Raw genomic sequence first — 56,636 nt, 5'->3', positions numbered from 1 at the left:
ATATCAGAGGTTTATAAAGAGTCTGAAAGTGTGAAACAAGAAAGGATAGTCTTCATTTAAGTGCCACTCAGTGAATTTAATTGTCATTATTATGAAGGTAATTTAATTAAAATTGGGGAAGGTAATGGAGACGGTGCGGTGGAAAAAATGAATGAGAAGACGATCATTTTCGCCTTCTCATTAACTCAACTCACTTACTCTGCAATTGCTTAATCCGTGCGATCGGTGGATTTCGCTTTGCCCACGAACCGTGGAAGTGACGCCAGTAGGGTTCCTGCGCCGCAGCCAGCATTTCGTAGTCGCCACGGGTATCGCCCCATGCGCGCAAGTGGTAAGAGGAAAGCGGGCCGTATTCTGCTTCCAGGCGCTCTACTTTCTGGCCGCAGCGGCAGTTGTGGCCGCTGATGCGCCCGGTCAGGACGCCATCTTTCACTTCCAGATTGGTGCCGATTAACCGGATACCCAAACGCTCGGCGAAAGGTTTGAGCACCATCGCCGGGGAGGCTGAGCAGATCGTTACGATAGCACCTGAGTTGACCTGCGTGGCCACTGCGATCAGTCCGGAAGGGCGCATCAGGCGGGTCCAGTAACGTTCGCAAAACTCAGCAGCTTTCTCTTCAATCCATTTGGCATCAACGCCGGTCATAAAGGTATGGATCAGCACTTCCTTCAGCTCATCGCGGGTCAGCCGACGGCCAACGCATTTCAGCGTGGGCAAGGCTAAACGTACCATACGACGCGCAAAGACGCGTTTACCAAAGGCAAAGCGCAGGAAGGGGACGAAGCTGTCGTGTTTTGTCAGCGTGCCGTCGAAATCAAAAACGGACAGGGAATTGCCAACGTTTATTACATCATTAACCATCGTTCAATACGCTCCTTCGGTTGTTCCCTGCGAAAAATGCGGGACAACGTAACTCGTTTATAGCGGTAGTGTAATCGCTTTGCGCTTGTTGATCATTGTTGTCTGCTGCTGTGTGAGAGGAGGAACAAAAAAAAGCCCGCCGATTTGCATCAGCGGGCGGGGTTTTTATGGCTTATGTGAAGTAAAAACTTACTTCTCGTCAGGCAGGGCGTAGGCGATCACATAGTCGCCACGCTCGGGAGACTGACGTGCACCGCCGGCGCTGATGATAATGTACTGTTTACCGGTTTTCGGTGAAACGTAGCTCATCGGGCCAGACTGGCTGCCGACCGGCAGACGAGATTTCCAGATCTCTTTACCGTTAGCGGTATCGAACGCACGCAGATAGAAATCTTGCGTACCGGCGAAGAACAGCAGGCCGGATTGCGTTGACAGGCTCGCGCCCAGCGTTGGCATACCCACTTCCATTGGCATACGCATTTTGATGCCCAGCGGGCCTGTGTCTTTTACCGTACCGACCGGCACCTGCCAGACGATTTTACCGGTTTTCAGGTTAACCGCAGACATCGTACCGAACGGGGGTTTCTGGCAAGGAATGCCCAGCGGAGACAGGAAACGCTCACGCACTGCGCCGAACGGCGTACCGTCCATTGGCACCATTCCCATTTCTATACCACTTGCGCCGGTTGGCACTTTGGCACGCGGAACCATGTAGTTCGCCAGACCCAGACGCATGTCGTTGACGAACATCAGGGCGTTGTTCGGATCAACAGAAACGCTGCCCCAGTTCATACCACCGAGCGATCCCGGGAATTGCAGGGAACGATCGAGACCCGGAGGCGTATACACGCCTTCGTGACGCATCCCTTTGAATTCGATGCGGCACAGCAGCTGATCCATCGGCGTAGCGCCCCACATATCAGATTCTTTCAGGGTCTGGTTGCCGATGTTCGGCATCCCGACGGAGAAAGGCTGCGTTTTGGAGTAGCGTTCGCCAGGTACATTGCCTTGCGGCACTTCGCGGTTTTCAACTTTCGCGACCGGCTCACCGGTTTCGCGGTTAAGCATGAAAATCATGCCCTGTTTGGAGGTCTGCACCAGTACCGGCGTGCTGCCGCCTTTGTCGTTCGGCAGGTCGTACAGCAGCGGCTGTGACGGCAGGTCGAAATCCCAAAGGTCATGATGCGTAGTCTGGAAGGTCCAGCGGACTTTACCCGTTGCTACTTCCACTGCGACGATGGAAGAGCTGTATTTGTCGTCCAGTTCGGTGCGTGTGCCGCCGAAGAAGTCCGGCGTTGCGTTGCCGGTTGGCATGTAGATCAGACCAAGTTTTGGATCATACGACATGGCTGACCAGACGTTCGGTGTACCACGGGTGTAAGTCTGACCTTCCGGTGGCAGTTTGGTGATGTTCGGATTGCCCGGATCCCATGCCCAGACCAGTGCGCCGGTATGGACGTCGAATGCACGTACCACGCCCGGGGGTTCGCCAGTGGAGAAGTTATCCGCCACACGACCGCCGACCACGACGACGTTACCGGCAACCAGCGGCGTAGACGTCTGCTGGTAGTAGCCCGGCTTGACTTCGCCCATGCCGACTTTCAGGTCAACCACGCCGTTATCACCGAAATCAGCGCAAGGCTTGCCGGTATCAGCGTTGATGGCGATCAGGCGCGCATCGATGGTTGGCAGAAACAGACGACGTTCGCAGGTCGCGCTGACTGTACCCCCGGTCGCAGCCGGTGAATGTGGTGCCGCAGGGGGAGTGGAGGACGTTGCTTCTGCGGCGACCGCTGATGCATCAGGCATGGCAGCAGCATCTGCAGCAGGCTGTGCGGCTGGCGCAGCAGAGGCGGAGGCATTCTCGTAATAGCCCAGACCACGGCAACGCTGCCAGTTCGGCGCGGTGGAGTTGGAATCGTAGGACCACAGTTTTTTACCGTCATCGACTGACAGCGCCAGCACTTTGCTGTACGCGGTACAAACGAACAGTTTATCGCCTACCTGTAGCGGTGTGTTCTGGTCTTCAGCGCCGGATCCGTTGCTCTGTGGGATATCGCCGGTATGCGCAATCCACGCGACCTGAAGTTTATCGATATTGTTTTTATTGATTTGATCCAGTGCAGCGAAACGGTCACCGGCGGTGGTGTTACCCCAGTTTTCCCAGTTTTTCTGTTGTGCACCCGGCGCGACCGGTTTTACCGGTGCCTGATCGTTGTCGGCGCTGATGATTGGCGTCGGCACGAAGGTGTTACCGAAAGCGGCGATCAGCGCAACGGCCAGCACGGCTGCCAGCGAGAAGCTTGGGCCTTTACGGGCAACCCGTCCCGCGCGTGTTTTCAGCAGCGGATATGCCAGCGCGGTCAGGAAGGCCAGAACGCCGAAGGTGAACAGGCGGGAGAATAGCGGCCAGAACGCCAGACCTGCATCCCAGACGGCCCAGATAATTGAAAGCACAAAGGCCACGGCGTAAAGCCATGCCCCCGAAGGCTTGCCTTTGAAGATCAACACGGCTGACACGATCAGCGCCAGACCCATCAGCAGGAAGTAAAGGCTTCCTCCCAACGTGGCCAGATACGCGCCGCCGATGCCCAGCGTCAGACCGATGACGACCATCAGCGCGCTCAGTAGCCAGAGGAGCCAGGTCCATTTACTCTTAGTAGTTGGCATGATTTATCTCACTGCACATGTGTTATAGAAATAGATAGTAGAAAAGATGGGTAAAAGAAAGCTGCGCTGAAAAGGGGTAACACCTGATGACCTTTAGCCATAAAATGAACCATACAGAACAATTTCGCGCAAATAGTAATACTTCTCAACGTGGTTGTGAATGTGTAACGGAGAGTTTGAAATTCGGTAAAGAAATAGTGTGAAAATGCGGGGGGAAGATATATTTATATATCTTTCTGATTTATAAGTGTAATTATTAATTACATATGCAAATAATATATGTTTAGTAAGTTAAGTATTCGTTTTTGGTCTATGTAACAGCACGAACGGTGCCGGTTTTTCTGCCACAAAAAGGGATTTGTGACAGATTTCTCACATTTTTCACCGCCGGTCTGAACCCGTTGGTGGGTTTACGGCGCGGTAAAGTTACAAATACCCTTCAATCAGCATCTTCATTTCCAGCGTAATTTGCTCCACCAGACGACTTTTAGGGATCTGCGGTGGGAAAACGGCGAGATAGGCAATGCTGATGTCCGGCGTGAAAGGTTTGATCACCAGATCGCTTTTGTGGCTGCGTGCCGTAATGAAATCCACAACGCCGACTCCCAGATTGTTCCCCGCCATGACGCAGCAGTTATTCAGCGATGTTTCGATAGGATTGTTCATATAGAGATCCTGACGGCTCATCACCTGATCCAGTTGCTCCCGCAGCGGCGTCTTGCGGCCTGGAATGATAGGGCGGTAGTGGGTGAGATCGCTCGCGGTTACCACGTTCTTTTTCGCCAGCGGATGGCGCGGCGACATCACTGCTACGGCATTCGCCCGTGCCAGCATTTCCGCCTGCAATCCCTTCACATCGGGCTTGCCGAAAATAAACCCGACGTCGTACTGATTGCTGGTGACCACATCAGTGATGTGCGTGGTACTTTCGATATCCAGAAAAAGAGAGATATCGTCGATGGTTTCGACAAGCGGCGGCAAAATGTGTTCGACGCACAGTGCAGACAACGCCGCAACCGTGCCTATGCGCAGCACGCTGCCTTTGGAATGACGGATCTCTTCCGCAATGCGCGAAATATGTTCAAGCCCGAGGTACAAACGTTCCACTTCGCGGTACAGCTTGATAGCGTCGTCGCGCGGGATCAGCCCGCGTCCGTCACGGTCAAACAGCTTCAGATCGACGGCATATTCAAAGTCACGGATGAGCCTGCTTACCGCGGGCTGAGTGATGTTCATCATATTGGCTGCTGCTGTAATGCTACCGGTGAGGATCACTTTGTGAAAAGCTTCTACCTGTCGGGGATTAATTTTCGTCATATGTCCTCATGATCCATAACATTTGTTTATGGATGTAACACAAAATACAATTTTCAATTCAGATGTCCACCCCCTAGACTCCTGTTTACGATCTGACACACATTGCCTGAAAATCTAAAATAATTAAGGGTTAAATGCATGAGAAAGTCCGTTTTGGCCGGAGTGCTCTCCTCGGCACTGGCCTCACTGTTTGTTTTTCAAGCTTCTTTCGCACAGGCCGCCGATCTGAAAATCGGTCTTGCCGCATCAACCACGTCAATGGATCCACAGTTTTACGTGGGCGGTGCCAACAGCGCCATGGCGCGCAGCATTTTCGACGGGCTGGTTAATCAGGACGAAAAACAACACATTACACCTGCGCTGGCGGTGTCGTGGAAAGTCATTAATGACACCACCTGGGAGTTCAGCCTGCGTCCCGGTGTAAAATTCCACGACGGCAGTGATTTCACGGCAAAAGATGTGATCGCCAGCATCAAACGCGTACCACTGGCCTCGAAGAACAGCCCGAGCGCGTACACGCCGTACGTCAATGACATCGCGGATGTCACCGAAGTAAATCCTTTAACGGTGAGAATTGTCACCAAAGCGCCAACACCCCTCTTACTCAATAACCTGAGCCGCGTCGCCATTTTACCGGCACGGCTTGAGAACGTGCCGTCGCAAACTCTCAATGAAGGGAAAGACGTCATCGGCACCGGGCCATTCAAATTTGTCAGCTGGACGCCGGATGACAATGTCGTTCTGGCGCGCAACGACCAATACTGGGGCGGCAAAGCGCAGTGGGATAACGTGACGCTGCGCGTCTTTAAAAACCCGAGTGCCCGTGTGGCCGCCATCCGCTCCGGTGACGTGGACGTGATTGAAAGCGTACCGACGGCCGATGGTCGCGACCTGGCGAAACAGACCAGTCTGCATATGGAATCCGCTGCCGGTAACCGCATTCTCTATTTACATCCGGATCAGGATCGCGACGCCTCGCCGTTCGCCAAAGGGCCTGACGGCAGTAATCCGCTAAAAAAACGTGAAGTGCGTGAAGCCATGTCGCTGGCGATCAACCGTCAGGCGATCGTCGACCGGATTATGGACGGGCAGGGCGTTCCGGCCTCGCAACTGGTACCAAAAGGCTACTTCGGCTATGCGCCGTCGATCGCCGCACCGGTTTACGATCCGGCTAAAGCCAGGCAGCTGCTGGCGCAGGCGGGTTATCCGGACGGATTTACCCTGACGTTCCACGCATCGAATGACCGTTATCCGAATGATTCGAAAATCGCTCAGGCGCTGGGCCAGATGTTCAGCCGCGTGGGGATCAAAACCGACGTAGTCACCATGCCGGGCAGCGTGTATTTCTCACGGGCGTCAAAGCGTGATTTCAGCCTGATCATGGGCGGCGCGGCGATTGAAACCGGTGAGGCCTCTGGCGTGCTGGGGCCATTGCTCGAAACTTTCGGGCCGAACGGCGGACAGGGTAATCGCGGGCGCTACTCAAATCCGGAATTTGATAAAACGCTGGCAAAGGCGCGTTCGACACTTGACGACGCCAGCCGTGAAAAATTGTTACAGCAAGCCACAGAAATCGCGATGAAGGACGAAGGCACCATTCCGTTACTGTTCCTCTCGTATACCTGGGCGATGAAAACACCTTATACCTACGTTGGCCGTTCCGACGGTTATACGTTACCGTACTTTGTTCACGAAAAATAAATCCCAAGGGACGTCGTGAACACAGTGCACACCGAACCCACGCGGGAATAGAGCGCCAACACCAGGGTTGTTCTAAGCAAAGAGAGAGAAGCTATGACTTCTTTTAGCGGTGTATTTCCCTATCTGGTTTCCCCCGTCACCGACGGTGGTCAGATAGACAAACCGGTGTTAACCGCACTGGTTGAGCATCTGATTAACAGCGGCGTGCAGGGTCTGACGCCTCTGGGCAGTACAGGTGAGTTCGCTTACCTCTGTGCAGAACAGCGCACCGAGGTGGTTAACACAGTCGTTGAAGCCGCTCGAGGCCGCGTACCGGTGATTGCCGGTGTCGCAGCCACCACCATTCAGGACGCCGTAGCGCAAACCGCTCGTTATGTCGCTCTGGGTGTCGACGGTATTCTGGCTATTCTTGAAGCCTATTTCCCGATACCCGATCAGGGCGTCGAGGACTATTTTCGTGCCATCGCGACCGCAGCGGGCACGCTGCCGGTCGTGCTGTACACCAATCCGCAGTTCCAGCGTTCTGATCTCAGCCTGCCGGTTATTGAGCGGCTGAGCCACGTTGAAAACATCAACTATATTAAAGATGCTTCAACCAACACCGGCAGGCTGTTGTCGATCATCGAACGCACGCAGGGGCGGATGCAGGTCTTTGCCGCGTCGGCGCACATTCCGGTATGCGTGATGATGATTGGCGGCGTCGGCTGGATGGCTGGCCCGGCGTGTATCGTGCCAAAGCAAAGTCTGGCGCTGTACAACGCTGCAAAGCAAGGCGACTGGACAAAGGCGATGGAATTGCAGCGTCCCCTGTGGCGCATCAATGAAATCTTCGCTAAGTATTCGATTGCCGGATGCATCAAAGCAGCATTGCAGTTGCAGGGTTTTGCCGTGGGCGATCCTCTTGCGCCGCAGGTTCCGCTCGACGCCACCGCGCGTCAGGAAATCGCTGAAGTATTACGTTCGGTAGGTGCCTTATGAAAACGCTGCCCGTTATTATTGATTGCGATCCCGGTATCGATGACGCGATTGCGCTGCTCAGCGTGTTCGTTGCGCCGCAGCTGAATATCCTCGGTATCTGCACTGTGTGCGGTAATCAGCCGTTGCCCGATACGTTACGTAACGCGCTGCAAATCACTGAGCTCGGGCAGAGAACCGATATTCCGGTCTTTGCCGGATGCCATCAGCCAATGTTTCGTGAACCGATCCACGGCCAGTTCCATGGCGCAAACGGCCTCGGCAATACCGCCTTTCCCGCCCCGCAAAAACAGCCTGAACCGCTCCACGCGGTCAATTTTCTGATTAACAGCTGCGAGCAGGCGATTCGTGATGATCAGCCGGTGACTCTTTGTGTGCTCGGGCCACTGACCAATCTGGCGACGGCGCTGCGCATGAAGCCGCAGATCGCCGCGGGGATCTCCCGCGTGGTGCTGATGGGTGGCGCATACCGGGAAGCCGGTAACCGCACCATGACCTCCGAATTCAACATGCTGGCCGATCCGCACGCCGCGCATGTAGTGTTTTCCAGCGAACTCAATATTACGGTTCTGCCGCTCGACGCGACGCATCAGGTCATCCTCACGCCGGAACACGTGGCGAAATTCATCAATGTTTCCGGGCGGATTTCTCAACCGCTGGGTGAACTGATGGCCTTCTGGGATCGCAATGATATACGCCGTTACGGTTCACGCGGTGGTCCGTTGCACGATCCGCTGGTGATTGCCTATGTCCTGGCGCCGGAACTGTTTGGTAGCGAGAAAGCGCGGGTGTTTGTCGAATACAACAGTGATTTATGTAGGGGACAAACCGTGGCGGACTGGTACAACAAGTCCGGGCAGACACCGAATGTTGATATCGTCACGCGCGTGGATGCCGCAAAGGTGTTCATGCTGTTTTATGAGCTACTTTCACGCTATGCCGGGAACTGACCCTATGAGCCAGCGCATCATTATTGATACCGATCCCGGCGTGGATGACGCCATCGCTCTGTGGCTGGCGTTAGCCTCACCGGAACTCGAGGTATTGGGCGTGACGGTGGTTGCCGGAAATGTGGCGCTAAAGGATACCCTGCGCAATGCCTGCAAAATTGTCGCGCTGTCGGGCAAAACCTCAACGCCGGTTTATGCCGGTGCGCCCGGCCCGCTGGTGCGTGATCAGGTATATGGCAAATATGCTCACATTGGCGCGTTCAGCAACGAGTTGGTGCCGGACAGCGAACTGCAACCTCAGGCGGAACACGCCGTCGATTTTCTGGTGCGAACGCTGAGACAGGCGGCGCACGATAACGATCCGATCACAATATGCGCTATCGGCCCGATGACCAATCTCGCGCTGGCGCTGGGTATGCACCCGGACGTCGCGCGCGGCATTGAGCAAATCGTCACCATGAGTTGTGCATTTACCGCGCTGGGACATCGCGTACCGTGGGCAGAATTCAATGTGTATGCCGATCCGCACGCCGCCGAAAAAGTGTTCAACAGCGGCGTCCCGCTGGTGGTGATGCCGCTTGATATGACTTTTCAGGCGCTGATCGGTGCTGATGATATCGAAGCGATAAGACAGGACGGCGGCAGGCCGGGGGAATCCATCGCCGCGCTGCTGAGCGCGTTTGATCGCAGCGATCTCACCCGTTTTGGCCGCGAAGGCGGACCGGTTCATGATGCGACGACCATCGCTTATCTGTTGCAACCCGGCCTGTTCTCCGGCCAGAAAGCGCGCGTCGGCGTGGCAGTTTCTGGTAATACTGCCGGTTATACCTATGCTGATTTCTACAACAAGCTGCCAACGCCGCCGAACGCGCTGGTGATGCAAAAAGTGGATGAATACGGCTTCTTCAGTTTGCTGCGCCGCGTACTTTCCCGCTACGGCGTACATCATGGCGAACAGCGGGCATGAGTCGTTACCTGCTGGGGCGTTGCGGGCAAACGTTACTGACGCTGTTCGTGATGTCGCTGCTGGTTTTTGGAGGTGTTTATCTGGTAGGAAATCCGGTCGATCTCCTGCTCAGTACTACCGCCACTCCCGCTGAGCGCCTCGGCGTGATCCAGTCTTTCGGCCTTGATAAACCGGTGTGGGAGCAATACGGTCTGTTCGTGGTCAATGCCCTGCACGGCGATATGGGCAACTCGTTTATTTACAACCAGCCCGCGCTGCATCTGATTTTCCAGCGAATGCCCGCAACCCTTGAACTGGCGCTGGTAGCGTTTGTGCTGGCGCTGGTGATAGGTATTCCGCTTGGCCTTTACGCCGGTTTGCGCCCGGACGGCTGGCTGTCGAAAACCATCATGACCGTATCCATTCTCGGCTTCAGCCTGCCCACGTTCTGGATAGGGCTGATGATGATCATGCTGTTCAGCGTCAGGCTGGGGGTGCTTCCGGCGTCCGGGCGCGGCGAAACGGTGGACGTTTTCGGCGTTCCTGTCAGTCTCTTTACCGCCGACGGACTCGCGCATCTGATCCTTCCCGCGTTCAATCTGGCGCTGTTCAAAATTTCCCTGATTATCCGCCTGACCCGCGCCGGTGTGCTTGAATGTCTGCAACAAGATTTCATCCGTTTTGCCCGCGCCAAAGGCTTATCCGAAAGCCGCATCGTGCTGGTTCACGTCCTGAAAAACACGCTGATCCCGCTGATTACCGTCATAGGACTGGAGCTCGGCTCGCTGATTGCCTTTGCCGTCGTTACCGAAACCATTTATGCGTGGCCGGGTATGGGCAAGCTGATTATTGATTCCATCGCCGTGCTCGATCGCCCGGTGATTCTGGCATACCTGATGATAACCGTGGTGATGTTCAGCCTGATCAACCTGCTGGTGGATGTGCTCTACGTGCTGGTCGACCCGCGCGTGCGACTGGGGGGCGAAGACTGATGCCGTCGAACTCGGTTCATTCCCGCAACTCCACGCCACAGTCGGCGCGCCCGGCTTTTTACAACACTGTTGCTGCGCTGCTGCGGAACAAATTCTCGCTATGTGGCCTGATTATTCTGGGCATTGCCATTCTGCTCTCGGTGCTCGCGCCGTGGATCTCCCCGCAAAATCCCTACGATTTATCGCAACTTGATATTATGGATGGCCGCCTGAAGCCCGGTTCAGCCAGCTTGAGCGGTATGATTTACTGGCTGGGGACCGACGATCAGGGGCGCGATTTACTCAGCGCCATGCTGTACGGCATGCGCACCAGCCTGCTGGTTGGTGTTTCCAGTGCGGTGATTGCGCTGACGATTGGCGCGTTGCTTGGGCTTATCAGCGCCTGGGCGGGGGGCAAAACTGACGCGCTGATTATGCGTATTGTTGATATTCAGCTGAGCTTCCCGCCGATCCTCATCGCACTTATCCTGCTCGCCGTGCTCGGGCAGGGTGTCGATAAAATTATTCTGGCGCTGGTGGTCACGCAGTGGGCGTACTACGCGCGCACCGTGCGCGGCTCGGCGCTGCTGGAACGTCGTCGCAGTTACGTGGACGCCGCGCGCAGCATGGCGCTCTCCAATTCGCGCATCCTCCTGCGCCATATTTTGCCCAACTGCCTGCCGCCGCTGATCGTCGTCGCCACCATGCGCATTGCCTACGCGATTATGCTTGAGGCCACGCTGTCGTTTCTCGGCATTGGTTTGCCCGTCACAGAACCTTCGCTGGGATTGCTCATCGCCAACGGGTTCGATTACCTGATGTCCGGTGATTACTGGATCAGCGTTTTCCCTGGCATCACGCTGCTGGTGCTGATCGTGGCAATCAACTTAGTCGGTGATGCCTTACGCGACATTCTCAACCCGAGGAATAAGGACTGATTATGCGCGATCCGGTGTTACAGATCGAAAAACTCAACACCGCATTCTCGGTGGATGGCGAATGGCTGAACGTGGTGCGCGATCTTTCCTTTTCGATTGGCCCGAAAGAAACGCTGGCACTGGTGGGGGAATCCGGTTCCGGTAAAAGTGTGACCGCCATGTCAATCATGCAGCTGCTGGACGCCAGGCAAACGCGTTACTCAGGCAGCGTGATGTTCGACGGTCAGAATTTACTGGCCCTCAACGCCAGACAAATGCAAAGCATTCGCGGCAACCGCATCGGTATGATCTTTCAGGAACCGATGACCAGCCTGAATCCGGTGTTAAAAATTGGCGTGCAGATCACCGAAGTGCTCAAGCGTCATCGCGGGATGGACGACGCCACTGCGCGAGCCGAAGCAGTCCGCCTGCTGGAAAAAGTACGAATCCCTGCTGCTGCATCACGGCTGAATGAATATCCACTGAGCTTTTCAGGCGGAATGCGTCAGCGGGTGGTGATCGCCATCGCGCTGGCCTGTAATCCACGTTTGCTGATTGCTGACGAACCGACCACCGCGCTGGATGTCACCATCCAGGCGCAGATCCTCGCGCTGATAAAATCGTTGCAGGAAGAAGAAGGGATGTCAGTGCTGTTCATCACCCATGATATGGGCGTGGTGGCCGAAGTGGCTGACCGCACGCTGGTGATGCACAAGGGCGAAGCGGTGGAACAGGCGACCACGCGGGAAATTTTCCATCTTCCACAGCACAGCTATACGCGGGCGCTGCTGGCAGCGGTACCGCGTCTCGGCGCGATGACCGGTATCGCCTTACCCAAACGATTTCCACTGATGGATATGCACACGGGCGAACCGCTGCCGGTGGCAGATTCTGTCGATACCCTGCGTCCGGGGCAGCCGGTGCTGGATGTCAAAAATCTTGTCACCCGATTCGATGTGAAATCCGGTCTGTTGCGCCGCGTGTCTGCGCGCGTGCATGCGGTGGAAGATCTCTCTTTCAGCCTGCAACCGGGCGAAACGCTCTCGCTGGTCGGGGAGTCCGGCTGTGGAAAATCGACCACCGGGCGCACGATTTTACGGCTGACCGAAGCCACTTCCGGCACTGTGCTGATTACTGGCCAGGATATACGTCGCGCAGACCGGGCGCATCTGGCAGAGATCCGCACGCAGGCGCAGATGATTTTTCAGGATCCGTTTGAGAGCCTGAATCCGCGCATGCGCATCGGGCAGGCGATTGCTGAACCGATGATAAGCCTGGGGCTGCACGATGCCGTCAGCGCAAAAATTCGCGTGGCGCAGTTGCTTGAACAGGTCGGGTTGCAAAGCAATATGGCAACGCGTTTTCCGCATCAGTTTTCCGGCGGACAGCGTCAGCGGATCTGCATCGCGCGCGCTCTGGCGCTGCAACCCAAACTTATTATTGCCGATGAAGCGGTTTCAGCGCTGGATGTTTCAGTGAAAGCGCAGGTCATCAATCTGATGCTCGATCTCCAGCAACAGCTGGGTCTGGCGTACCTGTTTATCTCCCACGATATGGCCGTGGTTGAACGCATCAGCCATCGCGTTGCCGTGATGTATCTGGGTGAAATCGTCGAAATCGGCTCCCGCGCCGATATTTTTGAAAATCCGCAACACGCCTATACCCGCAAACTGCTGGCCGCCGTGCCGGTGCCGGATCCGAATATCCGCCGCAAACGCCCCGACGTTCCGGAAGAACTCGCCAGTCCGCTGCGCCCGGCGACGTATCAGCCACCCGCACGCCATTATCGCGAAGTCAGCGACGGCCACTTCGTGCAAATCCGCTGATTCACGCTCGTTTTCTCACTTAAAAGGTTATCGCACTTACTTAGTTACAACATACTTTATACGTGGAAACATTTCCTGATCGAGTTATCAGGATGTGCCCTGCAAATCTGCGGCGCGGATCCCTCTGTAAGCCGCACAGCAGGCGGGAACTGGCTTAGTCCAATTCGCCATGAGTCATAACATAACGGTCATGAGTAAACATCTTGACCGGGTGACGCCGATCACGTTTTATGGCATCCGGACAACTCCTGATTCACCTGCAAAGGCCAATAATAATGACTGAGTGCGCATCGCCGGACACCCGGCCACACACTTCTGCTTTCCGCCGATGGCTGGCGGTCTTTTCACTTGCCTGCGGCACCTTCGTGCTGGTCAATACCGAATTTCTGCCGATTGGTTTGCTTTCGCCCATCGCCCGATCGCTTGGCGTAACAGAGGGGCACGCGGGTCTTACGGTGATGCTGCCGGGGCTGATTGCCGCGATTTCTGCGCCGCTTATCATGCTGTTCGCCAGGCGTATGGATCGCCGTAAGCTGCTGTTATTGCTCTCCGCGACGGTGATTATTGCTAACGGTATTGCCGTGATGGCTGAATCCTTCAACGTTTTGCTGATCGGACGCATTATTCTTGGCGTGGGTGTCGGCGGATTTTGGTCATTTGCCATCCCGTCCGGGCGCAGGCTGGTGCCGGAAGAGCAGGGCGCACGGGCGATTTCGTTGATAACCGCCGGTGTGGCGGTGGGTACGGTGGCTGGTGTACCAGCCGGGGCATTTATCGGCGATCTCTTCGGCTGGCGAATGGCGTTCACCCTGAATTCGGCGCTGGCGCTGGTATTCTTCGTATTGCAGTGGATTGCCTTACCGCCGCTTCCCGCTCAGCAATCCATCGGGCTGCGCGCCATGCTCGGCGTAATAAAAGTGCCCGGTATCCGCTTTGCGTTAATCATCGGCGTGTTTATGGCCGGCGGCCATTTTGCGGCCTACACCTATCTTGAGCCCTGGCTGCGTTTCGACTTGCAACTGTCAGCCAGTGATATTTCGTTGTTGCTGATGGGATACGGGATTGCCGGGCTATTTGGCACGTTAACGTCCGAATTCACCGTGCGTGAGTTCGGCGTGAAGCGGGCGTTCATGTTGAACATGTTATTGCTCAGCGTGTCGGTGCTGGTGTTATCGCTGTTTCCTGTACCGCTGGCGGTGGCCAGCGCGCTGGTGATCCTGTGGGGGCTGGCGTTTGGCGCATTGCCCGTGTGCCTGAATATCTGGACTTATCAGGCATCACCCGCCCTGTTTGAAACCGGTTCTGCGCTGCTGGTCTGCGTATTCCAGACGTCGCTGGCGCTGGGCGCTTTGTTCGGCGGGGTGCTGGCAGATAACGCCGGCGTCAGCAGCGCTTTTCTGCTCGGCGGCGGGCTGACCTTACTGGCTGCTATCACTATTCTCCTGTCGCGTCCGCAGCCCGCTCAGTTGCGTGAGACTGAAGATAGCGTGAGTTCTTAACAGGAAATGTTTCCACGTATACGCTGGGGTATTATTTAACCGGTTAGTGCCGGTTAAAATTGATACAAAGCAAAGACAAAGTACTTTTATTAATTTTATTATTCGCCTGATTTGAAGTCCGCTGCTACTTTCTAAGAATTAGCAAAAAAAATGACGGGAGGGCGTTAAATGAAAGTGCTGAAAAATGAAACAGACTATATTTCCTGGATGTTCGACAACTACTTTCAGCTGTCTAAGGCTACCGTGTCGCCTTTAATGAGTGATGCAGAGATCAGGGAGGTACTTAAGTAACTGCATCCTGAATCGTTCCCCTGTATAGGGTATTTGACTTTATCTACAAGTGGTTGTTTATATGAAGTAAATTATATCTCACGAGAGATGGTATCAGAGTGGGCGGTGGAACTTGAGATAAAGTAATCGCACATTGTTATCAGTCCTGTATCCTCTAAAAAGAAGGTCTGGGGAGTCTTCCCCGGCCTTTTTTTGCATTTGTGCTGACAGCGGCAACCTCACGTTATCCCCTTTTTTGAGAAAGATGCTCGCATTAAAAAACAACAGTTATCGTCAGGTTTTCATTTCTGGAATAGTCTGATTCCGATTCTCAATTCTATTATGATCATGAAATCTCGTAATCATAAGATCCTGTGATCTATTTTAAATAAGACCCTTAAAAGCGCGTTATCCCCCGAAATCTGAAAGAGTGTTTCAGTTGTCTATTTTTCCACCTCTAGGAAAGTTCTGTTTTGGCACTGTAACCTGAAACAGCATCTATACTTAGTTCGAATGTAAAACTAATCGGAGGAAAACAATGACTATTCATAAGAAAGGTCAGGCACATTGGGAAGGCGATATTAAACACGGAAAAGGTTATATCTCTTCTGAAAGTGGCGCACTCAAAGATCAGCCATACGGTTTCAACACCCGCTTTGAAGGTAAACCCGGCACTAACCCGGAAGAGCTCCTCGGCGCAGCCCATTCCGCCTGCTTCTCAATGGCACTGTCATTGATGCTCGGTGAAGCAGGGCACACCCCTGAAAGCATCGACACTGTCGCAGATGTGTCGCTCGATAAAGTCGAGGGTGGCTTTGCTATCACTAAAATCGCGCTCGACAGCACCGTAAAACTGCCGGGTATCGATAAAGATAAGTTTGATGAAATCATCAAAGCGGCGAAAGCCGGTTGTCCGGTTTCCAAAGTGCTTAACGCGGAAATCACCCTGGCGTATAAGCTGGAAAACTGATCGGCTTTGTCTGAATCAGGCGCTGCCAATATTAAGCCATGCAAAGTTTGCATGGCTTTTGTGTATCTGCTCCCAAATATTCAATCCTTTATTCCGCCGGTTTGACAAAAAATCCCCGTTTGCCTTAACTCAATCATTCCCATAAACCGAATGCATACCGCATGAGTTCGGTTTTTTGTTGAGATGATGAGATGACCCTATGCTGACCCTCCGCCAGATCCGCCATTTTATTGCCGTTGCTGAAACCGGTTCGATTTCCGCTGCGGCGCAAGCTTCGTTTGTCTCCCAGTCCTCGCTGACGCAGGCTATTCAGCAGCTGGAGGTCGAAACCGAAGCGCGACTGTTTGACCGTCATGCTAAAGGAATGACGCTCACCCATCAGGGGCATCAGTTTTTGCGCCAGTCTTATCTGATCCTTGCAACGGTGGATAACGCCAAACGCAGCCTGCAAATGGGGACTGAAAGCGTCACCGGACAGATCACGCTCGGCGTGACCAGTCTGGTGGCCGGGTATTTTTTGGTGGATTTACTCAAACAATTCAATGCCTATTACCCGAATGTGGAAGTCAAAGTTGTCGAGGACGAACGCCAGTACATCGAACATTTGCTGGTCAGTGGCGAAATTGATATCGGCGTCTTGATCCTTTCAAATCTGGAAGATCGCGATGCATTGCAGACAGAAGTGCTGACCCATTCTTCCTATCGCCTGTGGCTGCCGCCGCTGCACCCGCTGCTGGAGCGCGAAAGTATTTCTCTGGCGGATATCGCCAGTGAGCCGCTGATTCAGCTCAACGTCGATGAGATGGAAAAACATGCCCAGCGGATGTGGGCGCGGGCAGGATTGAAACCTAATATTGCGATGAAAACGGCGTCGACCGAAGCGGTGCGCAGCCTGGTGGCCGCCGGTCTGGGTGTCTCGGTACAGCCGGACATGGCCTACCGCGCGTGGTCGCTGGAAGGAAACATGATCGAAGCCAGTAAGCTGGAAGATTCTATCGAACCGCTGGATATCGGGCTGGCCTGGCGTCGTGGCAGTGCGCGGCCTGAACTGGTGACACCGTTTCTGACCATCGCGCGCGAAAACAGCGCCAAACGCAAACCCTGATACCCGTGCATTCGGTTTATCCGAACGCTGCCTTCAGTAATTGCTATTTGTTGCCCTCAGTGAAATTACCTAATGTGAATGCAATGTGTTTTCTTGTTACGTCCCGATAACAATTACATGAATTAAGGATGATTCTCGAAACTGAGGGTTGTGTGATGTCGGATGCTGAGTTCGTTGCTGGTTTCTCTGAAAAACATGTGATCAATGGCGACCTTTTGCACGGTGAGGGCGCAACGCAGAATATTTTCAATCCTGCGACCGGCGAAGTCATTGCCGAAGTCGCCGAAACCTCACTGGCTCAGGTCGCTCATGCGGTTAACGCCGCCAATTCTGCCTTCTACCGCTGGTCGCGCACCACTCCCGCCGAACGCGCTACCGTGCTTTTACGTATCGCTGATGCCATCGAAAAACAGACGCAGTCGCTGGCGCAGCTTGAAGCCATCAACTGCGGCAAACCGCTGCATCAGGCATTGAAAGATGACCTCCCGGCGGCAATTGATGTTTTTCGCTTTTTCGCCGGTGCGGTGCGCTGTCAGCAGGGGCAACTCTCCGGTGAGTATTTGCCGGGCCATACCTCCATGGTACGCCGCGATCCGCTTGGCGTGGTGGCGTCAATTGCGCCGTGGAATTACCCGCTGATGATGTCTGCGTGGAAAATTGCTCCGGCGCTGGCTGCGGGCAATACCGTGGTATTCAAACCTTCCGAACATACCCCGCTGAGCATTCTCGCGCTGCTGCCCGCCTTGCAGGACATCCTGCCGCCCGGTGTTTTGAACGTGATTACCGGCAGCGGCGAAGGCGTTGGCAATGCGCTGGTTAGTCATCCTCATGTACGCCTGATTTCCCTTACCGGCGACATCGTCACCGGCCAGCGCATTTTGCAGGCCGCCGTCAAAACGGTGAAACGCACGCATCTTGAGCTGGGGGGTAAAGCGCCGGTGATCGTGTGCAATGACGCCGATATTGATGACGTGGTTCAGGCTGTCAGTACCTGGGGATATTACAACGCCGGGCAGGATTGCACGTCAGCCTGCCGCGTTTATGCGCAGGCCGGGATCTACGAGCGGCTGGTGGAAAAACTGGGCGAGGCGGTTTCGCAATTGTCATTCGCCAGAAAAAATGACAGTGACAACTTTATGGGGCCGCTGATCAGCGCCCGGCAGCGGGACCGTGTTTCAAGCTTTGTCGAACGGGCGCTGAGCCAGCCGCATATCGAACGTATCACCGGCGCGGCCTCGCACTCCGGCCCCGGATTCTTTTATCAGCCAACGCTGCTGGCGGGCTGTCTGCAAAGCGATGAAATCGTGCAGCGCGAAGTCTTCGGGCCGGTGGTCAGCGTGACCCGTTTCGACACCATCGATCAGGTTGTTAACTGGGCCAACGAATCCGAATACGGCCTGGCGTCATCGGTATGGACGCAAAATATCGATTTAGCGATGCAAATCTCAACGCATCTGCAATACGGCACCACCTGGATTAATACGCATTTTTCTTTAGTCAGTGAAATGCCCCACGGCGGATTAAAACGCTCCGGGTATGGCAACGATCTTTCCAGTTATTCGTTACAGGATTACAGCGTAGTCAGACACATTATGGCGAAGTTCAAACCACAATTCTAATAACAGAAAAATACGACGACAGGACAGGGGTAACTCATGAAAATATTATCGCGTAACAGAAAGTTTTCTGCTGTTTGTTTGGGGCTGCTCAGTTTTTTAAATACCGCTATCGCCGCAGAAACCCTCACAAGTATTGGTAAAGGCGAAGGCCAGTTAAATATAGTCGCCTGGCCGGGATATATTGAGCGCGGCGAAAGTGACAAGAATTATGACTGGGTGACGCAATTCGAAAAACAGACCAGCTGCAAAGTGAATGTCAAAACAGCGGCGACGTCGGATGAAATGGTCAGCCTGATGGCGAAGGGCGGTTACGATCTGGTGACGGCGTCGGGCGATGCCTCGCTGCGTCTGATTTATGGCAAGCGCGTGCAGCCGATTAACCCGGCGCTGATCGCCAACTGGAAGAGTATCGACCCGCGTTTACTCAAAGGTGAATGGTTTAACGTCGGCGGAAAAGTCTACGGCACGCCGTATCAGTGGGGGCCTAACCTACTGATGTACAATACCAAAACGTTTCCGACTGCGCCTGACAGCTGGTCGGTGATTTTCGTCCCGCAAAATCTGCCTGACGGTAAACCCAATCAGGGACGTGTACAGGCCTACGACGGACCGATCGCCATCGCCGACGCCGCGCTGTATCTGAAAAGTACGCAGCCTGATCTTAAAATCGAAGATCCGTATCAGCTCAACGAAACACAGTATCAGGCCGCGCTGAAACTGCTACGCGGCCAGCATCCGCTGATCCACCGTTACTGGCACGACGCTTCCGTGCAGATGAGTGATTTCAAAAATGAAGGCGTGGTAGCCAGCAGCTCCTGGCCCTATCAGGCCAACGCCCTGAAAGGTGAGAAACAACCCATCGCCACCGTCTTCCCGAAAGAGGGGGTCACCGGCTGGGCAGATACCACCATGCTGGCTGCCGACGCTGAACATCCGAACTGCGCTTATCAGTGGATGAACTGGTCGCTTGAGCCGAAAGTGCAAGGTGACGTCGCCGCGTGGTTCGGTTCCGTGCCAAGCGTTCCGGCTGGTTGTAAAGCCAGCCCGTTATTAGGCGCGGAAGGTTGTGAAACTAACGGCTTTAATAAATTCACAGCAATTTCATTCTGGAAAACACCGCAATCAGAAGGCGGAAAATATGTCCCCTACAGTAAATGGACGCAAGACTACATAGCAATAATGGGCGGTCGCTAAATACGCGTCATCCTTTGAGCCGTCTGTGCGTTGGCTGTGTCCGCGTATTCTAAAATGATATTCAGGAGTTAACTATGCCCGCCGTGCAATTTATTAACGTTTCCCGTTTATACGGAGAAACAAAAGCCGTCGATAATGTCTCGATTGATATTCAGGACGGCGAATTCTTTTCCATGCTGGGGCCTTCCGGCTCCGGAAAAACCACCTGCCTGCGGTTGATCGCCGGCTTTGAAACGCTGACATCAGGATCCGTGCGTATTCATGGTAAAGAAGCCTCACAGCTTGCGCCCTATGAGCGGGATGTGAACACCGTGTTTCAGGATTATGCCCTGTTCCCGCACATGACCGTGCTGGAAAACGTGGCGTATGGCCTGATGGTGAAAGGCGTGGGTAAAAAAGAACGCAATATCCGGGCGATGGAATCGCTGGAGCGGGTGGCGCTCGGCTTTACCGCAGCACGTAAACCGGCGTTTTTGTCCGGCGGACAACGTCAGCGTGTGGCGCTGGCGCGCGCGCTGGTGAATCAGCCGAGTGTTTTATTGCTTGATGAACCGCTCGGTGCGCTGGATTTAAAGTTACGAGAGCAGATGCAGGGGGAGCTGAAAAAGCTGCAGCGCGAGCTGGGCATCACCTTCATCTTCGTGACGCATGATCAGAGTGAAGCCCTTTCGATGTCCGACCGTGTGGCGGTATTCAACAATGGCCGCATCGAACAGGTCGATACCCCGCGTGAGCTTTATCTCAGTCCCCGTACCGCGTTTGTGGCGCAGTTTGTCGGTACTGCAAATGTGCTGACTTCCGATCTCTCTCTCAAAATTACCGGCGTATCCGGCAGCCGCTCTATTCGTCCTGAGCATATTCGTCTTGCCACACAGCCGCTGGCAGAAAGTCATGCGGTTCAGGTCAACGCCATCCTTAAAGACATTCATTTTCAGGGCGCGGCGACACGCTACGAACTGGCTTTGGAAGGGGGCGAAAAGCTGTTCGTCAGCGAACCCAACAATCTTGCGGCCAGCGCGCAGACCTCGTACCGGCAGGGTCAGCCTGTCGTGGCGAGCTGGGACAGAGATGCAATGGTTGCGCTGCTTGAGGGCTAAACGATGGATATCAGTATGACTCCTTACGAGAAGCGCGCCCGTCGTGGCCGTGCGCTGATAACGTATCTGCATCACCGACCGGGATTTTATCTGGCCCTGCTGCTGGTCCCCCCGCTGCTCTGGTTCGGCGCAATTTACTTAGGCTCGCTGTTTGCGCTGCTGTGGCAGGGTTTATACACCTTTGATGACTTCACCATGACGGTGTCATCGACGCTGACCACGGCCAATATCCGCGCGCTGTTTGACCCGGTAAATGCCGACATTATTGTCCGCACGGTAACCATGGCGCTGCTGGTGTCATTTTTCAGCGCGGTGCTGGCGTTTCCGATTGCGTATTACATGGCGCGTTATATCACCGGCAAGAAAAAAGCGTTCTTTTATGTCGCGATCATGCTGCCGATGTGGGCGAGTTACATCGTCAAAGCCTATGCCTGGACGCTGCTGCTTTCCAAAGGTGGCGTGCTGCAATGGTTCCTTGAACATCTCGGGCTGGAACCGCTGCTTTCGGCGATGCTGAGCCTGCCGGGCGTCGGCGGCAATACGCTGTCGACCTCAGGGATTGGGCGCTTTTGGGTGTTCGTCTACATCTGGCTGCCGTTTATGATCCTGCCGATCCAGGCCGCGCTGGAGCGCCTGCCACCGTCGCTGCTTCAGGCCTCTGAAGATCTTGGTGCGAAACCGTGGCAGACGCTGCGCTACGTGATCTTCCCGCTGGCCGTTCCGGGTATTGCCGCAGGCTCGATCTTTACTTTTTCGCTGACGCTGGGTGATTACATTATCCCGCAGCTGGTGGGGCCGCCGGGGTATTACATCGGCAATATGGTCTATTCACAACAGGGTTCGATCGGCAACATGCCAATGGCCGCCGCGTTCACGCTGGTGCCTATCGTGTTGATTGCCTTGTACTTGTCGATGGTCAAACGGCTGGGAGCTTTCGATGCACTCTAAACGCGCACCCTGGTTACTCAAACTCTCCGCGTGGGGCGGGCTGGTTTTCCTGCACTTTCCGCTGCTGATTATCGCGGTCTACGCCTTTAACACTGAGGACGCGGCGTTCAGTTTCCCGCCGAAGGGCTTCACGCTGCACTGGTTCGCAGTGGCGGCGGGGCGTCACGACATCCTCGATGCTATCTGGCTCTCGGTACAGATCGCCTGTTACGCGACTATCATCGCGATGGTACTCGGTACGCTGGCGGCTGCGGCGCTGTATCGCCGTAACTTCTACGGCAAAAACAGCATCACATTACTGTTTATGCTGCCGATTGCCTTGCCGGGGATCATCACCGGGCTGGCGTTGCTCAACGCGTTTCATGCCGCGCAAATTGAGCCGGGAATGCTGACCATCGTTATCGGACACGCCACCTTTTGCATGGTGATTGTCTATAACAACGTGATCGCGCGCTTTCGCCGCATCACGCACAGCCTGATTGAAGCTTCTATGGATTTAGGCGCCGACGGCTGGCAGACCTTTCGCTACATCATTTTGCCGAACCTCAGCACTGCGCTGCTGGCGGGTGGAATGCTGGCGTTCGCGCTGTCTTTCGATGAAATCATTGTCACGACGTTTACCGCCGGACACGAACGCACCTTGCCGATCTGGCTGCTCAATCAGCTGGGCAGGCCGCGCGAAGTGCCGGTGACTAACGTTGTTGCGCTGTGCCTGATGGTGCTCACCATGATCCCAATTCTGGGCGCGTGGTATCTCACAAGAAATGGGTCGGATGTGGCCGGTGACGGCAAATAATAATAAGGAAAAACTGATGCAAACGAACATGTTGATCAATGGTGAGCTGGTTGCCGGTGAAGGCGCGTCATTACCGGTTTTCAACCCGCATACGGGGCAGGAAATAGTACGTCTGGCGCAGGCCAGTGAAAAACAAACCACGCAGACCGTCGATCTGGCGCATAACGCCTTTACCGAATGGGGCCAGACCACGCCGAAAACCCGCGCCGAGCTGCTGCTGGCGCTGGCGGATCGCATCGAAGAAAACGCCGAAGCGTTGGCCAAACTGGAATCGCTCAACTGCGGCAAACCTTATCATCTGGCACTTAATGATGAGCTGCCGGCGGTGGTGGATGTCTTCCGCTTCTTTGCGGGCGCCAGCCGTTGTCTGAATGGATTAGCGGGCGGGGAATATCTCGCCGGACATACGTCGATGGTGCGCCGCGATCCGCTCGGCGTGGTGGCCTCTATTGCGCCGTGGAATTATCCTCTGATGATGGCCGCGTGGAAAATCGCCCCGGCGCTGGCGGCGGGTAACTGCGTGGTGATCAAACCTTCAGAAATCACGCCACTGACTGCGCTGAAGCTCGGTGAACTGGCGCGCGATCTCTTTCCGGCAGGTGTGCTTAATGTGCTGTTTGGCGACGGAAAAACCGTCGGTAATGCGCTGACGCATCACGATAAAGTGCGAATGATTTCCTTGACCGGTTCCGTAGCCACCGGTGAGAAAATTGTCGCGCAAGCCACCAGCGGTATCAAGCGCACGCACATGGAGCTGGGCGGCAAAGCACCGGTGATTGTTTTCGATGATGCGGATATCGCTCAGGTAGTCGAAGGGGTGCGCACCTTCGGTTTCTACAACGCCGGACAAGACTGCACCGCCGCCTGCCGTATCTACGCGCAAAAAGGCGTTTATGCACGTTTGGTCACGGCGCTGGGCGAAGCTGTATCCACAATTAAACTCGGCACCGGTGAAACCAGTGAAATGGGCCCGCTGGTTTCGGCTGCACATCTGGAGCGGGTCGAGGGATTTGTGCGCCGGGCAAAAGAGCGCGCACATATTCAGGTTGTCACGGGCGGGGAGCGCGTCAGCGGCGAGGGCTATTATTTCCAGCCGACGTTACTTGCCGGTGCGCGTCAGGAGGATGAAATCGTACAGCGCGAAGTGTTTGGTCCGGTAGTCAGCGTGACGGAGTTCGATACCGAAGAACAGGTTCTGACCTGGGCGAATGAATCAAACTACGGGCTGGCATCCTCTGTCTGGACGCAGAATATTGGCCGTGCGCACCGTCTCAGTGCCCGCCTGCAATACGGCTGCACCTGGGTCAATACGCACTTCATGCTGGTCAGTGAAATGCCGCACGGCGGCCAAAAACAATCCGGCTACGGAAAAGATATGTCGATGTACGGGCTGGAGGATTACACCGCAATCCGCCATGTGATGTTTAAGCACACGTAATCAGAGCGCTGTTTCTACACATCATTCTTTGAAATGAAACAGGGAGCCTTAGGCTCCCTGTATTCTTAAAATGCGATGTTTTATGCCGACGCGGACGTGGCAATTTTTTTGCGGGCAATATCAATAAAGAGAATGCTGGCAGCAAAAGATATCCCCGCACCAATGATAATAGTGAGCAGATAGGAGGTGAGATAATTATATTCTTTATCAATTAATGTGAGTTGTTCTGAGATTAAATCAATATTATCAATGACGTAACCTCGGGCAACATACAAGCCGCACCAGAAGGCGCTAAAGGCAATCAGGCAGGTATAACAAACATAACTGAATTTCCTATCAATATATTCAAGGTAAAATTTAGGGTCTGAATACGCCATTTTGAGCAGGCCTAAAAAACACCCCAGATAAATACCAATTAACCACTTCATGATGTCCCAGTTCATACGACTCTCTGAATGCTGCCGCTGCCGGCATTGAAAAATAAAAAATTAAACGATGCTCAGACGCCCTTTTTACGAGGGATGAACATGGTCACCAAACCCTTAACAATCTGATTTTATTTGGTTTTATCTGAGGTGAAGCGCCGTATTATCACACCCCGCCAACATTCTGGCAAGAATGATGACGCAACCGCACCCATGATTTTGCCTGCAAAGAGTGACCGGGTTTGCCAGGTAATGCAGAGGGGGAATATTTGACTGGAAAACAGCGGGCTGACGGAGATGTCGTCAGCCCTGTAAACGTTAAATTTTCTTCGCTAAAAGCGTCGCAAATCTCAGCTTGTAACGGTTGCCGTTTTGATCGCGTTTATGCAATTCGCCGACATCTTCATTGTATTTCACGATTTCCCATCCGCGATAGTAGTCACGCAGTTCTTCCGGTTTGAAGGTGAATGGGAAGGGCAGCGGACAAGGATAATCCGGGCTATCCATAGCCGCGACGATCAGATTATAACCGCCGGTTTTTGTTGCGGCGTGCATGTCTTCGATAATATGCGGGATGCTGTTGCGCTCGAGAAACATCATCACTACGGTAGAAAAGATGAAATCATAGTCGCCGCTGAAACGGTGCGCGTTAAGATCCTGCTCGCTGATGTCAATATTGTGCAGGGACTCTGCCGCAATAATCTCCTTCACTTTGGCAACGCTGAGCGGATTGTTATCCCAGCCCGTCACATCAAACCCTTTAAGATTCAGATACAGCGAATTTCGTCCGCTTCCACATCCAAGATCCAGCGCCTTTCCGGGCTGAACAGAGTTGGCTGCGTTGATGATTTCTGAATGGGTGCGGGACAGGCCGTATTTTTCGGCGTAGTAATCTTCTGACGCGGGCTGCTGTGTCATTCCCTGTTTTCCTCACAAGTTGAATCGAATGGCGGTGATTATCCTCCTAAATACGCAGGGCGCTATTACTCTTAATGATGACTCAGTGTGCGAGGCCGCCATCGCGTGGTGGAACTGGCCCGTGGAGAAGATTTCGCGCAATCTGTCGCTGATCTTTTCCGGGTGTGTCCGGGCGCTGGTTTCTTGCGAGTAAATGCGCTTTACCGGTAAGCTCTTCTGTCAGTTTGCCGGTAAAGATAACTGCCAACGCCGTGAACCGGATCGCCCTGAAAACCGACCTTTTGCATTCCGATTTTCTCCAGAACGCGCTGTGAGGCCAGATGATTTTCGCGCACGGTGGCTGAAATCTGCGCCAGCCCCAACCGTTCAAAGCCCGCATTGAGCGCCGCGCTGGCAAATTCAGTCGCAAATCCCTTTCCCCAGACTGCTTTCGCCAGCCGGTAGCCGAGAAATACCCGGTGATTATCGTAACCTTCGCGGACACTCAGCCCGCCAAACCCAATGATTTCCTCCGGATGACTGTGCAACGCAACCGCCCAGTGCCCGTGGCCGTAAGTTGGCCATTCCGGCAACCAGCCGCTGAGCTTGTCTCGCGCGAATTCCAGGTTCGGATAAGGACCACGCGGATTAAACTCATTGGTCTGCGGATCGCCGTAGATAGCAAAGAGTGAATGAACGTCAGTGTCCGCAACCGGACGAAGCAATAGCCGGGATGTCTCAATGATCATAATGAACGTTTTCCTCCTGTTACCTGAGTTAAATCTTAGCCGGAGTGGTTGAGTCCGCCATCCTCTCTCGCAAAAAATCAATAAACCGTCGCACCTTTTCCGGCACGTGGCGGGTATTGGGGTAGAGCGCAAAAATACCCTGGGGCGGAAAATGGTGATCGGGTAGCAAATGGCACAAGCGACCGGCGTCGATTTCCGGCTGTACCAGCCAGTCCGGCAGCAGCGCGACACCGGTATCATGCAGCGCAAAAGCGAGCAACGCGCAGGCGCTGTCAGCGGCAATGACCGGTGGCGTATCGACCCGAAAGGGGAGGGTAGCGCCCTGATTGTCGGTTATCTTCCAGCTCATCGGCAGAGGAAGGCGACTGTGGGCAATCCATTTCAACTGCGCCAGTCTTTTGGGCGTGGCGATCGTTCCTGCTTGCCGGAGAAAGGCGGGTGAGGCGACCGGCAAAATACCAAACTGGCCGAGCGTGGCGGCGTGATGGTTTGAATCCTCCAGATGTCCCAGGCGGACAGCCAGATCAAACCGTCCGCTGATCAGATCATCATGATGAGAAGAGGCAACATGCTGGACCCGCAGTTGCGGATGCAATGCGGCAAAAGCCGACAGCGCCGGTACGACCACCCGCGCGCCATACTCTGATGTACTGGTGATGCGTAACTGACCGCTCAGGCCGCAGTGATCGCGACGCACGTCGTCGAGCACGGCTTCGGCTTCCTGTAACAACAACTGACAGCGCTGAAAGAAGCGCTCACCGGCTTCGGTCAGCGCTACTCGCCGCGTGCTGCGGGTGAGCAGCGAAACGCCCGTTTCACTTTCCAGCAATTTCACATTGAAACTCACCACCGCTTTAGTGAGCCCCAGTGACGCAGCCGCACCGGTGAAACTTCCTGCTGTAGCGACGGCGACAAAAATCTCCAGTCGTTGCAAATTCAACATTGTCGTGCACCTGATTGTCAAAATAATTTTGACAGTGTAACCCTGCGCCGTGCGTATATCCCGCAAAAATTATCCGCTACATTCCCGGCCTGACAGATGAAAGTGGAATTTATAAGTATGAATTATCGAACGCGCGTGGCCGTGGTGTATCTGCTCGGTTTCTTTGTCGATTTGATCAATATGTTTATCGCCAACGTGGCGTATCCCGGCATCGCGCGGCATTTCCAGGCGCCGGTCAGTGCGCTGGCGTGGGTCAGCACCGGGTACATTCTCGGGCTGACGCTGGTTATTCCGCTCAGCCGCTGGCTTGCCGCGAGGTTCGGCGCACGCAGAATATTCATCGTTTCGCTGGTCATCTTTATGCTCGCTTCACTGGGGGCTGGCGCCGCCGGAAGCCTGATGTCACTTATCGTGTGGCGAATTGTGCAGGGGCTGGGCGGCGGATTACTGATTCCAATCGGACAGACTCTCACCTATGCCCTCTTTCGCAGCCATGAGCGCGCCAGACTTTCTGCGATGATCATGCTGGTCGGTCTGCTGGCTCCGGCATTATCACCGGCGTTCGGCGGTATGATTGTTGACAGTTTCAGCTGGCGCTGGGTGTTCGTTGTCAGCCTGCCACTGGTGATGCTGACGTGGATTCTGGCCCTTTTCTGGTTACGTGATGAAGAGGTTAGGGAACCCGCCGGACGTTTTGAACTGTCAGGTTTTATGCTGGCCGGAGCAGCGCTGGCATTGATATTACCCGGACTGACGCTGCTCGGTGAAACATGGGATGTTGCGACGGGCGTCGTTTTATTGCTTTGCGGGTTGATCCTGATGACGATGTTTGTGCGCAAATCATTACATCAGTCGCGACCTCTGCTGGAGTTAAAGCTGATAAAGGATCCGCTGTTGCGAACCGCTATGCTTATCTATCAGTGTATTCCAGGCATTTTTACCGGTATCAGTCTGATTGCCATGCTGTACCTGCAACAGGAACTGCATTTTTCTGCCGCGCAGGCGGGCGGGCTGATGGTGCCATGGTCGCTGGCCTCGTTTGTAGCCATCAGCGTAACCGGCAAGGTGTTTAACCGCGCGGGGCCGCGTGCATTATTCATTCCCGGATGCCTGATTCAGGGCACGGGTATAGGTTTTCTGGCGGCGCTCAGCCTGACACCACAGCCGTGGCTGGCCGTTATCGCTTTCTCGCTGATGGGATTTGGCAGCAGTATGTGCAGCAGTACTGCGCAAAGTTGTGCATTCCTGCAGGTCCAGCCGAAAGAGTTGGCTGATGCCAGTGCGCTGTGGAATATCAACCGCCAGCTCAGTTTTTGTCTCGGCGTGACAGTCGTAAGCGTCATGCTTAACGTTTTGCAGGTTTATATCCCGCAGCACGCTTACCGGCTGAGCTTTATTATCGCCGCTGTCAGCGTGTTGTTGCCGGTGATGTTATGCCTGAAATTGCCTGGCCGTGAGATTGTTCAGGCATTCAAGCTAAAGGAAGAAAAATGAATCGTTATATCAAAGAAGTATTCGATGCCCACGAGCTGATCCAGCGTTGGTTTAGTGATGCCACGGCGCCGCAAAGCGTTTGTGACGAACTCCTGGCACGTTTTAGCCCGGCATATTCCATGGTGACACTGACTGGTCACCCGCTGGATTTTCAGAAACTATGCGAATTTTTCGCCGCACAGCGTGGAGCTAAAGCCGGTTTACAAATTGACGTCGGGCAGCCTGTGTTAATTGCCGAGAGCGCACAGCATGGCGTGGTGACCTATCAGGAGCGCCAGCAATTGCCGGGACAGGCGGCAACATTGCGATATTCAACGGTTGTGTTCGAGGCGGACGCACAGGGAAACCTGTTATGGCGGCATTTGCATGAGACGGCGGCAGGGTAAGCAAAGTGTCTTTGCTATGTACATTTTGTTCATGATATGGTTTTGTTCATGAATCACGAACTGAAACGCGGCGTGAACAAAATGAACAGAATGACCGAAAATAGCGGTGAAAGATTGCTGGCACTTGTCACTGAGAATCTCGCTGACGGGCTCAAATTACAATATGAACATAATCCTCTTCAAGGGAGGTCTGAACCTTACGGATGGGCAACAATAGCAACACCTGATGGCAAAACGTTTCGCTTCCAGTTGGAGACAAAGTGGATCCATCGTAAAGAGACATTGATCGCGTTGCGTGAACGTATGGCACACTTGACACAAGATATGCCTGTATTACTTATTTGTAATAGGTTGACGCCTGCGTTGGAAGAATACTGTCACAAACATCAGTTAAATTTTTTGGATACGGCAGGTAATGCCCGGATCCAGACATCCGGTTTATATATTCTTGTTAAAGGCAGAGTAGAGAAAAAAACAATTAGTGCAAAATCACGCTTTGCAGAAGGCGTGATGAAATTACTTTTCGTTTTGCTGACTCGTCCTGACATGCTGAATCAAAACTATCGTGATATTGCTGCTCAATCAGGTATATCTCTGGGAATGGTGAGTAAGGCATTTGATTTTCTCGAGGCACAAAAATATCTTCGCAGAGCAAATAAGGAACGTAGGTTAATGAATATTGAGGAGCTTGAGATATTATGGCTTCGCGATTATGCAACGTCGCTTCGCCCAAAGCTGTCGAGCATAATATTAACCGCACCAGAGGACTGGCAGGAGGTGTGCTTGTTATCTGGCGAGTTCTGGAGCGGGGAAGTCGCTGCTGTGCAGTTAAGTGAGGGTTATCTGATACCGGAAAACGGAATAATCTTCACACCCTACTCGTTATTGCAGCGACGTCGTGAACTGGCTTTGAGACCAGAGAAAAATGGAAAGCTACAATTGTTTTCCAGTTTTTGGGGGCATGAATTTGCCATCAATCAAAAAGCGCAAGTGATGTTATGTATAGCAGAACTCCTGGCGAGCGTTGATGATCGAAATAAAGAAACGGCGAGAATAATAAATGGCAAATATCTGCAGCTTAACGAATCCGCTCTCTTCAGTTACTGAAACACTGTTGACCCAGATCAGCCAGGTCTGTTTAGAACAAAAGATCCCTTTTTTTATTGCCGGGGCAACGGCTCGCGAGATTTTGCTACACCATGTCCATGGCAAAAGCATTGGACGCAGAACACGGGATATAGACATCGCTATTTTCGTTGACGAATGGCGGTTGTTTGACCTTTTGAAGAAAAGTATGTCAGCCAGAGGAGCAATTGAAGATAAGAAAAGTCATCACAGGATGTACTGGCAGCATGTAGAATTGGACATCATTCCCTTTGGTGGTATTGCGCAAGAAAATCAGATTTTCTGGCCTCCGGACAGAGAGATTATTTTGTCCGTTGATGGATTTACTGAGGTATTTGCTTACGTTATACCGGTCAAATTGGATAACGCAGTCGTTATTCCTTTCTGTTCATTGCCTGGTCTTACCTTGCTCAAACTTTTCGCGTGGCGCGATCGCGGCCACGCCACTGCAAAGGATGCAGCCGATCTTTACAAGATCATCACTGAATATGGCGCAATTGAAGATGCGCGACTTTATGAAATGCCAGTGGAGGGTGAAAATTATGGCTGGGATCCCGTTAGGATGGGTGCGGGTTTATTGGGGCATGATATCGCGAGTATGAGTTCGAATGAATCCACCGACGCACTAAGGCAACTGGATAAAGAAAAGCTTATTGACGCTATAGTAAGGGCTGTACCTTCAGAAGCGACCGATAAAATAGTGCAACTTGTAGACGATTTATGGTCTGGAATTTTTGCCCAAATCTAACGGGTTGACCCCTGACCATTAAGCGTCGGTATGGCTCGCGGACATCATTTCCAACATAGATCCCTACACACGTTACAACAGACTCTCTTATTTCCCATCACGAATTATTTGCCCGAAATGTGAAGGGAGTCATAAGCGATGGTCAAGGAGAGACGATTTTCTGTCTGGTAAAATTATCCCCCTCTGAAGTGATGCCGTATACTCCCTACAAGCAGAGACAATCAGCATTCTATCTACATCGTTTTTGCACCCGCAATTGTCGGCAAAGCAGGATCTCTTGTCGGACCTGCAATCACTTAGGATATGAGGGTTTCGTTATGGATAAGAAAGTCATCTATTTGTTTTGTTCCGCAGGAATGTCTACCTCCTTGCTGGTTTCCAAAATGAAAGTCGTGGCTGAGAAATACGAAGTGCCGGTCATTATTGAAGCATTCCCCGAAACGCTGGCGGGCGAGAAAGGGGGTGCGGCTGATCTGGTGCTTCTCGGTCCGCAAATTGCTTATATGTTGCCTGAGATTCAAAAAGTATTACCGGGTAAACCTGTCGAAGTGATTGATTCAGTCATGTACGGAAAAATTGATGGGCTGGGCGTGCTGAAAGCTGCCGTCGCGTCTATCAAGAAAGCTGCAACTGCGTAATGTACGACCTTGCTTTATTTTGTTTTAAATTTTTGTATTAGCTTTTATTTAAGTCAAAGAGAAATCCAGTCAAAGAGCGAATTTCATACCCTGGCCGCCGGATGGCGGCATTAAAGGAAAAATCGAATGAGTAAAGCTATTGATTCCCTGGAAAAGATATTACTTCCTTTTGCCGTCAAAATTGGTAAACAACCCCATATAAATGCCATTAAAAATGGTTTCATCAAATTAATGCCGCTGACCCTTGCCGGGGCCATGTTCGTTTTAATTAATAATGTATTCCTTAATTTTGGCGACGGTTCTTTCTTTTATTCTTTGGGGGTGCGTTTAGATGCCTCAACGATTGAGTCGCTGAACGGTTTAAAAACAATCGGTGTGAATGTCTACAACGGGACATTAGGAATAATGTCGCTGATGGCGCCGTTCTTTATCGGTATGGCCATGGCGGAAGAACGTAAAGTAGACTCGTTGTCAGCAGGTCTGCTGGCCGTCGCTGCTTTCATGACCGTGACACCTTACAGCGTCGGTGAAGCTTACGCGGTAGGAGCGAACTGGTTAGGCGGCGCGAATATCATTTCCGGTATGCTTATCGGTATCGTCGTCGCTGAAATGTTCGCTTTTATTATTCGCAGAAACTGGGTGATTACTTTACCAGCAAGCGTTCCCACTTCTGTCGCGCGCTCATTCTCCGCATTAATTCCGGGTTTTATTATCCTGTTTATTTTCGGGGTAATTTCCTGGCTGCTAGGATTATACGGTCATAACTTCCACCAGATTATTATGGACTCCATCTCTAAGCCTCTGGCGTCGATGGGCAGCGTCGTGGGCTGGGCTTACGTCATTTTCAACTCCCTGTTGTGGTTCTTTGGTGTGCACGGTTCACTGGCGCTGACTGCGCTGGACAACGGCATCATGACCCCCTGGGCACTGGAAAACATTGCTCTCTACACCGAATATGGCTCAGTAAGTGCGGCAATTGAAGCGGGTAAAACCTTCCACTTCTGGGCCAAACCGATGCTCGATTCCTACATCTTGCTGGGCGGTTCCGGTGCGACGCTGGGTCTGATTATCGCGATTTTCATCGCGTCACGCCGTGCGGATCACCGTCAGGTGGCAAAACTGGCGCTGCCTTCCGGCATCTTCCAGATTAACGAACCGATTCTGTTTGGTCTGCCGATTATCATGAACCCGGTGATGTTTATTCCGTTCGTTCTGGTTCAGCCGATTCTGGCGGCTATCACGCTGGCGGCTTATACCATGGGTATTATTCCGCCGGTGACTAACCTCGCACCCTGGACGATGCCAACCGGTCTCGGTGCCTTCTTTAACAGTAACGGCAGCATCGCTGCATTGTTAGTTGCGTTGTTCAATCTCGGGATCGCCACGCTGGTGTATATGCCTTTCGTCATACTCTCTAACAAGGCGCAGGCGATTATCGAAGAAGAAGAGAGCGAAGAAGATATCGCCGCAGCACTGAAATTCTAATCTGAACCGGTGCAGGGCGGGTTTACCGCCCTGAGTTTTACCGCAATCACGGAGAGATAATGATGATTGATTTAGACAGCATCACTGATACGCAAGACGACATGCAGGAACTTGAAGAAGTAGTAATGGGGTTAATAATTAACTCCGGGCAGGCCCGCAGTCTGGCTTACAGCGCACTAAAAAAGGCCAAAGAAGGCGATTTTGAACAGGCCAAAGCGTTAATGGACCAGTCCCGTCTTTCGCTCAATGAAGCGCATCTGGTGCAAACCAAACTGATTGAAGACGACATGGGCGAAGGAAAAATGAAAGTCAGCCTGATTCTGGTTCACGCTCAGGATCATCTGATGACATCTATGCTCGCGCGCGAGTTAATCACGGAACTCATTGAGCTTCACGAGAAAATAAAATAACGTAGGAAGCCATAATGCAGCCACCGGTACTGAGTATGGAAATCAAGACAGCACGCGAAAATCAACTCTTCGACGGTCAGAATTTCCATATGTTTATCTACAACAAAGTAGAAAGCATTTCCGGGCTGCATGAGCATGACTACTATGAATTCACGGTCGTACTGACTGGCCGGTATTATCAGAATGTGAACGGGAAAAGGGTGCTATTAGAACGCGGCGATTTTGTTTTTATCCCGCTCGGTTCGAATCATCAAAGCTTTTATGAATTTGGCGCGACGCGGATATTAAACGTTGGGATCAGCAAAGCATTTTTTGAACAGCACTATTTATCTTTATTACCTTCACATTTTGTCGCGTCACAAGTGTATAAAATTAAGACTGAGTTTCTGACCTATATTGAATCGGTGATTGCTTCTCTGAATTTCCGCAATGGGGAGTTCAATGCATTTCTGGAAATGGTGACGTTTTATATCGTCAACCGCTTACGTCACCACAGGGAATCTGAAGCCACAACGGATGCGCCAGTCTGGCTGAAGGCGGCCATTGAAAAAATGCATGATAAAGCGCAGTTCGGTGAAAAAGCATTATCGAACATGGTGGAATTGTCCGGTAAGTCACAGGAATATCTGACCCGCGCCACACAACGACATTACGGCATGACGCCCATGCAGATTATCAATGAAATCCGGATTGATTTTGCGAAAAAGCAGCTTGAGATAACTAACTATTCGGTCACGGATATTGCATTTGAATCCGGATATAGCAGCCCGAGTATGTTTATCAAGAACTTTAAAAAGCTGACATCATTCACACCGAATCACTATCGAAAGAAATTATGCAGTATTAATTAACTCTTAACCTTAAATTAATTTCTGTATTCATTTGCAGTGCAATAGATTGCACGGGAGTTCCTATGAGCAAAAAACTGAAAGTCGTCACTATTGGTGGCGGGAGCAGCTACACCCCGGAATTACTGGAAGGCTTTATTAAGCGTTATGATGAATTGCCGGTTTCCGAATTATGGCTGGTGGATGTCGAAGGCGGAAAAGAAAAGCAGGACATTATTTTCGACCTTTGCGTGCGCATGGTCAAACGCGCAGGCGTTCATATTGAAATACATAAAACCCTGAACCGCCGCGAAGCGCTAGTGGATGCTGACTTCGTCACCACGCAGCTGCGCGTAGGTCAGTTAAAAGCACGCGAACTCGATGAGCGTATTCCGCTGAGCCACGGCTATTTGGGGCAAGAGACCAACGGTGCAGGGGGCTTATTCAAAGGGCTGCGCACTATTCCGGTCATTTTCGATATCATCAAAGACGTCGAAGAAATCTGCCCTAATGCCTGGGTGATTAACTTCACCAATCCGGCGGGCATGGTCACCGAAGCGGTCTTCCGTCATACAAAATTCAAAAAATTCATCGGCGTATGTAACATCCCTGTGGGCATGAAAATGTTCATTCAGGATGTACTTAAACTCGCACCGCAGGACGATTTATCCATCGATCTTTTCGGTCTCAATCACATGGTGTTTATCAAAGATGTGATAGTTAACGGTGAGTCGCGCTTTGCTGAGTTGCTCGACGGCGTGGCGTCCGGTCGGCTTACCGCCGGTTCGGTCAAAAACATCTTTGATTTACCGTTCAGCGAAGGGCTGATCCGCTCCCTGAACCTGCTGCCGTGCTCGTATCTGCTGTATTACTTCAAACAGAAAGAGATGCTGGCGATTGAAATGGGCGAATTCTACAAAGGCGGCGCGCGCGCAACCGTGGTGCAAAAGGTTGAGAAACAGCTGTTTGATCTCTATAAAGACCCCGAACTGAGCGTAAAACCGAAAGAGCTTGAGCTGCGCGGCGGCGCGTATTATTCCGATGCGGCGTGCGAAGTGATCAGCGCCATTTACAACGATAAACAAACCGAGCAGTACGTTAACTTCCCTCACCACGGGCACATTGACAATATTCCTGCCGAATGGGCTATCGAAATGACCTGCACCATCGGGCGTAACGGTGCGACGCCTCATCCACGGTTGACCCACTTTGATGATAAAGTCCTGGGGTTAATTCACACCATTAAAGGCTTTGAAATCGCGGCCAGCGAAGCGGCGCTCAGCGGCAAATTCAACGATGTGTTGCTGGCGCTGAACCTCAGCCCGCTGATCCATTCCGACAAAGATGCTGAAATTCTGGCGCGTGAAATGCTGCTGGCCCATGAAAAGCATCTGCCTAACTTTGCAGAAGCCATCGCGGCGCTGAAATAACCCGTCTGCCTTCCCGTAAGGGAGGGCAATGCCAAGGGGAAAAAATGGATAAATTACTGATCGTTAACGCCGATGATTTCGGGCTTTGCAAAGCGCAAAACTACGGCATTATCGAAGCATTCAGAAACGGCGTTGTCACCTCCACCACGGCAATGATGAATGCCGGTGGCGTTGAACATGCCGCCGCACTGAGTGCTGCGAACCCCAATCTTGCGGTAGGAATGCACTTTGTTCTGACGCTCGGAAAGCCCTTGTCGCCGATGCCAAAACTGGTGCGAAACGGCGAGCTGGGCAAGTGGATCTGGGAGGTAGCGGAGAAGGGCGCGTTACCACTCGATGAAATTGCGCAGGAGCTTAAGTGCCAGTTTGTGCGCTTTAACGAAATTTTTGGCCGCAAGCCGACGCACATCGACAGCCATCACCACGTCCATATGATTGCGCAAATCTTCCCGATTGTGGAAGCCTTTGCGAATGAGCAGGGCATTCCGGTGCGTATTGACCGCGAGGATCTTCGCAAAGGTGAAATCACGCTAAAGGGTGCGCGAAGTACGCAGGGTTTTGAAAGCGGATTTTATGGCGATGCGATTTCAGAAACACTCTTTCTGGAAATGCTGGACAGCGCGCTGAAACGTGGCGATTCCTCGCTGGAGATCATGACCCATCCGTCGTTTATCGATAATACGATCCTGGCGAGTAAATACTGTTATCCCCGCCTCGCCGAGCTGGATGTACTGACCTCGCTGACACTGAAAGAGGCGATTGCGGAACGCGGATTCCGGCTCGGGAACTTTAAGGATCTCTGAGTTACCAATACGAAAAACGACAAAGGCCAGAATGAATATTCTGGCCTTTGTGAATCATTCCTCGCCCACCACCCGCAGACTGCGCTGTTTCATCACGCGGTGAATATTGGATTCCAGCCAGTTGGCGAGCCCGGATATTTGGTCTTTTACCTCAATCCCAAGCGGTGTCAGGCGGTACTCAACGTGAGGCGGTACCACCGGAAATGAACGACGATCGACAAACCCATCTTCTTCAAATGACTGTAACGTCTGCGCCAGCATTTTCTCACTGATGCCACCCACTTTGCGGCGCAGCTCGCTGAACCGCAGTGTCTCTTCGCTCAGGGCTATCAGCACCAGTAAACCCCAACGGCTGGTAATGTGACGCAAAATCTCCCGTGAGGGGCAGTTAGGATCGAGCACTTCTCCGCGACGGATTTGTTCGGTGAGCGGTAATTTCCCGGCGGGTTGATCGGACGAAATTATTTTCATACTTACCTTTAGGTGCGTACTTACGAAAAGAAAGTATATCGCATAGGATGTTTCAACGGCGACGCTTTTAGCGCCTTTCAGAACATAAATCTCGTGTCTTAAACTTTTGGAGAAAAAACATGATTGCAATTACCGGTGCCACCGGCCAGCTTGGTCGCCTTGTTATCGCTGCGTTGTTAAAAAAAGTCCCGGCGAATCAGATTATTGCTGCCGTTCGTAGCCCTGAAAAAGCCAAAGAGTTAGCGGATTTAGGTGTTGAATTGCGTCAGGCGGATTACAGCCAGCCTGCAACGCTCGACAGCGCCTTCAAAGGCGTGGAAAAAGTGCTGCTGATTTCCTCAAGTGAAGTGGGCCAACGTGAAGCGCAACATGGCGCCGTGATCGCTGCGGCGAAGCGTGCAGGCGTGAAACTGCTGGCTTACACCAGCCTGCTGCATGCAGATAAAAGCCCCCTGGGTCTGGGCGTAGAACATCGCGCAACCGAAAAAGCCTTAAGCGAATCTGGCCTGCCCTTCGTGTTACTGCGTAATGGCTGGTACACCGAAAACTATGCGGCGAGCATCGCACCGGCGCTGGCGCACAATGCCTTTATTGGTGCGGTGGGTGAAGGGCGTATTTCCTCTGCGGCACGTCAGGATTATGCCGAAGCTGCGGCGGTGGTACTGAGTCTGGATAATCAGGCGGGGAAAGTGTACGAACTGGCGGGTGACGAGTCTTATTCGCTGGCAGAATTCACGGCCGAAATTGCGCAGCAGTCAGGCAAAAAAGTAGATTACATCAATATGAGCCAGACAGAGTTCGCCAATGCGTTAAAAGGTGCTGGTCTGCCGGACTGGCTGGCGGAGATGCTGGCAGATTCTGATGCAGGCGCAGCGAAGGGCGCGCTGTTTGATGATTCTCATACATTGAGCAAGCTGATTGGTCGCCCGACAACGCCGGCAAAAGAAGTGATTGCTGCCACGCTTAAAAATTAATGAATAACGCATTGTAGTAAAAATTGTTTCCGGCCTGTTAACGTTGTGCTTAACAGGCCGTTTGTCTTTTAAATCACATCATCCTGTGTGGATAACAGCACCAGTTCCAGCAAATTGCGACAACCCTGCTGATTGCTGACATTGTTGTCTTGCTCCAGCTGATGGATCAGACCTTCAATGATGGCTTTGTTGGTTACCGGAAAGCGGCTGTACAAAAGGCTGGAAACGACCCTGCCAAGAATCTCCACTTCGCTTAAGGTCTGAGTTTCTTGCTGATTGAAGTATTCACTAATTTCTGTAACTGTTTGTTCTGCTTCGAATTGCATGTAGACCTCCTTAAACTTCGCATGATAAAGGGTGACATGGGAAGTGTCTGTTGCCAGTCAGAAAACAAAGAATTGTATAGCAACGCTTCACAATCATCTTCCCTGTTTCATCTCAACGCCTTGGCACAAATCTAAAAACTCCAGCCAGGAAAATTGCCTCTGGAGGAAGGGAAATCGACGTTCTCCTCCAGAGACCAGACTGAATATGCCCGTAAATGACGGACTAATGATAAAGCAGGGGTATAAAGAAGTTATACAAAGATTGCAGATTTGTACAGGTTCGCCTGAGAAATATCTGAATAACCGGTTGCTAGCAATCGTAAATAGCACGAATTGTACTGTTCGAATTACGATCAATACATTCACGTGGTGATTTAGTTCAGTTTGTAATGATCAGTCTGGTTGCATTTTAACCGCTGTACAAAAATCATTTGCTGCGTCAGAATGCCCGCCCAAAAAAACAGCGTATAAGGAAAGGGACGATGAAAATCAATGTCATTGGAACCAGCGGAAGCGGCAAATCAACGGTAGCGCGCGGCATCTCTCAGAAACTGAATATTCCTTATATCCAGCTGGATGCATTGTTTTGGCGTGCTGACTGGCAGGGCACCCCGGATGCGCTGTTTTTTGCCAAAATTGAAGAAACGCTGGCAGGTAAAAGCGACTGGGTGATTGATGGTAATTACAAAAGGACACAATCCATCAAGTGGCGTGACGTTGATACGATTATCTGGGTGGATTACTCATTTATGCGCACACTGTATCAGGCCGTGCGACGGGCAGCGGTGCGTGCCTGGCAGCAGGACGAAATCTGGGCGGGAACCGGCAACCGCGAGACGTTTCGCAAAAGCTTTTTCAGCAGAGATTCGATCATTTTGTGGACACTGAAAACTTATCAGAAAAACCGCCGCCAGTACGAGGCTTTACTGACCGATACCCACTGGCAGCACGTCCGGTTTGTGCGGTTGCGGTCACCCAAAGAGACTCAATTATTTCTCAGTGACTTGTCCCTGTTACAGGCCTCTCAAGGGTCGCGTTAGGCATCCCTGCGAATGGTGCGAATAATTATTGTTTTCTGACATACTTCGCATTCAGCACTATTTCTTTCCCTTTCTTCACCGTTTGACCGCTAATACTGATCAAATCTGAAGGATTAACTTCCTGCCCATCCCAGGCCGTGGCGGGAATATGCGTTTCTATCGTGCCAGTTTTATCGCGGAAGGTATAAGATTCAGCACCGTTCTTTTTGATGATGAACCCTTCCAGCGTCACCCAGTTTAAAGACTGCGTTTTTTTGATGCGCTCGACATTATTTTCGTGAGCATCCTTGGTACCGCGCTGACCGCTGTCTTGCTTGTGCTGCGGCGGTGGCGTGTCATCATTTTTAAAACCGCCACCCGTATCTGCCATGACCTGACTGCTCATTGCAAACGCGCCCAATAATATAAGCGTCCATTTTTTCATAGCGATATCCTCTGCCTCAATCATTTATCTACAAAACACTTGTCTTCAAAAGCATGGCAGAAAATGTGTGTTTCTCCAGCGAACAGGCAAGAACCAGATAATTCCAGAAACGCACAACAGGAGGGAATTAATATTCGATACCGGTGTGAACCGGCAAATCCAGTCCGTGCGCTATCGCCGCGGCAAAGGCATCAATTGCGGGGATTTGGCTCGCCGGGACATTTGGATAGACCAGCCACAGCTGGCTGCGCGGGGCGAAATCCTTCAGAGCATACAGTTCCAGTTCGGGGCGCAGCGCGTGATGTTCCACCAGCGCACGCGGCATTAGCCCGAGGCCACGACCTTCAGCGATAAGCGAAAGCTGTAACGTCACACCAAAAGCCTCAAGATTGATTAACAGCGGCAAACCTTGTTCAATCAGCGCACGTTGCAGCGCAGCGCGAAAACCGCAGCCTTCGGGATTGAGGATCCAGCCATGCTGATAACACTCCTCCAGCCGCTGCGGCAGTTCTGCTGAGGCTTTCGGGCCAACTACCACTAAATCCACCGCGCCGAGAGGCTGATTCTCAATACCCGCCGGAAACTGTTTGCTGGCCGGAAAGAGCACCACTGCGGCCTCCAGCTCCTGGCGCTGAATGCGCAGCAATAACTCTTCGCCCCAGCCGCTGGATAAACGGGGCTGGATCTCAGGAAACTGTGCCGAAAGCATTTTCAATGCAGGCAGCAGGCTGCTTTCACTGAGGCTTTGCGGAACGGCAAGACGCAGCAGTCCGGAAGGCGGGCTGTCGGCGGCCACCAGATCGCTGAGTGCATCGACCTCGCGCAGAATATGGCGGCATTGCTGATAAACGCGGTTACCCATCAGGGTGGGTTTCAGCGGTTTGGTCTGCCGGTTTAGCAAAGGAATGCCAAGAGATTCTTCGAAATTCTGCACTCGGCGGGTGATAGCAGGCTGCGTCAGGCCAAGTTCATCGGCGGCAAGACGCGTTGATTGCAGGCGGATCACCGCGACAAACGCGGTTAAATCTTCAATTTTCATGGCGCTCAATGTCCGTCCAGATAATCAGAAATGAATCCACGCAGCATAAATTAATTTTCAGAATGACGCTGGAACGCACTGCACATTTTTATGTGTAAATTGCATATTAGCTTATCCATAAAATGAATTTTGGTTGAGTTTGACCGGTGCTAGCCTGTCATGAATGTTCATTAAAAGGGGAAGTCGATGACTGCGTTACATAATGCGCCGTTGCGAAAATTTCTTGCCGATTTTACGCGGCTGGTTCAGGCACCACATGGTCAGACCGAAGTGCTTGCGCAGGGCAGTGAACTGCTGGCGACGCTGATCCGCGAGGATAACTGGCTGGCCGAGGAATTCGCTCAGCCGCACACTGAACACTATCAGCAGTATTTATTGTATGCCGATCCCCTGTCGCGATTTTCAGTCGTCAGTTTCGTTTGGGGGCCGGGGCAAACCACGCCGGTTCACGATCACCGCGTCTGGGGGCTGATTGGTATGCTGCGCGGCGCAGAGATCAGTCAAAACTTTGCTCTCCACGGGGACGGAACGCTGCAAGCGGAGGGCGAACCGGTCATGCTGCAACCCGGTGACGTCGAGAAGATCGCCCCCGACGTGCAGGATATTCATCAGGTCAGCAATTTCTACAGCGACCGGGTATCCGTCAGCATCCACGTCTACGGGGGTAATATCGGCGCCGTCTCGCGCGCGGTGTATCTCCCTGACGGGCGCGAGAAAACCTTTATTTCTGGTTATTCCAATTCCTTTCTTCCCAACCTCTGGGACCTGTCAAAAGAGAAAACTCATGTCTGACACTCATGCATTACCGCTGCGTCATTTCTCCCAGCTCCATCAGGGCCTGCGCGAGGGACAGGAAGTGGCGCTGGTCGATGTCCGCGAAGAAGCCGAATTTGCTACCGGTCATCCGTTATTTGCCGCGAATCTGGCGCTGTCTACGCTAGAACTTGACGTGCTGGACAGCATTCCTAACCGCCAGACAGCAGTGACGCTGTATGACAACGGCGAGTTCTATGATGTGCAGCGCGGCGAGCGTAAAACTACGCGTGCGGCGGCTTTGCTGCATTCTCTGGGCTATACCAATGTGGGCCTGCTGGCAGGCGATCTGGCTGGCTGGAAAGAGGCGGGCGGCGAGATCTTTATTGATGTGAATGTGCCGAGCAAAGCCTTCGGCGAATGGGTGGAACACCATTACCAGACCCCGTCGCTGACCGCTGAACAGGTGTTGGCGCTGCAACAGCAGGGCGCAGATATTGCGGTGCTGGATGTCCGCCGGTTTGATGAGTATCAGGCGATGAGCATTCCCGGTGGCGTCAGTGTACCGGGTGGCGAACTGGCGCTGCGGTTGCGTGACGCAGTTCCCGATACAAATACGCAGGTGATAGTCAATTGTGCCGGGCGTACGCGCAGTATCATCGGTACGCAGTCGCTGATTAACGCCGGTTTTAAACAACCGATCGCGGCATTGCGTAACGGGACAATCGGCTGGACGCTGGCGGGTCAGTCGCTGGCTCATCGGCAGGCCGCAACGTTCCCGGAACTGAGTGAAAAATCACGTCTGGCAGCGTTGCAAGGCGCACAGGCTCTGGCTGTACGCGCGGGCGTGCGGTCAGTGACATTGTCACAAATTCATGACTGGCAGCAGGATGCTTCCCGCACTTTATATCTCTTTGATGTACGCACAGCGGAAGAATTTCGCGCCGGTCATTTACCGGGTGCGCGCCATGTGGCAGGCGGTCAGCTGGTTCAGGAAACCGATCACTACGCCACGGTTCGTGGTGGGCGAATTGTGCTGGCAGATGATGACGGCGTGCGTGCCAACATGGCGGCATCATGGCTCGCGCAGATGAAATGGGAAGTGTACGTGGCCGATGTTACGGCCGAGGATTTCGCCGCGCAGGGCGACTGGAAAGCGCAGGTCGCTCCGGCTCCGGCGGTAGAATCTGTGACGCCACAGCAGCTGCAACGCTGGTTGGAAGACGGTGACACCGGCGTCATTGATCTCACCACCAGTGCAAATTTCCGCAACCGGCGGATTCCGGGCGCCGTGTGGACTACGCGCGGCAATATTCCTCAGATAATGGCTTTGCAGCCCGAGAAACAGCGTTGGGTTGTGACCTGCACCAGAGGCTTACTGGCGCGTTACGCTGTCACGGAAGTGGCGCTATTAACGGCTAAAAAAACCTATTTACTGGAGAAAGGCACGGTCGGCTGGATTGATGCAGGACAGCCGCTTGAGCGGGGCGATAGCGCGTATCTGAACAATCCGCAGGACAGATATCGCCGTCCGTACGAAGGAACAGATGTCAGTGCGCAGGCGATGCAGGATTATCTGGACTGGGAATATGGGCTGGTAGAGCAGCTGGAAAAAGACGGCTCCCACGGTTTTACGGTATTGAAATAAGGAAGATAACAAAGGCTGACGCCTCTGCGTGAAGCACGCAGAGGATCAGTTAATGCTTAGCGGCGGCCGCGCGGATGGGTGCGTGCAGTCCAGTCGTAAGTCGCAGAAGTACTAGGAACGGCTTTATTACGGCGTTTTTCCGCACGGGCTTTCGCAGCCACTTTTTCCTTTTCTTCCATCAGTTTATCGATGTAATCGTCTTTGATGCGGTTATTTTCTGAGTTGGTCAACTCACGGCCCTGAGCTTTACGAGCCCGATCCAGCTGGGTTTTCAGTTCCCGCTGTTCGCTTTCCGTCATATCTTGTTGTGTCAGTCTTTTCATTTGAAACGCATCCTGTGAGGAAAGTGGCAACCAGTGTAGTCGTAAATGGGGGGAAATACCCGCGAGAGTCACTGAAACAGGGTTTTTTGTGCGGCAGGCGCGGTAAACGCGTTTTTATCCAATGCCGGGTTCAGCCCTGGAATACGGCCATAAAGCCGTTCTGTTGCCACGGTGACTGGCAATACATTTTCCATCACATCTTCCAGAGCCTCCCGCAACAACCTGCAAGACGTTTCCTTTCATGTTACCGGTATCACATAAGCTAAATATCATAAGAAAATTATTATATCTCGTAATTGTAGCGGCCTTTTAACCTCTCTATAACAGATCCTCAGCCCATCGGACGGACTGACTTTTTTGTTTAACCGGAAAAAGGCAGATCGAGTTATGAGTGGAAAATTATCCGTCAAAGAAAAAGTGAGTTACGGTCTGGGGGATATGGCGAGCCATATTGGCCTGGATAACGTCATTATATTTTTAACCTTTTATTACACCGATGTAGTGGGATTACCGGCGGTATTCGTCGGGACAATGTTTCTGGTCGCACGCATTGCGGATGCCATTGTAGACCCGGCAATGGGGCTTATCGCCGACCGCACACAAACGCGTTTCGGTAAGTTCCGGCCTTATATTCTCTGGCTGGCGCTCCCCTTTGGGATCAGCTGCTTACTGGTATACGCCGTACCCGAATCCCTCTCGATGACCGGGAAAATGGTCTATGCCAGTGTGACCTATTGCGTGATGATGCTGATGTATACCGCCATCAATATTCCTTATTGCTCGATGGGCGCAATTATAACGCCGGATAATACCCAGCGTATTTCCCTGCAATCCTATCGCTTTTTCCTGGCCACGTTGGGCGGCGCGATGTCCACATTTTTAATGATGCCTTTGGCGGAAATGATGGGGGGTGGGAATAAGCTGGACGGGTATTTTGGCGCGATGGCAATAATGGCGTCAATTGCCGTAGTGATGTTTTTATTGTGTTTCCTCAATACTAAAGAACGTATTAGCGCGCCACCAACTCATGAGAATTTTCTCTCGGACCTGCGTGATTTAGTGCGTAATGACCAGTGGCGCGTCGTCGCGGCGCTGATTTTCTTTAACATTTCTTTTGGCGTCGTTCGTCTTGGCGCGATGATGTATTACGTTACTTATTATCTCGGGCACGCCAGCTACTTTATGTGGCTGCTGGCGGCGCATATTGTCGGTAAAAGCCTCGGCAGTATGTTGGTCAAACCGCTCACCCGAAACCGCAGCAAACTCTCCGCATTCAGTCTGTGTGCCGTATTAACCGGTGTGCTAAGCATTGCCATTTTCTTCCTTCCCGCCTGGATTTCACTGCTGGTCGGCATGACGCTGCTGGTGTCCACCTTCTATCAGGTTACGACCACATTAATGTGGGTGATGATGTCTGACGTGGTCGACTACGGTGAATACAAACAGGGGAAACGCATGGACGGCACCGTATTCTCCACGCTACTGGCGATCCTCAAAATGGGAATGGCAGTCAGCGGCGCGGTGGTCGGCTGGACCCTTGGCCTGAGCGGCTATGTGCCACATGCAGCCCAGCAAAACCCGGCGGCGATGCTGTCGATTATCGCGCTGTTCTCGCTGGTGCCGGGCGTGCTGTCGATGTTTAGTGCGCTATCGATGCGTTGGTACAAACTCAACGACGCCACGATGAAAAAGATTAACCAATCCAAAATCACCCCTGAACGCGTGCCTGAACCTCAGGCCATCTTGCATACACAGGAGTCCGCATGAGCGAATTAATCGCCGAAAAAAACCGTATCCTTTGGCATTTCGATCAGCAAACGCTGGTGATTGAACCCTGGGGAGTCCACAGCCTGCGTGTGCGTGCCACCTGTCGCCCGGCGCTGAACGACCATCTTTGGGCGTTGTTGCCACAGAGCGAACAGCCTCAAACGCAAATTAACCACGGGCCTGAAACGCTGACTATCCGCAACGGCAACATCAGTGCGACTGTCAACATTAAAGGGCAGCTGGCCTTTTACAATCAGCACGGTGAGCTGATTCTCGAAGAGTATTGGCGGCAACGATCGACCGTGGGAATCGGTGCGACAGAAAAGAGCCAGGACAAATACATCAGTGCGCTGAAAATGGATGCCCGCGAGTTTAAGGCCATCCCTGGTGGCAAGCATCAGCTGACAGTGCGATTCGAATCGCGTCCCGAGGAGAAAATTTACGGGATGGGGCAGTATCAGCAAAGTTGTCTGGATCTGAAAGGCTGCACGCTGGAACTGGCGCAACGCAATTCACAGGCCAGCGTGCCGTTTATGCTTTCCAGTATGGGTTATGGTTTGCTGTGGAATAATCCGGCAATCGGCGAAGCGACGTTCGGCAAGAACATCACCCGCTGGGAAGCGCAGGTGACCGAGCAAATGGATTACTGGATCACCGCCGGTGATACGCCAGCTGAAATCATGCATCAGTATGGCCATGCGACCGGTACTGCGCCGCAAATGCCCGAGTACGCCACGGGTTTCTGGCAATGTAAATTGCGTTACCGTACCCAGCAGGAAGTGCTGGAGGTCGCACGTGAATATAAGCGTCGTGAATTGCCGATTTCGGTGATAGTGATCGATTTCTTCCACTGGCCGAATCAGGGAACGTGGTGTTTTGACCCGGTGGACTGGCCGGATCCTAAAGCAATGGTTGCGGAGCTGAAATCCCTCGGTATCGAAACCATGGTCTCTGTCTGGCCAACGGTAGACAGCCGCACCGAAAATTACAAAGAGATGAAATCCAAAGGTTATCTGGTGAATACCGAACGCGGCGTTTCGGTGAATCTGGACTTTCTTGGCAACTGTACGTTCTTCGATGCCACGCATCCTGACGCCCGGAAGTTTGTCTGGGACAAGGTGAAGCAAAATTATTACGATCTGGGCATTCGCACCTTCTGGCTGGATGAAGCCGAACCCGAATACCGCGCTTATGATTTCGATAATTATCGCTATCATCTTGGGCCGGTGCTGGAAGTGGGTAACATTTATCCGCAGAAATTCGCGCAGGGCTTTTACGACGGTCTGCAACAGGAAGGCGAGACAGAGATCGTCAATCTGGTGCGTTGTGCCTGGGCCGGCAGCCAGCGGTATGGCGTACTGGCGTGGTCGGGCGACATCCATTCTTCCTTTCACGCGCTGCGTAACCAGATCGCCGCCGGTCTGAATATGGGGCTGGCCGGGATTCCGTGGTGGACGACGGATATTGGCGGATTCCAGGGGGGTAATGTCAATGATCCGGCGTTTCAGGAGCTGTTGATCCGCTGGTTCCAGTGGGGTGTCTTCTGCCCGGTGATGCGTTTACATGGCTACCGGGAACCACAGATCCAGCCGTCAGAACCGTGGCGTGAAGGCATCGCTCAGTGCAACAGCGGCGCACCAAATGAAGTCTGGAGCTATGGCGAAGAGAATTATGAGCTGATGAAAAACGGTTTATTCTTACGGGAAAAACTGCGTCCCTACATCAGCCGCGTCATGCAGGAAGCCCATGAGAAAGGTGATCCGGTCATGCGCACAATGTTCTATCAGTATCCCGACCAGGCTGAAAGTTGGCAGGTGGAAGACCAGTATATGCTGGGCGCGGATATCCTGGTTGCGCCGGTGTTATATGCGGGGCAGCGGGAACGTGCGGTGTGGCTTCCCGCCGGAGAAGTGTGGGTTGCACTTAACGGTGAGCGCTATCCGGGGGGATCGGTAGTTACCGTGGCCGCACCGCTCGACGGCATACCGGTGTTTGTGAGGGAAGGGGCGCAGGTGCAGGGGGAGATGATTGCCGTTGGCCGCTGCAAGGGCGGGCTTTATAAATAACCGACTATTTTTCGGTTTCTCAATTGTAGTGATCACTCAACTCACTGCGCCGAAACCGACCAAGAGAGGGAAGTGCGTTCCCTCTCTCGGTCCTGAAGCCATTGATCTTCAGGCCGCTCCGTTCGGCAGGATTTTCTGATCGCGCCCTCTCACCATTTTTTGAAAAAAATATAGATTGAGCAAAGAGTTTGGATTTTTTTCGAAAGGATCCGAGCCGGTAAAGTTGTGACCTCAAAAGCTTTGGCCGCTTTTAAAAATCACGCCGGAGGAAGAGGTGGAAAACCGCGCGTGTGTTTGCGCGGGTTGTAACCCGAGCGAAGGGCACCGCGTAGCGGCGGGATTTTGCGGCAATCGCAAAAGTCTCTGAAACATAGCCGGGATGCATGGCACATGTTTTAAAGAGCCCGGGATTCTCAAGGGGGGTGGCGATAGACCCCCCTTGAGGCCGGTTTGGGCGGCAGCCCAAGCTCTTGACCTTGAAGTTGAAGTTGAAGTTGAAGTTGATTTTAAACTCCCCATTCACCGCCCCCCCAGCGATAACTGATTTATCACAAAATCGTTAACTCTCCGCGAGGATTCCGTAACACCCCTGCCTGTAACCTGTTTCCATCGATACCAACCGGCACGGTGGCAACTATGATCAACAGACGCAATTTCCTGCTCGGCAGCGGTGCAGTTTCCGCCGCAGCGGCCATGGGACTTTTTCCTGCGATTTTCGCCCGTAAGGCGGACGCGCAGGCAATCGCAGAACACTTCGACGTGACGCTCACCGATGATCAATGGCACCAGCGCCTCAGTGATGCGCAATATTACATCTTGCGCGAAGCCGGCACCGAACGTCCTTATTCCAGTCCGTTAAACAAAGAACATCGGGACGGTAAATTCGCCTGTGCCGGTTGCAGCCTGTCGCTGTTTTCCTCTGCGACTAAATTCGACAGCCGCACCGGTTGGCCGAGCTTCTGGAAATCATTACCGAACGCCGCCGTGACGCGCCGGGACACTACGCTCGGGATGGTGCGCGATGAAGTGCATTGCCGTCGCTGCGGCGGGCATCTCGGCCATGTCTTTGACGATGGCCCGCAGCCGACCGGCTTGCGTTACTGCATGAACGGGCTGGCAATGACGTTTACTCCCAACACGTAATCCTCTGTGAGACCACCATGAAAATGACTGATAAAAGAGTGAAGTCTTTACGTAATTACAGCCTGATCGCCGGTCTGGTACTGGCATCCGCGCTGGTGTTCCAGAATAACGCGTGGTCATGGGGCGGCGCGGAACCGGCCGTGGTGATCGCTGCGCCCGCAAAGGATGAGCCCGCAGGTACGACACACAGTGAAACCGCGCTGTTTGCAGGTGGGTGTTTCTGGGGGATCCAGGGGGTGTTCCAGCATGTGAAAGGCGTGACCAGCGCGGTATCCGGGTATACCGGCGGCGCGGCGGGGACGGCGAGTTATGAGGAAGTGAGTACCGGAGAGACCGGTCATGCGGAGTCAGTGAAGGTGACGTTTGACCCGACTCAGGTGACTTACGGCGAGCTGCTGCACATCTTTTTCTCCGTTGGCCATAATCCGACGCAGTTAAACCGGCAAGGGCCGGATACTGGCAGCCAGTATCGTTCGGCGGTATTCCCGCAAAATGCCGCCCAGACGGAGGTTGCCAAAGCGTACATCGCGCAACTCAACGCCAGTAAAAGCTACAGCCAACCCATGGTGACGACGGTCGAAAACAACGGGCACTTTTATCCGGCTGAGGCCTACCATCAGAACTTTTTGAATGATAATCCCGACTATCCGTACATCGTGGTGAACGATTTGCCGAAGATTAAAGACTTACAACATTACTTCCCGGCGAATTACCGCCAACAGCCGGTGTTGGTTAAAGAGTAGGGAAAACCGGGAGCGGAAGGCTCCCGGCTGACATTTTACTTCGCCCGCTGACGTAAGGCGTACGTTAAGACGACGGCGAAGCAGACCATCGGCAGCGCGTAGGAGACCGCCGTGGTGTAGCGGTCGGCGATTGCGCCCATCAGGTACGGCATGATCGCGCCGCCGACTATCGCCATGATCATCACGGAACTGGCACGTTTGGTCTGTTTGCCCATGTTCTTGACGCCCATCGCAAAAATGGTCGGGAACATGATCGACATAAAGAAGAAAATTGCCACTAATGCAATGACTGAAACGTTATCAATCCCCGCAACGACCACTCCGCATAAGACAATATTTATGATCGCGTAAATCACCAGCAGGGTGGCCGGGCGTACGAAGCCCATTAGCCAGGTACTGAAAAAACGTCCGACCATGAAACTTATCATGCCGACGGAAAGCAGATAAGAAGCGTTCTGATTCGACAACGTGTGCCAGTGCTCGGTGGTGTAGTTGATGAAGAATGCCCCGACGCCGACCTGCGCCGCGACATAGAAAAACTGCGCGATGACGCCGCCGGTGAAATGCCCGTGCTGCCACAAACCTTGCTCCATCCCGTGGGCGTCGGACGTACTCTGTTCGCGGATATCCGGCAGTTTTGTCCGGCCAAAAACAAAGGCTATCAGTAACACTAAAACGGCGATGGCGACATAGGTCATTTTCACTGACGAGAGGCCTTCGGCAGTGGTTCCCTGCGTGGCGCTGAAGAACAGCGAGCCGCCGATGACCGGGCCAATGAACTGACCTAATCCGTTGAAGGACTGAGAAAGGTTCAGTCGGCGTTCGGCACCGGCAGGGTCACCCAGCACGGTGGCAAACGGGTTCGCGGCGGTTTCCAGACAACCCAGGCCGAGTGCGATTACAAACAGCGCCAGCAGAAACATGCCGAAACTGCCAGCGCTGGCGGCGGGAACGAATAACAGCGCGCCCAGCGCATACAAACATAATCCGACCAGGATCCCTGCCTTGTAGCCGAACCTGTCCATAAAGAAACCGGCGGGCAGCGCGATGATAAAATAGGCGCCGAAGTACGCTGCCTGGAGTAAACCCGATTGGGCTTTATTAACGTGTAACACTTCCTGAAAATGCTTATTCAGTACATCCAGCAGCCCGTAGGATAAGCCCCACAGGAAAAACAGCGTGGTGACCAGAATAAACGCGAGTCGGAAACCGGACGTTGTTTTGCGCTCCGCATAGGCAGGTGAAGCGGTTTTGTCAGCGAGCATAGTGTATTCCTCAGTATCTGGTGAAGCATGTAGGGGTTCAGCTCAGGTGGCTGATTTTTTTATGTCAGATAGCATGAAAAAACGTGTTCGGGGCGCCTCCCCGGCGAAGGGGAGGTGAAAACTATGGCTGATCCTTCAGGGAGAAAATCCTCTCCATTTCCACCCATTTCTCACCGGCAGGCGTCCATGGCGTGGGGCGCTGATATTTCCACATCAGCGCTTCCCATTCACAGACTTTGGGGTCTTCCAGACTGCGGCGTTCAAACAGGTCGCTGTCAAAGTCATCCGTGGTTTCCATCACCATCATCAGCCGGTTTCCCAGACGATAAATCTCCATTTCCGTGACACCGTAACGACGAAGGTGCGCGGAAATCTCCGGCCAGATTTGCTGGTGATAACGCTGATATTCTTCGATAAGCAGTGGATCTTCAGCCAAATCCAATGCCTGTACGAAACGGCGGCTCATGTTAACGCCCGGTCAAGATGCATGTAGCCACCGTCCACCGTCAGCCACTGACCGGTGGTGTGGGAGGTGCGGGAAGAGAGCAGAAACACCACAGTATTGGCGATTTCCTGCGGCGTGGTCATGCGTTGCCCGAGCGGGATATGTGAGGTTATCTGGTGCAGTTTTTCATCAGGATTTTCGAAGCCTTTGATCCAGCGCTCGTACAGCGGGGTCATTACTTCCGCAGGTATGACCGCGTTGACCCGAATTCCATCTTTGAGCAGGGCCGCTGCCCATTCGCGGGTCAGCGCCAGAACGCCGCCTTTGGCCGAGGCGTAACCGCTGGTATTTCCCTGACCGGTCAGCGCCGTTTTCGAGCTGATATTGACGATGGCACCCCGGCTGGCGCGCAGGGCGTCCAGACTCAGATGCGCCATCAGGTAGTAATGAATAAGGTTCTGCTCCAGTGAGCGGACAAAAGCTTCGCGTCCGGCGTCCAGTCCGACGCTGTCATTGGCACCGGCGTTATTCACCAGCCCGTCGATGCGGCCGTAACGGGCCATGATCTGGTTTACTGCCGCCGCGCAGCTGGCTTCCTCACGCAGTTCAGTGAGAATAAAGCTGGTTTCTGGCGACCGTTGTTGCAACTGATGCATCAACTCATTCGCCGGTTCGGTGTTGCTGATGATGACCGGGATGGCGCCTTCTTCGGCCAGTATCAGTGAAATGGCGGCACCAATGCCTGAACCGCCGCCGGTGACAATCACCACTTTATTTTGCAGATGCAGATTCATTGCTCGTTTCCTGTATTCGGTAAACTGCGCAGGCATTACCACCAAAAATGGCTGCCTGCTCGTCAGAGCTGAGCGCCGCGATGGCCTGTTCGCAGAGCGACCAAGGATCTTCGGCACTCCCCGCCAGCAGGCTCACCGGCCAGTCGGAGCCAAACATCAGCCGTTCAGTGCCAAAAACTTCCAGCGCGGCGTCGAAATAGGGCAGCAGGTCATTGAGCGTGACGCCAGCCGGACGCGGTTCCGTCAGCAAACCTGAGAGTTTGCAGCTGACGTGCGGCAGGGCGGCCAGAGGCGCAACCTGTTTCGCCCAGTGCGCCGCGCCGAGGCTCAGGTCTGGTTTGCCAAAATGATCCAGCACCAGATAATAGTTATCGTGGCGTTCGGCAAATTGTACGGCTTCGGCCAGATGCTGGTGCGTCACCAGAATTTCGTACACATAGCCACGCTGCTGTAACTGCCTGATACCCCAGTTGATGGCGGTATCGGCCAGCCACTGCGCGGGTGAAACTTCATCCTGAACCTGATGCCGAAAGCCGCGTAGCAGCGGATGAGAGCGCGCATCCAGTTGCTGTTCAAGCTGAGGAGAGAGCAGGTCTATCCAGCCGGTGACGGCGCGTACAAACTCTGTTTTCTCAGCGATTTCCAGCAGCCACTGTGTTTCTCGGTTATCTGAACACGCCTGAACCAGGATCGTGCCCTGTATATCGTGACGGTGTAACGTATCCCGCAATGTTCCCGGCAAAAAATCCTGCTTTAATACCGCCATTGTGTCGCTTATCCAGCGGTAACCTTGCGGCGTGTAGTGCCAGAAATGCTGATGGCTGTCGATGCGCATCCTTCAGGTTCTCCGGGTGTTTTGAGTCACAGGCTCAGGCGTGATGACGGTATTTGTCGATTGAAGCCTGATGCATTTCGATCGAGAAACCCGGTGCTTTCGGCGGCATATAGGCTGCGCCGCGAATGTCACACGGATGGACAAAATGCTCGTGCAGGTGATCGACATATTCAATCACCCGGCCTTCATGTGTCCCGGCGATGCACAGATAATCAATCATCGACAGATGCTGCACGTACTCGCACAGCCCGACGCCGCCCGCATGCGGGCACACCGGCAGGTTGTATTTGGCGGCCATCAGCATCACTGCCAGTACTTCGTTCACACCGCCCATACGACAGGCGTCAATCTGCACCACGTCGATGGCCTCACGCATGATGAACTGTTTGAACATGATACGGTTCTGGCACATCTCGCCGGTCGCCACTTTTACCGGTGCGACGCCGTGGCGGATTTTGCGATGGCCTTCGATGTCATCCGGGCTGGTCGGCTCTTCGATAAACCAGGGTTTGGCGAAGGCGAGGGCATTCACCCACGGAATGGCCTCGTCGGTTTCCCATACCTGATTGGCGTCGATCATCAGTTTGCGGTCGGGGCCTATCACTTCACGGGCGATGCGCACACGGCGAATATCGTCTTCCAGATCGCGGCCGACTTTGAGCTTGAGATAGTCAAAACCGGCGTCGACTGCTTCCTGACACAGACGGCGTAGTTTGTCGTCCGGATACCCCAGCCAGCCTGCCGAGGTGGTGTAACAGGGGTAACCCTCTGCCAGCAGTTTTTCCCGCCTTTGCGGTTTGTTATCCGCACGTTGTTGCAGCAGCGTCAGCGCTTCCTGCGGTGTAATGCAGTCGGTGATGTAACGAAAATCGATGCAACGTACCAGCTCTTCCGGCGACATATCCGCTACTAACTGCCACAGCGGCTTTCCGGCGGCTTTACTCCATAAATCCCACACTGCGTTGACCACCGCACCGGTCGCCAGATGGATGGCACCTTTATCCGGCCCAATCCAGCGCAGCTGGCTGTCACTGGTAAATTCATGCCAGAATTTACCCATATCGGCGGTAATACCCGCCAGTTCGCGACCGACGACCAGATGTTCCAGCGCATTAATGGCCGCACAGCAGATTTCATTACCGCGCCCGATGGTAAACGTCAGCCCGTGACCGCTCAGGTCAGGATTATCCGTCTCTAAAATCACATACGCAGCGGAGTAGTCGGGGTCAGGATTCATCGCATCCGAACCGTCCAGCGAGAGTGACGTCGGGAAGCGCACATCTTCAACCCGTAAAGCCGTAATCTTTGTCATTTCATCTTCCATCAGCAGAAATTAGGGGACTACGCCTGTACCGTCTTCTGGCGTTGTTCGCCCAGACCTTCGATGCCCAAACGCATAACCTGACCGGCTTTCAGATACAGCGGCGGTTTTTGCCCTAACCCGACACCCGGCGGGGTGCCGGTAGAAATGATGTCCCCGGCTTGCAGGCTCATAAAGCGGCTGAGATAGCTGATGATTTCGGGGATCTGAAAAATCATGGTGCGGGTATTGCCGTTCTGGAAGCGTTTGCCGTCGACTTCCAGCCATAAGTTCAACTGATGCGGATCGGGGATTTCATCCGCCGTGACCAGCCACGGGCCGGTCGGGCCGAACGTATCGCAGCCTTTTCCCTTGTCCCAGGTGCCGCCGCGTTCAATCTGGAACTCACGTTCCGAGACGTCGTTGATCACGCAATAGCCCGCAACGTGCGACATCGCATCTGCTTCGCTGATGTAGCGCCCGCCGGTGCCGATTACCACGCCGAGCTCCACTTCCCAGTCTGTTTTGACCGAATCACGCGGGATCTCCACATCGTCATTCGGCCCGACAAGCGCGCTGGTCCATTTACTGAAAATCACCGGTTCTTTCGGGATGTCTGCGCCGGTCTCTGCCGCGTGATCGGCGTAATTCAGGCCGATACAGATAAACTTGCCGACCTGCCCGACGCAGGCACCCAGGCGCGGCTCGCCGCTGACCAGTGGCAGGCTTTCCGGATCCAGACGGCGCAGTTTTTCCAGCGTTTCCGGGTGCAGGAATTCGCCGCGCACATCGGCAATGTGCGCAGAGAGATCGCGCAAATTGCCTTTACTGTCCAGCAGGCCGGGGCGTTCAGAACCTGCAGTGCCGTAGCGTAATAATTTCATTCAATTCTCCCTCTTTAATTGATTAAATTTGGCGTTCAGGACTCAGTTACTCCAGCCGCCATCAATAATTTGCACCGTGCCGGTGGTGTAGGAGCTGGCATCGGACGCCAGATACAGCGCCAGCTGGGCGATTTCTTCAGTTTTCCCGATACGCCCGATGGGCTGGCGCGAAACAAACGCCTGATAGACTTCCGCTTCGCTGCGGCCTTCCGCTTCTGCCTGTGCGGCAATGCGCTGGCGCAGGGAAGGTGATTCCACCGTGCCCGGACAGATGGCGTTGCAGCGGATACCCCGGGTGACATAATCAGCGGCGACTGAGCGGGTCAGCCCAATGACGGCAGCTTTTGACGCGCTGTAGGCAAAACGGTTGGGTACGCCTTTGATGCTCGATGCCACGGACGACATATTGATGATTGAACCGCTGCTGCGTTCGAGCATGGCGGGCAGAAAGGCGCGGATCATGTAAAACATCGCCGTCACGTTAAGGTCGAGAGCAAACTGCCATTCGCCTTCGCTGCACGTCAGAATATCGCCGCTGTGTACCACGCCCGCACAGTTGAACAGCACATCGACCGGGCCGATCTCTTCTGCGGCTGCGGCGATGGCCTGCGGATCAGTGACATCCAGAACGCGAGGGCGGATGCCCTGAATATCATGCAGCGCATCAATATTGATGTCGGTGGCAATGACCTCCGCGCCCTGACTGGCGAACAGCGTGGCGGTGTTAAATCCGATGCCTTGTCCGGCGGCGGTGATCAGAACTTTTTTCCCTGCCAGGTTCATAGCAACTCCTGAAAAATTACGGTTATAGGTCTAATGGTCAGGCCATTGGGAGCGAAAAAAACGCGTTATATGAGGTGCTTTTTGCTAAGATATTCGCCAAGCTCCATCCTAAAACACGATTTCGGTTAACCAATTTTTTACATGCATAAAACAATTCAGCAAGATTTTTGTCCTAAAGTTGCTAGCTGAATCACTTAATGAGAATTGACCTCAGGTGTCCGATGCCGATAAAAAAATTAGAAAATCCCAGGATATACAGGCAGATAGCTGACCAGCTAAAAACGTTAATTGAGAGTAAGGAATTTCCGCCCGGAAGCCGCCTTCCCGCAGAGCGAGAGTTGGCCAGTCAGTTACAGGTAAGCCGTGCGTCGGTGCGTGAGGCGCTGATTGCGCTGGAAGTGATCGGGCTGGTGGACGTTCGCGTCGGCAACGGTGTGATTGTGTGTCATCCCCCAGCCACGGCGGTGGTTCCGTCGAAGGAACCGGTGATGTCTCAGGCAGGGCGCAATCAGTGGGCAGACGTGGATGATGAGCTGAATATCGCACTGGATTTTACCGCCGAGTTACCGCCATTTTCTCTGCTACAAACACGGCGATTGATCGAACCGGAAACCGCCGCGCTGGCAGCACGACATGCAACAGATGAAGAACTTGCGGCGATCAGGTTGGCCTATGAGCAGAACTGTCGCGATAACCGGCAGGGATCTGCGACTCATCCCGGTGACCGTTTGTTTCACATCCGCATCGCTCAGGCCAGCGGCAACCCGGCTTACGCGTTTATCATCGCTCACCTGCTCGGCCACCGTTACGGCACGATGTTTCGCAGCCTGCAAATGCATTACACGCCGCAGGACATGCCGCACCGTTCCGAGATTGAACATCTTGAAATCCTGACCGCGCTGGAAGCGCGCGACGGTCGCGCCGCTAAAAAAGCCATGAAGGATCATTTAGATGCGGTGATTAAGATCTTTGGTCAGGGTTAGAATAGGTGGGTTGCCTTCGGCTCCTCCCCCTTCGCTGAACTGAACCCTTAAAGTTGGACATTAGAACTACGTCAGGGGAACATATGAGTCCGGTATTCTACCGGACTCATACCGCCTAGTTTCATTTTAATCCTGTCATGATTGTAGTACCCGATGTATTCCTCTATCGACGCTGCCAGTTCTTCTGTGCCCGCGTAAG

The 56,636-nt window shown here is 53.2% G+C and carries 56 protein-coding genes; 35 read left to right on the top strand and 21 right to left on the bottom strand.

Going from position 1 to position 56,636, the window contains the following annotated elements; translation table 11 throughout:
• Positions 1-190 precede the first annotated feature (190 nt).
• The 3 genes from ACMHLI_RS21790 to ACMHLI_RS21780 all read right to left on the bottom strand — a co-directional run bounded on the left by ACMHLI_RS21790 (position 191) and on the right by ACMHLI_RS21780 (position 4,849).
• Complete coding sequence (locus ACMHLI_RS21790) at positions 191-862, bottom strand: HAD family hydrolase (RefSeq protein WP_112163970.1); 672 nt, start codon at positions 860-862, stop codon at positions 191-193.
• A 189-nt stretch (positions 863-1,051) separates the two neighbouring features.
• Complete coding sequence (locus tag ACMHLI_RS21785) at positions 1,052-3,532, bottom strand: membrane-bound PQQ-dependent dehydrogenase, glucose/quinate/shikimate family (RefSeq protein WP_413531285.1); 2,481 nt, start codon at positions 3,530-3,532, stop codon at positions 1,052-1,054.
• Positions 3,533-3,958: 426 nt separating this feature from the next.
• Positions 3,959-4,849, bottom strand: coding sequence for a LysR family transcriptional regulator (locus tag ACMHLI_RS21780; protein WP_413531284.1), 891 nt, complete (start codon positions 4,847-4,849; stop codon positions 3,959-3,961).
• A gap of 138 nt (positions 4,850-4,987) precedes the next feature.
• Between ACMHLI_RS21780 and ACMHLI_RS21775 the strand changes: the two genes are divergently transcribed.
• From ACMHLI_RS21775 to ACMHLI_RS21700, 16 genes are all read left to right on the top strand, one after another.
• Positions 4,988-6,550, top strand: coding sequence for an ABC transporter substrate-binding protein (locus tag ACMHLI_RS21775; protein WP_413531283.1), 1,563 nt, complete (start codon positions 4,988-4,990; stop codon positions 6,548-6,550).
• Positions 6,551-6,643: 93 nt separating this feature from the next.
• Positions 6,644-7,528, top strand: a complete 885-nt coding sequence (locus ACMHLI_RS21770; RefSeq protein WP_413531282.1) for a dihydrodipicolinate synthase family protein — start codon at positions 6,644-6,646, stop codon at positions 7,526-7,528.
• On the top strand, positions 7,525-8,475 hold the full coding sequence (locus ACMHLI_RS21765) for a nucleoside hydrolase (RefSeq protein ID WP_413531281.1): 951 nt from the start codon (positions 7,525-7,527) through the stop codon (positions 8,473-8,475). The genes ACMHLI_RS21770 and ACMHLI_RS21765 overlap by 4 nt, the downstream gene beginning before the upstream one ends.
• 4 nt (positions 8,476-8,479) lie before the next feature.
• Entirely contained in the window at positions 8,480-9,442 is a 963-nt protein-coding gene (locus ACMHLI_RS21760; protein ID WP_413531280.1) for a nucleoside hydrolase, read from the top strand.
• Positions 9,439-10,413, top strand: coding sequence for an ABC transporter permease (locus tag ACMHLI_RS21755; protein ID WP_413531279.1), 975 nt, complete (start codon positions 9,439-9,441; stop codon positions 10,411-10,413). Before ACMHLI_RS21760 ends, ACMHLI_RS21755 begins: the two co-directional genes overlap by 4 nt.
• Positions 10,413-11,330, top strand: a complete 918-nt coding sequence (locus ACMHLI_RS21750; RefSeq protein ID WP_413531278.1) for an ABC transporter permease — start codon at positions 10,413-10,415, stop codon at positions 11,328-11,330. The genes ACMHLI_RS21755 and ACMHLI_RS21750 overlap by 1 nt, the downstream gene beginning before the upstream one ends.
• A gap of 2 nt (positions 11,331-11,332) precedes the next feature.
• Positions 11,333-13,135, top strand: a complete 1,803-nt coding sequence (locus tag ACMHLI_RS21745) for a dipeptide ABC transporter ATP-binding protein (protein ID WP_413531277.1) — start codon at positions 11,333-11,335, stop codon at positions 13,133-13,135.
• Between the two features lie 275 nt (positions 13,136-13,410).
• A complete protein-coding gene (locus tag ACMHLI_RS21740; RefSeq protein WP_413531276.1) occupies positions 13,411-14,634 on the top strand; it encodes an MFS transporter in 1,224 nt (407 codons plus the stop codon).
• Between the two features lie 808 nt (positions 14,635-15,442).
• Positions 15,443-15,874, top strand: a complete 432-nt coding sequence (locus tag ACMHLI_RS21735) for an OsmC family protein (RefSeq protein WP_413531275.1) — start codon at positions 15,443-15,445, stop codon at positions 15,872-15,874.
• Between the two features lie 199 nt (positions 15,875-16,073).
• Entirely contained in the window at positions 16,074-16,979 is a 906-nt protein-coding gene (locus ACMHLI_RS21730) for a LysR substrate-binding domain-containing protein (protein ID WP_413531274.1), read from the top strand.
• 155 nt (positions 16,980-17,134) lie between these two features.
• Positions 17,135-18,598, top strand: a complete 1,464-nt coding sequence (locus tag ACMHLI_RS21725; RefSeq protein WP_413531318.1) for a gamma-aminobutyraldehyde dehydrogenase — start codon at positions 17,135-17,137, stop codon at positions 18,596-18,598.
• Positions 18,599-18,634: 36 nt separating this feature from the next.
• Positions 18,635-19,792, top strand: coding sequence for a putative ABC transporter substrate-binding protein YdcS (gene ydcS, locus ACMHLI_RS21720; RefSeq protein WP_413531273.1), 1,158 nt, complete (start codon positions 18,635-18,637; stop codon positions 19,790-19,792).
• 74 nt (positions 19,793-19,866) lie between these two features.
• Complete coding sequence (locus tag ACMHLI_RS21715) at positions 19,867-20,889, top strand: ABC transporter ATP-binding protein (RefSeq protein ID WP_413531272.1); 1,023 nt, start codon at positions 19,867-19,869, stop codon at positions 20,887-20,889.
• A gap of 15 nt (positions 20,890-20,904) precedes the next feature.
• Positions 20,905-21,837 (top strand): ABC transporter permease, encoded by a 933-nt coding sequence (locus ACMHLI_RS21710; protein ID WP_413531317.1) that lies wholly within the window; start codon positions 20,905-20,907, stop codon positions 21,835-21,837.
• A complete protein-coding gene (locus tag ACMHLI_RS21705; RefSeq protein WP_413531271.1) occupies positions 21,827-22,633 on the top strand; it encodes an ABC transporter permease in 807 nt (268 codons plus the stop codon). The genes ACMHLI_RS21710 and ACMHLI_RS21705 overlap by 11 nt, the downstream gene beginning before the upstream one ends.
• 16 nt (positions 22,634-22,649) lie before the next feature.
• A complete protein-coding gene (locus ACMHLI_RS21700; protein WP_413531270.1) occupies positions 22,650-24,071 on the top strand; it encodes a gamma-aminobutyraldehyde dehydrogenase in 1,422 nt (473 codons plus the stop codon).
• Positions 24,072-24,151: 80 nt separating this feature from the next.
• On the opposite strand, the gene ACMHLI_RS21695 is transcribed toward ACMHLI_RS21700, so the two are convergent.
• The 4 genes from ACMHLI_RS21695 to ACMHLI_RS21680 all read right to left on the bottom strand — a co-directional run bounded on the left by ACMHLI_RS21695 (position 24,152) and on the right by ACMHLI_RS21680 (position 27,085).
• A complete protein-coding gene (locus ACMHLI_RS21695) occupies positions 24,152-24,514 on the bottom strand; it encodes a hypothetical protein (RefSeq protein ID WP_413531269.1) in 363 nt (120 codons plus the stop codon).
• A 300-nt stretch (positions 24,515-24,814) separates the two neighbouring features.
• Positions 24,815-25,414, bottom strand: coding sequence for a tellurite resistance methyltransferase TehB (tehB, locus tag ACMHLI_RS21690; protein WP_413531268.1), 600 nt, complete (start codon positions 25,412-25,414; stop codon positions 24,815-24,817).
• A gap of 200 nt (positions 25,415-25,614) precedes the next feature.
• A complete protein-coding gene (locus tag ACMHLI_RS21685) occupies positions 25,615-26,142 on the bottom strand; it encodes a GNAT family N-acetyltransferase (RefSeq protein ID WP_413531267.1) in 528 nt (175 codons plus the stop codon).
• Positions 26,143-26,170: 28 nt separating this feature from the next.
• Positions 26,171-27,085 (bottom strand): LysR family transcriptional regulator, encoded by a 915-nt coding sequence (locus ACMHLI_RS21680; protein WP_413531266.1) that lies wholly within the window; start codon positions 27,083-27,085, stop codon positions 26,171-26,173.
• 117 nt (positions 27,086-27,202) lie between these two features.
• Between ACMHLI_RS21680 and ACMHLI_RS21675 the strand changes: the two genes are divergently transcribed.
• From ACMHLI_RS21675 to chbG, 10 genes are all read left to right on the top strand, one after another.
• Positions 27,203-28,579: an MFS transporter gene (locus ACMHLI_RS21675; protein ID WP_413531265.1), complete on the top strand. Its 1,377-nt coding sequence runs from the start codon at positions 27,203-27,205 to the stop codon at positions 28,577-28,579.
• Positions 28,576-28,965: a DUF4440 domain-containing protein gene (locus ACMHLI_RS21670; RefSeq protein ID WP_413531264.1), complete on the top strand. Its 390-nt coding sequence runs from the start codon at positions 28,576-28,578 to the stop codon at positions 28,963-28,965. Before ACMHLI_RS21675 ends, ACMHLI_RS21670 begins: the two co-directional genes overlap by 4 nt.
• A gap of 48 nt (positions 28,966-29,013) precedes the next feature.
• Complete coding sequence (locus ACMHLI_RS21665) at positions 29,014-30,072, top strand: type IV toxin-antitoxin system AbiEi family antitoxin (RefSeq protein WP_413531263.1); 1,059 nt, start codon at positions 29,014-29,016, stop codon at positions 30,070-30,072.
• Complete coding sequence (locus ACMHLI_RS21660) at positions 30,026-30,838, top strand: nucleotidyl transferase AbiEii/AbiGii toxin family protein (protein WP_413531262.1); 813 nt, start codon at positions 30,026-30,028, stop codon at positions 30,836-30,838. The genes ACMHLI_RS21665 and ACMHLI_RS21660 overlap by 47 nt, the downstream gene beginning before the upstream one ends.
• A 317-nt stretch (positions 30,839-31,155) precedes the next feature.
• Entirely contained in the window at positions 31,156-31,476 is a 321-nt protein-coding gene (locus tag ACMHLI_RS21655; RefSeq protein WP_112163995.1) for a PTS sugar transporter subunit IIB, read from the top strand.
• Positions 31,477-31,602: 126 nt separating this feature from the next.
• Complete coding sequence (gene chbC / locus ACMHLI_RS21650) at positions 31,603-32,961, top strand: PTS N,N'-diacetylchitobiose transporter subunit IIC (protein ID WP_413531261.1); 1,359 nt, start codon at positions 31,603-31,605, stop codon at positions 32,959-32,961.
• Positions 32,962-33,023: 62 nt separating this feature from the next.
• The gene (chbA, locus tag ACMHLI_RS21645) at positions 33,024-33,371 is read left to right on the top strand and encodes a PTS N,N'-diacetylchitobiose transporter subunit IIA (protein ID WP_413531316.1); all 348 of its coding nucleotides are present in this window, start codon (positions 33,024-33,026) and stop codon (positions 33,369-33,371) included.
• A gap of 14 nt (positions 33,372-33,385) precedes the next feature.
• Entirely contained in the window at positions 33,386-34,222 is an 837-nt protein-coding gene (chbR, locus tag ACMHLI_RS21640; RefSeq protein WP_413531260.1) for a transcriptional regulator ChbR, read from the top strand.
• Positions 34,223-34,284: 62 nt separating this feature from the next.
• Positions 34,285-35,628, top strand: a complete 1,344-nt coding sequence (locus ACMHLI_RS21635; RefSeq protein WP_413531259.1) for a 6-phospho-beta-glucosidase — start codon at positions 34,285-34,287, stop codon at positions 35,626-35,628.
• Between the two features lie 44 nt (positions 35,629-35,672).
• Positions 35,673-36,431, top strand: a complete 759-nt coding sequence (chbG, locus tag ACMHLI_RS21630; RefSeq protein ID WP_413531258.1) for a chitin disaccharide deacetylase — start codon at positions 35,673-35,675, stop codon at positions 36,429-36,431.
• Between the two features lie 54 nt (positions 36,432-36,485).
• On the opposite strand, the gene ACMHLI_RS21625 is transcribed toward chbG, so the two are convergent.
• A complete protein-coding gene (locus ACMHLI_RS21625; protein ID WP_413531257.1) occupies positions 36,486-36,902 on the bottom strand; it encodes a winged helix-turn-helix transcriptional regulator in 417 nt (138 codons plus the stop codon).
• Between the two features lie 119 nt (positions 36,903-37,021).
• On the opposite strand from ACMHLI_RS21625, the gene ACMHLI_RS21620 reads away from it, so the two are divergent.
• A complete protein-coding gene (locus ACMHLI_RS21620) occupies positions 37,022-37,876 on the top strand; it encodes an SDR family oxidoreductase (protein ID WP_413531256.1) in 855 nt (284 codons plus the stop codon).
• A gap of 68 nt (positions 37,877-37,944) precedes the next feature.
• Here the strand turns inward: ACMHLI_RS21620 and ACMHLI_RS21615 are convergent, their stop codons facing one another.
• Positions 37,945-38,202, bottom strand: coding sequence for a biofilm development regulator YmgB/AriR family protein (locus ACMHLI_RS21615; protein WP_413531255.1), 258 nt, complete (start codon positions 38,200-38,202; stop codon positions 37,945-37,947).
• A gap of 482 nt (positions 38,203-38,684) precedes the next feature.
• On the opposite strand from ACMHLI_RS21615, the gene ACMHLI_RS21610 reads away from it, so the two are divergent.
• Positions 38,685-39,242 carry an adenylate kinase gene (locus tag ACMHLI_RS21610; RefSeq protein WP_413531254.1) on the top strand — a complete coding sequence of 186 codons (558 nt, stop codon included), beginning with the start codon at positions 38,685-38,687 and terminating at the stop codon, positions 39,240-39,242.
• 25 nt (positions 39,243-39,267) lie between these two features.
• On the opposite strand, the gene ACMHLI_RS21605 is transcribed toward ACMHLI_RS21610, so the two are convergent.
• Both ACMHLI_RS21605 and ACMHLI_RS21600 read right to left on the bottom strand, forming a co-directional pair.
• Positions 39,268-39,666 carry a NirD/YgiW/YdeI family stress tolerance protein gene (locus ACMHLI_RS21605; protein WP_413531253.1) on the bottom strand — a complete coding sequence of 133 codons (399 nt, stop codon included), beginning with the start codon at positions 39,664-39,666 and terminating at the stop codon, positions 39,268-39,270.
• Between the two features lie 127 nt (positions 39,667-39,793).
• Entirely contained in the window at positions 39,794-40,705 is a 912-nt protein-coding gene (locus ACMHLI_RS21600) for a LysR family transcriptional regulator (RefSeq protein WP_413531252.1), read from the bottom strand.
• 186 nt (positions 40,706-40,891) lie between these two features.
• Between ACMHLI_RS21600 and ACMHLI_RS21595 the strand changes: the two genes are divergently transcribed.
• Positions 40,892-41,497 (top strand): cysteine dioxygenase, encoded by a 606-nt coding sequence (locus tag ACMHLI_RS21595; RefSeq protein ID WP_413531251.1) that lies wholly within the window; start codon positions 40,892-40,894, stop codon positions 41,495-41,497.
• Positions 41,490-43,106 (top strand): rhodanese-like domain-containing protein, encoded by a 1,617-nt coding sequence (locus ACMHLI_RS21590; protein ID WP_413531250.1) that lies wholly within the window; start codon positions 41,490-41,492, stop codon positions 43,104-43,106. Before ACMHLI_RS21595 ends, ACMHLI_RS21590 begins: the two co-directional genes overlap by 8 nt.
• A gap of 56 nt (positions 43,107-43,162) precedes the next feature.
• Here the strand turns inward: ACMHLI_RS21590 and ACMHLI_RS21585 are convergent, their stop codons facing one another.
• Together ACMHLI_RS21585 and ACMHLI_RS21580 are read right to left on the bottom strand one after the other, a co-directional pair.
• On the bottom strand, positions 43,163-43,429 hold the full coding sequence (locus ACMHLI_RS21585; protein WP_112164008.1) for a DUF3811 domain-containing protein: 267 nt from the start codon (positions 43,427-43,429) through the stop codon (positions 43,163-43,165).
• 68 nt (positions 43,430-43,497) lie between these two features.
• Complete coding sequence (locus ACMHLI_RS21580; protein ID WP_413531249.1) at positions 43,498-43,623, bottom strand: hypothetical protein; 126 nt, start codon at positions 43,621-43,623, stop codon at positions 43,498-43,500.
• Positions 43,624-43,816: 193 nt separating this feature from the next.
• Between ACMHLI_RS21580 and ACMHLI_RS21575 the strand changes: the two genes are divergently transcribed.
• The 4 genes from ACMHLI_RS21575 (at position 43,817) to msrA (ending at position 49,148) form a co-directional block, all read left to right on the top strand.
• Positions 43,817-45,196, top strand: a complete 1,380-nt coding sequence (locus ACMHLI_RS21575) for a glycoside-pentoside-hexuronide (GPH):cation symporter (RefSeq protein WP_413531248.1) — start codon at positions 43,817-43,819, stop codon at positions 45,194-45,196.
• On the top strand, positions 45,193-47,262 hold the full coding sequence (locus ACMHLI_RS21570) for a TIM-barrel domain-containing protein (RefSeq protein WP_413531247.1): 2,070 nt from the start codon (positions 45,193-45,195) through the stop codon (positions 47,260-47,262). Before ACMHLI_RS21575 ends, ACMHLI_RS21570 begins: the two co-directional genes overlap by 4 nt.
• Before the next feature lie 636 nt (positions 47,263-47,898).
• On the top strand, positions 47,899-48,405 hold the full coding sequence (gene msrB, locus ACMHLI_RS21565; RefSeq protein ID WP_413531246.1) for a peptide-methionine (R)-S-oxide reductase MsrB: 507 nt from the start codon (positions 47,899-47,901) through the stop codon (positions 48,403-48,405).
• A gap of 17 nt (positions 48,406-48,422) precedes the next feature.
• Positions 48,423-49,148, top strand: a complete 726-nt coding sequence (msrA, locus tag ACMHLI_RS21560; protein ID WP_413531245.1) for a peptide-methionine (S)-S-oxide reductase MsrA — start codon at positions 48,423-48,425, stop codon at positions 49,146-49,148.
• A gap of 35 nt (positions 49,149-49,183) precedes the next feature.
• Here the strand turns inward: msrA and fucP are convergent, their stop codons facing one another.
• The 7 genes from fucP to ACMHLI_RS21525 form a co-directional block, all read right to left on the bottom strand.
• A complete protein-coding gene (gene fucP, locus ACMHLI_RS21555; protein ID WP_413531244.1) occupies positions 49,184-50,413 on the bottom strand; it encodes an L-fucose:H+ symporter permease in 1,230 nt (409 codons plus the stop codon).
• 121 nt (positions 50,414-50,534) lie between these two features.
• Positions 50,535-50,879 (bottom strand): L-rhamnose mutarotase, encoded by a 345-nt coding sequence (locus ACMHLI_RS21550; protein WP_413531243.1) that lies wholly within the window; start codon positions 50,877-50,879, stop codon positions 50,535-50,537.
• The gene (locus ACMHLI_RS21545) at positions 50,876-51,652 is read right to left on the bottom strand and encodes an SDR family oxidoreductase (protein ID WP_413531242.1); all 777 of its coding nucleotides are present in this window, start codon (positions 51,650-51,652) and stop codon (positions 50,876-50,878) included. Before ACMHLI_RS21545 ends, ACMHLI_RS21550 begins: the two co-directional genes overlap by 4 nt.
• Entirely contained in the window at positions 51,630-52,487 is an 858-nt protein-coding gene (locus ACMHLI_RS21540) for an amidohydrolase family protein (protein WP_413531241.1), read from the bottom strand. The genes ACMHLI_RS21545 and ACMHLI_RS21540 overlap by 23 nt, the downstream gene beginning before the upstream one ends.
• A gap of 34 nt (positions 52,488-52,521) precedes the next feature.
• Positions 52,522-53,799: an L-fuconate dehydratase gene (locus ACMHLI_RS21535; RefSeq protein WP_413531240.1), complete on the bottom strand. Its 1,278-nt coding sequence runs from the start codon at positions 53,797-53,799 to the stop codon at positions 52,522-52,524.
• Between the two features lie 29 nt (positions 53,800-53,828).
• Entirely contained in the window at positions 53,829-54,671 is an 843-nt protein-coding gene (locus ACMHLI_RS21530) for a fumarylacetoacetate hydrolase family protein (RefSeq protein WP_413531239.1), read from the bottom strand.
• Between the two features lie 42 nt (positions 54,672-54,713).
• Positions 54,714-55,454, bottom strand: coding sequence for an SDR family oxidoreductase (locus ACMHLI_RS21525; protein ID WP_413531238.1), 741 nt, complete (start codon positions 55,452-55,454; stop codon positions 54,714-54,716).
• Positions 55,455-55,675: 221 nt separating this feature from the next.
• Between ACMHLI_RS21525 and ACMHLI_RS21520 the strand changes: the two genes are divergently transcribed.
• The gene (locus ACMHLI_RS21520; RefSeq protein ID WP_413531237.1) at positions 55,676-56,437 is read left to right on the top strand and encodes a FadR/GntR family transcriptional regulator; all 762 of its coding nucleotides are present in this window, start codon (positions 55,676-55,678) and stop codon (positions 56,435-56,437) included.
• Between the two features lie 71 nt (positions 56,438-56,508).
• On the opposite strand, the gene ACMHLI_RS21515 is transcribed toward ACMHLI_RS21520, so the two are convergent.
• Positions 56,509-56,636: IS3 family transposase (locus ACMHLI_RS21515; protein ID WP_413529025.1), on the bottom strand; the 128-nt coding region annotated here is incomplete at its 5' end.

Origin of the sequence: Rahnella inusitata (assembly GCF_965118895.1) — a bacterium.
Taxonomy (GTDB): domain Bacteria; phylum Pseudomonadota; class Gammaproteobacteria; order Enterobacterales; family Enterobacteriaceae; genus Rahnella; species Rahnella inusitata_A.
The sequence above is the reverse complement of the archived record's forward strand: the minus strand, read 5'-3'. Positions and strand labels throughout refer to the sequence as shown.

What these genes read in the sequence shown, in the direction of transcription:
- ACMHLI_RS21790 (WP_112163970.1), bottom strand. Translation starts at nt 862, where the DNA reads ATGGTTAATGATGTAATAAACGTTGGCAATTCCCTGTCCGTTTTTGAT.
- ACMHLI_RS21755 (WP_413531279.1), top strand. Translation starts at nt 9,439, where the DNA reads ATGAGTCGTTACCTGCTGGGGCGTTGCGGGCAAACGTTACTGACGCTG.
- ACMHLI_RS21675 (WP_413531265.1), top strand. Translation starts at nt 27,203, where the DNA reads ATGAATTATCGAACGCGCGTGGCCGTGGTGTATCTGCTCGGTTTCTTT.
- ACMHLI_RS21600 (WP_413531252.1), bottom strand. Translation starts at nt 40,705, where the DNA reads ATGAAAATTGAAGATTTAACCGCGTTTGTCGCGGTGATCCGCCTGCAA.
- ACMHLI_RS21545 (WP_413531242.1), bottom strand. Translation starts at nt 51,652, where the DNA reads ATGAATCTGCATCTGCAAAATAAAGTGGTGATTGTCACCGGCGGCGGT.
- ydcS (WP_413531273.1), top strand. Translation starts at nt 18,635, where the DNA reads ATGAAAATATTATCGCGTAACAGAAAGTTTTCTGCTGTTTGTTTGGGG.
- ACMHLI_RS21590 (WP_413531250.1), top strand. Translation starts at nt 41,490, where the DNA reads ATGTCTGACACTCATGCATTACCGCTGCGTCATTTCTCCCAGCTCCAT.
- ACMHLI_RS21700 (WP_413531270.1), top strand. Translation starts at nt 22,650, where the DNA reads ATGCAAACGAACATGTTGATCAATGGTGAGCTGGTTGCCGGTGAAGGC.
- chbR (WP_413531260.1), top strand. Translation starts at nt 33,386, where the DNA reads ATGCAGCCACCGGTACTGAGTATGGAAATCAAGACAGCACGCGAAAAT.
- ACMHLI_RS21620 (WP_413531256.1), top strand. Translation starts at nt 37,022, where the DNA reads ATGATTGCAATTACCGGTGCCACCGGCCAGCTTGGTCGCCTTGTTATC.
- ACMHLI_RS21710 (WP_413531317.1), top strand. Translation starts at nt 20,905, where the DNA reads ATGACTCCTTACGAGAAGCGCGCCCGTCGTGGCCGTGCGCTGATAACG.
- ACMHLI_RS21535 (WP_413531240.1), bottom strand. Translation starts at nt 53,799, where the DNA reads ATGACAAAGATTACGGCTTTACGGGTTGAAGATGTGCGCTTCCCGACG.
- ACMHLI_RS21585 (WP_112164008.1), bottom strand. Translation starts at nt 43,429, where the DNA reads ATGAAAAGACTGACACAACAAGATATGACGGAAAGCGAACAGCGGGAA.
- ACMHLI_RS21530 (WP_413531239.1), bottom strand. Translation starts at nt 54,671, where the DNA reads ATGAAATTATTACGCTACGGCACTGCAGGTTCTGAACGCCCCGGCCTG.
- ACMHLI_RS21785 (WP_413531285.1), bottom strand. Translation starts at nt 3,532, where the DNA reads ATGCCAACTACTAAGAGTAAATGGACCTGGCTCCTCTGGCTACTGAGC.
- ACMHLI_RS21595 (WP_413531251.1), top strand. Translation starts at nt 40,892, where the DNA reads ATGACTGCGTTACATAATGCGCCGTTGCGAAAATTTCTTGCCGATTTT.
- ACMHLI_RS21715 (WP_413531272.1), top strand. Translation starts at nt 19,867, where the DNA reads ATGCCCGCCGTGCAATTTATTAACGTTTCCCGTTTATACGGAGAAACA.
- msrA (WP_413531245.1), top strand. Translation starts at nt 48,423, where the DNA reads ATGAAAATGACTGATAAAAGAGTGAAGTCTTTACGTAATTACAGCCTG.
- ACMHLI_RS21725 (WP_413531318.1), top strand. Translation starts at nt 17,135, where the DNA reads ATGTCGGATGCTGAGTTCGTTGCTGGTTTCTCTGAAAAACATGTGATC.
- ACMHLI_RS21685 (WP_413531267.1), bottom strand. Translation starts at nt 26,142, where the DNA reads ATGATCATTGAGACATCCCGGCTATTGCTTCGTCCGGTTGCGGACACT.
- ACMHLI_RS21735 (WP_413531275.1), top strand. Translation starts at nt 15,443, where the DNA reads ATGACTATTCATAAGAAAGGTCAGGCACATTGGGAAGGCGATATTAAA.
- chbA (WP_413531316.1), top strand. Translation starts at nt 33,024, where the DNA reads ATGATTGATTTAGACAGCATCACTGATACGCAAGACGACATGCAGGAA.
- ACMHLI_RS21610 (WP_413531254.1), top strand. Translation starts at nt 38,685, where the DNA reads ATGAAAATCAATGTCATTGGAACCAGCGGAAGCGGCAAATCAACGGTA.
- ACMHLI_RS21780 (WP_413531284.1), bottom strand. Translation starts at nt 4,849, where the DNA reads ATGACGAAAATTAATCCCCGACAGGTAGAAGCTTTTCACAAAGTGATC.
- ACMHLI_RS21765 (WP_413531281.1), top strand. Translation starts at nt 7,525, where the DNA reads ATGAAAACGCTGCCCGTTATTATTGATTGCGATCCCGGTATCGATGAC.
- ACMHLI_RS21660 (WP_413531262.1), top strand. Translation starts at nt 30,026, where the DNA reads ATGGCAAATATCTGCAGCTTAACGAATCCGCTCTCTTCAGTTACTGAA.
- ACMHLI_RS21730 (WP_413531274.1), top strand. Translation starts at nt 16,074, where the DNA reads ATGCTGACCCTCCGCCAGATCCGCCATTTTATTGCCGTTGCTGAAACC.
- chbG (WP_413531258.1), top strand. Translation starts at nt 35,673, where the DNA reads ATGGATAAATTACTGATCGTTAACGCCGATGATTTCGGGCTTTGCAAA.
- tehB (WP_413531268.1), bottom strand. Translation starts at nt 25,414, where the DNA reads ATGACACAGCAGCCCGCGTCAGAAGATTACTACGCCGAAAAATACGGC.
- ACMHLI_RS21740 (WP_413531276.1), top strand. Translation starts at nt 13,411, where the DNA reads ATGACTGAGTGCGCATCGCCGGACACCCGGCCACACACTTCTGCTTTC.
- fucP (WP_413531244.1), bottom strand. Translation starts at nt 50,413, where the DNA reads ATGCTCGCTGACAAAACCGCTTCACCTGCCTATGCGGAGCGCAAAACA.
- ACMHLI_RS21520 (WP_413531237.1), top strand. Translation starts at nt 55,676, where the DNA reads ATGCCGATAAAAAAATTAGAAAATCCCAGGATATACAGGCAGATAGCT.
- ACMHLI_RS21575 (WP_413531248.1), top strand. Translation starts at nt 43,817, where the DNA reads ATGAGTGGAAAATTATCCGTCAAAGAAAAAGTGAGTTACGGTCTGGGG.
- ACMHLI_RS21580 (WP_413531249.1), bottom strand. Translation starts at nt 43,623, where the DNA reads ATGGAAAATGTATTGCCAGTCACCGTGGCAACAGAACGGCTTTATGGC.
- ACMHLI_RS21605 (WP_413531253.1), bottom strand. Translation starts at nt 39,666, where the DNA reads ATGAAAAAATGGACGCTTATATTATTGGGCGCGTTTGCAATGAGCAGT.
- ACMHLI_RS21680 (WP_413531266.1), bottom strand. Translation starts at nt 27,085, where the DNA reads ATGTTGAATTTGCAACGACTGGAGATTTTTGTCGCCGTCGCTACAGCA.
- ACMHLI_RS21615 (WP_413531255.1), bottom strand. Translation starts at nt 38,202, where the DNA reads ATGCAATTCGAAGCAGAACAAACAGTTACAGAAATTAGTGAATACTTC.
- ACMHLI_RS21750 (WP_413531278.1), top strand. Translation starts at nt 10,413, where the DNA reads ATGCCGTCGAACTCGGTTCATTCCCGCAACTCCACGCCACAGTCGGCG.
- ACMHLI_RS21670 (WP_413531264.1), top strand. Translation starts at nt 28,576, where the DNA reads ATGAATCGTTATATCAAAGAAGTATTCGATGCCCACGAGCTGATCCAG.
- ACMHLI_RS21570 (WP_413531247.1), top strand. Translation starts at nt 45,193, where the DNA reads ATGAGCGAATTAATCGCCGAAAAAAACCGTATCCTTTGGCATTTCGAT.
- ACMHLI_RS21655 (WP_112163995.1), top strand. Translation starts at nt 31,156, where the DNA reads ATGGATAAGAAAGTCATCTATTTGTTTTGTTCCGCAGGAATGTCTACC.
- msrB (WP_413531246.1), top strand. Translation starts at nt 47,899, where the DNA reads ATGATCAACAGACGCAATTTCCTGCTCGGCAGCGGTGCAGTTTCCGCC.
- ACMHLI_RS21540 (WP_413531241.1), bottom strand. Translation starts at nt 52,487, where the DNA reads ATGCGCATCGACAGCCATCAGCATTTCTGGCACTACACGCCGCAAGGT.
- ACMHLI_RS21525 (WP_413531238.1), bottom strand. Translation starts at nt 55,454, where the DNA reads ATGAACCTGGCAGGGAAAAAAGTTCTGATCACCGCCGCCGGACAAGGC.
- ACMHLI_RS21695 (WP_413531269.1), bottom strand. Translation starts at nt 24,514, where the DNA reads ATGAACTGGGACATCATGAAGTGGTTAATTGGTATTTATCTGGGGTGT.
- ACMHLI_RS21550 (WP_413531243.1), bottom strand. Translation starts at nt 50,879, where the DNA reads ATGAGCCGCCGTTTCGTACAGGCATTGGATTTGGCTGAAGATCCACTG.
- ACMHLI_RS21770 (WP_413531282.1), top strand. Translation starts at nt 6,644, where the DNA reads ATGACTTCTTTTAGCGGTGTATTTCCCTATCTGGTTTCCCCCGTCACC.
- ACMHLI_RS21665 (WP_413531263.1), top strand. Translation starts at nt 29,014, where the DNA reads ATGAATCACGAACTGAAACGCGGCGTGAACAAAATGAACAGAATGACC.
- ACMHLI_RS21745 (WP_413531277.1), top strand. Translation starts at nt 11,333, where the DNA reads ATGCGCGATCCGGTGTTACAGATCGAAAAACTCAACACCGCATTCTCG.
- ACMHLI_RS21760 (WP_413531280.1), top strand. Translation starts at nt 8,480, where the DNA reads ATGAGCCAGCGCATCATTATTGATACCGATCCCGGCGTGGATGACGCC.
- ACMHLI_RS21705 (WP_413531271.1), top strand. Translation starts at nt 21,827, where the DNA reads ATGCACTCTAAACGCGCACCCTGGTTACTCAAACTCTCCGCGTGGGGC.
- ACMHLI_RS21635 (WP_413531259.1), top strand. Translation starts at nt 34,285, where the DNA reads ATGAGCAAAAAACTGAAAGTCGTCACTATTGGTGGCGGGAGCAGCTAC.
- ACMHLI_RS21625 (WP_413531257.1), bottom strand. Translation starts at nt 36,902, where the DNA reads ATGAAAATAATTTCGTCCGATCAACCCGCCGGGAAATTACCGCTCACC.
- ACMHLI_RS21775 (WP_413531283.1), top strand. Translation starts at nt 4,988, where the DNA reads ATGAGAAAGTCCGTTTTGGCCGGAGTGCTCTCCTCGGCACTGGCCTCA.
- chbC (WP_413531261.1), top strand. Translation starts at nt 31,603, where the DNA reads ATGAGTAAAGCTATTGATTCCCTGGAAAAGATATTACTTCCTTTTGCC.